This is a genomic window from Haemophilus sp. 27098_8_127 (genome assembly GCF_041433495.1).
In the GTDB taxonomy this organism is placed as follows: domain Bacteria; phylum Pseudomonadota; class Gammaproteobacteria; order Enterobacterales; family Pasteurellaceae; genus Haemophilus_D.
In genome coordinates this window covers 1-57,526 of sequence record NZ_JAPWBP010000003.1, presented here as the reverse complement: position 1 = coordinate 57,526, position 57,526 = coordinate 1, and the positions used below count along the sequence as shown (strand labels likewise).

The 57,526-nt window shown below is 39.2% G+C and carries 58 protein-coding genes, 5 tRNA genes, 1 pseudogene and 1 other annotated feature (1 of these 65 cut by a window edge); of the genes and pseudogenes, 24 read left to right on the top strand and 40 right to left on the bottom strand.

Annotated elements, in window-relative coordinates:
* The 16 genes from O3746_RS04550 to O3746_RS04475 form a co-directional block, all read right to left on the bottom strand.
* Window positions 1-218, bottom strand: the start of a protein-coding gene (locus O3746_RS04550) for an IscS subfamily cysteine desulfurase (protein ID WP_049366738.1). 997 nt of this gene lie to the left of the window's left edge; the window shows 218 of its 1,215 coding nt (coding positions 1-218); it begins with the start codon at window positions 216-218; the stop codon falls past the left edge of the window.
* Window positions 219-281: 63 nt separating this feature from the next.
* A complete protein-coding gene (gene iscR / locus O3746_RS04545; RefSeq protein WP_049364500.1) occupies window positions 282-737 on the bottom strand; it encodes a Fe-S cluster assembly transcriptional regulator IscR in 456 nt (151 codons plus the stop codon).
* 59 nt (window positions 738-796) lie between these two features.
* Complete coding sequence (gene trmJ, locus O3746_RS04540) at window positions 797-1,516, bottom strand: tRNA (cytosine(32)/uridine(32)-2'-O)-methyltransferase TrmJ (protein ID WP_371447894.1); 720 nt, start codon at window positions 1,514-1,516, stop codon at window positions 797-799.
* 122 nt (window positions 1,517-1,638) lie between these two features.
* A tRNA-Lys gene (locus O3746_RS04535) sits at window positions 1,639-1,714 on the bottom strand.
* 29 nt (window positions 1,715-1,743) lie between these two features.
* Window positions 1,744-1,819: transfer RNA gene (locus tag O3746_RS04530), tRNA-Lys, on the bottom strand.
* 25 nt (window positions 1,820-1,844) lie between these two features.
* Window positions 1,845-1,920, bottom strand: a tRNA-Lys gene (locus O3746_RS04525).
* 176 nt (window positions 1,921-2,096) lie between these two features.
* Complete coding sequence (gene pal, locus O3746_RS04520; protein WP_005696669.1) at window positions 2,097-2,564, bottom strand: peptidoglycan-associated lipoprotein Pal; 468 nt, start codon at window positions 2,562-2,564, stop codon at window positions 2,097-2,099.
* A gap of 24 nt (window positions 2,565-2,588) precedes the next feature.
* Window positions 2,589-3,872, bottom strand: coding sequence for a Tol-Pal system beta propeller repeat protein TolB (gene tolB / locus O3746_RS04515; RefSeq protein ID WP_049366381.1), 1,284 nt, complete (start codon window positions 3,870-3,872; stop codon window positions 2,589-2,591).
* 41 nt (window positions 3,873-3,913) lie between these two features.
* Window positions 3,914-5,143, bottom strand: coding sequence for a cell envelope integrity protein TolA (gene tolA, locus O3746_RS04510; protein ID WP_371447893.1), 1,230 nt, complete (start codon window positions 5,141-5,143; stop codon window positions 3,914-3,916).
* A gap of 18 nt (window positions 5,144-5,161) precedes the next feature.
* Window positions 5,162-5,581: a colicin uptake protein TolR gene (gene tolR / locus O3746_RS04505; RefSeq protein ID WP_032803822.1), complete on the bottom strand. Its 420-nt coding sequence runs from the start codon at window positions 5,579-5,581 to the stop codon at window positions 5,162-5,164.
* Window positions 5,582-5,656: 75 nt separating this feature from the next.
* Window positions 5,657-6,343, bottom strand: a complete 687-nt coding sequence (gene tolQ, locus O3746_RS04500; RefSeq protein ID WP_005696675.1) for a protein TolQ — start codon at window positions 6,341-6,343, stop codon at window positions 5,657-5,659.
* Window positions 6,344-6,363: 20 nt separating this feature from the next.
* Window positions 6,364-6,792, bottom strand: a complete 429-nt coding sequence (gene ybgC / locus O3746_RS04495) for a tol-pal system-associated acyl-CoA thioesterase (RefSeq protein WP_005697099.1) — start codon at window positions 6,790-6,792, stop codon at window positions 6,364-6,366.
* Window positions 6,793-6,863: 71 nt separating this feature from the next.
* Entirely contained in the window at window positions 6,864-7,151 is a 288-nt protein-coding gene (gene ybgE, locus O3746_RS04490; RefSeq protein ID WP_014064910.1) for a cyd operon protein YbgE, read from the bottom strand.
* Window positions 7,152-7,153: 2 nt separating this feature from the next.
* Window positions 7,154-7,252: a cytochrome bd oxidase small subunit, CydX/CbdX family gene (locus tag O3746_RS04485; protein WP_101494276.1), complete on the bottom strand. Its 99-nt coding sequence runs from the start codon at window positions 7,250-7,252 to the stop codon at window positions 7,154-7,156.
* Window positions 7,253-7,263: 11 nt separating this feature from the next.
* Entirely contained in the window at window positions 7,264-8,403 is a 1,140-nt protein-coding gene (cydB, locus tag O3746_RS04480; protein ID WP_371447892.1) for a cytochrome d ubiquinol oxidase subunit II, read from the bottom strand.
* Between the two features lie 14 nt (window positions 8,404-8,417).
* Window positions 8,418-9,983 carry a cytochrome ubiquinol oxidase subunit I gene (locus O3746_RS04475; RefSeq protein ID WP_049366384.1) on the bottom strand — a complete coding sequence of 522 codons (1,566 nt, stop codon included), beginning with the start codon at window positions 9,981-9,983 and terminating at the stop codon, window positions 8,418-8,420.
* A gap of 459 nt (window positions 9,984-10,442) precedes the next feature.
* Between O3746_RS04475 and O3746_RS04470 the strand changes: the two genes are divergently transcribed.
* Entirely contained in the window at window positions 10,443-10,754 is a 312-nt protein-coding gene (locus O3746_RS04470) for a DUF5339 domain-containing protein (protein WP_371447891.1), read from the top strand.
* A 55-nt stretch (window positions 10,755-10,809) separates the two neighbouring features.
* On the opposite strand, the gene ruvB is transcribed toward O3746_RS04470, so the two are convergent.
* From ruvB to aspS, 9 genes are all read right to left on the bottom strand, one after another.
* Window positions 10,810-11,817: a Holliday junction branch migration DNA helicase RuvB gene (gene ruvB, locus O3746_RS04465; RefSeq protein WP_371447890.1), complete on the bottom strand. Its 1,008-nt coding sequence runs from the start codon at window positions 11,815-11,817 to the stop codon at window positions 10,810-10,812.
* 13 nt (window positions 11,818-11,830) lie between these two features.
* Window positions 11,831-12,442 (bottom strand): Holliday junction branch migration protein RuvA, encoded by a 612-nt coding sequence (ruvA, locus tag O3746_RS04460; protein WP_049368011.1) that lies wholly within the window; start codon window positions 12,440-12,442, stop codon window positions 11,831-11,833.
* Window positions 12,443-12,501: 59 nt separating this feature from the next.
* Window positions 12,502-13,074 (bottom strand): crossover junction endodeoxyribonuclease RuvC, encoded by a 573-nt coding sequence (gene ruvC / locus O3746_RS04455; RefSeq protein ID WP_005697069.1) that lies wholly within the window; start codon window positions 13,072-13,074, stop codon window positions 12,502-12,504.
* Window positions 13,075-13,124: 50 nt separating this feature from the next.
* Window positions 13,125-13,559 (bottom strand): hypothetical protein, encoded by a 435-nt coding sequence (locus tag O3746_RS04450; protein ID WP_049369189.1) that lies wholly within the window; start codon window positions 13,557-13,559, stop codon window positions 13,125-13,127.
* 17 nt (window positions 13,560-13,576) lie between these two features.
* Window positions 13,577-14,317, bottom strand: coding sequence for a YebC/PmpR family DNA-binding transcriptional regulator (locus O3746_RS04445; RefSeq protein ID WP_049364490.1), 741 nt, complete (start codon window positions 14,315-14,317; stop codon window positions 13,577-13,579).
* A 49-nt stretch (window positions 14,318-14,366) separates the two neighbouring features.
* Window positions 14,367-14,825 carry a dihydroneopterin triphosphate diphosphatase gene (gene nudB, locus O3746_RS04440; RefSeq protein WP_371447889.1) on the bottom strand — a complete coding sequence of 153 codons (459 nt, stop codon included), beginning with the start codon at window positions 14,823-14,825 and terminating at the stop codon, window positions 14,367-14,369.
* Window positions 14,826-14,926: 101 nt separating this feature from the next.
* Window positions 14,927-16,195, bottom strand: a complete 1,269-nt coding sequence (locus O3746_RS04435; protein WP_371447888.1) for an NRAMP family divalent metal transporter — start codon at window positions 16,193-16,195, stop codon at window positions 14,927-14,929.
* Window positions 16,196-16,518: 323 nt separating this feature from the next.
* A complete protein-coding gene (locus O3746_RS04430) occupies window positions 16,519-16,899 on the bottom strand; it encodes a hypothetical protein (RefSeq protein ID WP_197541751.1) in 381 nt (126 codons plus the stop codon).
* A gap of 80 nt (window positions 16,900-16,979) precedes the next feature.
* A complete protein-coding gene (gene aspS, locus O3746_RS04425) occupies window positions 16,980-18,746 on the bottom strand; it encodes an aspartate--tRNA ligase (RefSeq protein ID WP_197541750.1) in 1,767 nt (588 codons plus the stop codon).
* 184 nt (window positions 18,747-18,930) lie between these two features.
* On the opposite strand from aspS, the gene cmoA reads away from it, so the two are divergent.
* Entirely contained in the window at window positions 18,931-19,656 is a 726-nt protein-coding gene (cmoA, locus tag O3746_RS04420) for a carboxy-S-adenosyl-L-methionine synthase CmoA (RefSeq protein ID WP_049356449.1), read from the top strand.
* A 67-nt stretch (window positions 19,657-19,723) separates the two neighbouring features.
* On the opposite strand, the gene O3746_RS04415 is transcribed toward cmoA, so the two are convergent.
* Together O3746_RS04415 and pgtP are read right to left on the bottom strand one after the other, a co-directional pair.
* On the bottom strand, window positions 19,724-22,390 hold the full coding sequence (locus O3746_RS04415) for a GDYXXLXY domain-containing protein (protein ID WP_302130703.1): 2,667 nt from the start codon (window positions 22,388-22,390) through the stop codon (window positions 19,724-19,726).
* Between the two features lie 126 nt (window positions 22,391-22,516).
* Window positions 22,517-23,847, bottom strand: a pseudogene (pgtP, locus tag O3746_RS04410) (phosphoglycerate transporter protein PgtP).
* Window positions 23,848-24,081: 234 nt separating this feature from the next.
* On the opposite strand from pgtP, the gene gloA reads away from it, so the two are divergent.
* From gloA to priC, 4 genes are all read left to right on the top strand, one after another.
* Entirely contained in the window at window positions 24,082-24,489 is a 408-nt protein-coding gene (gloA, locus tag O3746_RS04405; protein WP_049372940.1) for a lactoylglutathione lyase, read from the top strand.
* 10 nt (window positions 24,490-24,499) lie between these two features.
* On the top strand, window positions 24,500-25,189 hold the full coding sequence (rnt, locus tag O3746_RS04400; RefSeq protein WP_290990513.1) for a ribonuclease T: 690 nt from the start codon (window positions 24,500-24,502) through the stop codon (window positions 25,187-25,189).
* A 116-nt stretch (window positions 25,190-25,305) separates the two neighbouring features.
* Window positions 25,306-25,433 (top strand) — a sequence feature (His leader region).
* A gap of 103 nt (window positions 25,434-25,536) precedes the next feature.
* On the top strand, window positions 25,537-26,889 hold the full coding sequence (locus O3746_RS04395; RefSeq protein WP_070591512.1) for a Na+/H+ antiporter family protein: 1,353 nt from the start codon (window positions 25,537-25,539) through the stop codon (window positions 26,887-26,889).
* A 39-nt stretch (window positions 26,890-26,928) separates the two neighbouring features.
* Complete coding sequence (gene priC, locus O3746_RS04390) at window positions 26,929-27,510, top strand: primosomal replication protein PriC (RefSeq protein WP_049369170.1); 582 nt, start codon at window positions 26,929-26,931, stop codon at window positions 27,508-27,510.
* A 68-nt stretch (window positions 27,511-27,578) separates the two neighbouring features.
* Here priC and O3746_RS04385 read toward each other — a convergent pair.
* Together O3746_RS04385 and rne are read right to left on the bottom strand one after the other, a co-directional pair.
* Window positions 27,579-27,668, bottom strand: a tRNA-Ser gene (locus tag O3746_RS04385).
* Between the two features lie 155 nt (window positions 27,669-27,823).
* Window positions 27,824-30,634, bottom strand: coding sequence for a ribonuclease E (rne, locus tag O3746_RS04380; RefSeq protein ID WP_371447887.1), 2,811 nt, complete (start codon window positions 30,632-30,634; stop codon window positions 27,824-27,826).
* Between the two features lie 427 nt (window positions 30,635-31,061).
* Here rne and rluC point away from each other — a divergent pair, with 427 nt between their 5' ends.
* The 3 genes from rluC (at window position 31,062) to hflX (ending at window position 33,778) form a co-directional block, all read left to right on the top strand.
* A complete protein-coding gene (gene rluC, locus O3746_RS04375; protein ID WP_111393985.1) occupies window positions 31,062-32,042 on the top strand; it encodes a 23S rRNA pseudouridine(955/2504/2580) synthase RluC in 981 nt (326 codons plus the stop codon).
* 86 nt (window positions 32,043-32,128) lie between these two features.
* Window positions 32,129-32,413, top strand: a complete 285-nt coding sequence (gene hfq / locus O3746_RS04370; protein ID WP_049384310.1) for an RNA chaperone Hfq — start codon at window positions 32,129-32,131, stop codon at window positions 32,411-32,413.
* Window positions 32,414-32,422: 9 nt separating this feature from the next.
* Entirely contained in the window at window positions 32,423-33,778 is a 1,356-nt protein-coding gene (gene hflX / locus O3746_RS04365) for a ribosome rescue GTPase HflX (RefSeq protein WP_371447886.1), read from the top strand.
* Here hflX and O3746_RS04360 read toward each other — a convergent pair.
* The 6 genes from O3746_RS04360 to mepM all read right to left on the bottom strand — a co-directional run bounded on the left by O3746_RS04360 (window position 33,768) and on the right by mepM (window position 40,028).
* On the bottom strand, window positions 33,768-34,718 hold the full coding sequence (locus O3746_RS04360; protein WP_049374464.1) for a sigma 54-interacting transcriptional regulator: 951 nt from the start codon (window positions 34,716-34,718) through the stop codon (window positions 33,768-33,770). The two genes, hflX and O3746_RS04360, sit on opposite strands and share 11 nt — an antisense overlap.
* Before the next feature lie 120 nt (window positions 34,719-34,838).
* Complete coding sequence (locus O3746_RS04355; protein ID WP_371447885.1) at window positions 34,839-35,747, bottom strand: siderophore ABC transporter substrate-binding protein; 909 nt, start codon at window positions 35,745-35,747, stop codon at window positions 34,839-34,841.
* Between the two features lie 14 nt (window positions 35,748-35,761).
* Window positions 35,762-36,523, bottom strand: coding sequence for an ABC transporter ATP-binding protein (locus O3746_RS04350; protein ID WP_049384314.1), 762 nt, complete (start codon window positions 36,521-36,523; stop codon window positions 35,762-35,764).
* A complete protein-coding gene (locus tag O3746_RS04345) occupies window positions 36,514-37,473 on the bottom strand; it encodes an iron chelate uptake ABC transporter family permease subunit (protein WP_049384315.1) in 960 nt (319 codons plus the stop codon). The genes O3746_RS04350 and O3746_RS04345 overlap by 10 nt, the downstream gene beginning before the upstream one ends.
* Window positions 37,466-38,419 (bottom strand): ABC transporter permease, encoded by a 954-nt coding sequence (locus O3746_RS04340; RefSeq protein ID WP_005697091.1) that lies wholly within the window; start codon window positions 38,417-38,419, stop codon window positions 37,466-37,468. The genes O3746_RS04345 and O3746_RS04340 overlap by 8 nt, the downstream gene beginning before the upstream one ends.
* A 133-nt stretch (window positions 38,420-38,552) precedes the next feature.
* A complete protein-coding gene (gene mepM / locus O3746_RS04335) occupies window positions 38,553-40,028 on the bottom strand; it encodes a murein DD-endopeptidase MepM (RefSeq protein ID WP_070775688.1) in 1,476 nt (491 codons plus the stop codon).
* Between the two features lie 178 nt (window positions 40,029-40,206).
* On the opposite strand from mepM, the gene znuC reads away from it, so the two are divergent.
* The 5 genes from znuC to tilS all read left to right on the top strand — a co-directional run bounded on the left by znuC (window position 40,207) and on the right by tilS (window position 45,107).
* Window positions 40,207-41,001: a zinc ABC transporter ATP-binding protein ZnuC gene (gene znuC, locus O3746_RS04330; RefSeq protein WP_070775687.1), complete on the top strand. Its 795-nt coding sequence runs from the start codon at window positions 40,207-40,209 to the stop codon at window positions 40,999-41,001.
* A 9-nt stretch (window positions 41,002-41,010) separates the two neighbouring features.
* The gene (gene znuB / locus O3746_RS04325; protein WP_070775686.1) at window positions 41,011-41,796 is read left to right on the top strand and encodes a zinc ABC transporter permease subunit ZnuB; all 786 of its coding nucleotides are present in this window, start codon (window positions 41,011-41,013) and stop codon (window positions 41,794-41,796) included.
* Between the two features lie 87 nt (window positions 41,797-41,883).
* Entirely contained in the window at window positions 41,884-42,831 is a 948-nt protein-coding gene (gene accA, locus O3746_RS04320; RefSeq protein ID WP_049369151.1) for an acetyl-CoA carboxylase carboxyl transferase subunit alpha, read from the top strand.
* Window positions 42,832-42,948: 117 nt separating this feature from the next.
* Window positions 42,949-43,815 carry a pyridoxal kinase gene (gene pdxY, locus O3746_RS04315; protein ID WP_049369150.1) on the top strand — a complete coding sequence of 289 codons (867 nt, stop codon included), beginning with the start codon at window positions 42,949-42,951 and terminating at the stop codon, window positions 43,813-43,815.
* A complete protein-coding gene (tilS, locus tag O3746_RS04310) occupies window positions 43,815-45,107 on the top strand; it encodes a tRNA lysidine(34) synthetase TilS (RefSeq protein WP_371447884.1) in 1,293 nt (430 codons plus the stop codon). The genes pdxY and tilS overlap by 1 nt, the downstream gene beginning before the upstream one ends.
* 15 nt (window positions 45,108-45,122) lie before the next feature.
* Here tilS and mutH read toward each other — a convergent pair whose 3' ends face one another.
* The 3 genes from mutH to O3746_RS04295 all read right to left on the bottom strand — a co-directional run bounded on the left by mutH (window position 45,123) and on the right by O3746_RS04295 (window position 47,787).
* Entirely contained in the window at window positions 45,123-45,794 is a 672-nt protein-coding gene (gene mutH / locus O3746_RS04305; protein WP_371447883.1) for a DNA mismatch repair endonuclease MutH, read from the bottom strand.
* Window positions 45,791-46,330, bottom strand: a complete 540-nt coding sequence (locus O3746_RS04300; protein ID WP_371447882.1) for a methylated-DNA--[protein]-cysteine S-methyltransferase — start codon at window positions 46,328-46,330, stop codon at window positions 45,791-45,793. Before O3746_RS04300 ends, mutH begins: the two co-directional genes overlap by 4 nt.
* An 89-nt stretch (window positions 46,331-46,419) precedes the next feature.
* A complete protein-coding gene (locus tag O3746_RS04295) occupies window positions 46,420-47,787 on the bottom strand; it encodes a porin (RefSeq protein ID WP_371447881.1) in 1,368 nt (455 codons plus the stop codon).
* Between the two features lie 209 nt (window positions 47,788-47,996).
* Between O3746_RS04295 and O3746_RS04290 the strand changes: the two genes are divergently transcribed.
* From O3746_RS04290 to mtgA, 10 genes are all read left to right on the top strand, one after another.
* Entirely contained in the window at window positions 47,997-48,284 is a 288-nt protein-coding gene (locus tag O3746_RS04290; protein ID WP_005697117.1) for a YfcZ/YiiS family protein, read from the top strand.
* Between the two features lie 153 nt (window positions 48,285-48,437).
* Window positions 48,438-49,475, top strand: a complete 1,038-nt coding sequence (purM, locus tag O3746_RS04285; RefSeq protein WP_049370533.1) for a phosphoribosylformylglycinamidine cyclo-ligase — start codon at window positions 48,438-48,440, stop codon at window positions 49,473-49,475.
* Window positions 49,476-49,543: 68 nt separating this feature from the next.
* Window positions 49,544-50,182, top strand: coding sequence for a phosphoribosylglycinamide formyltransferase (gene purN, locus O3746_RS04280; protein WP_371447880.1), 639 nt, complete (start codon window positions 49,544-49,546; stop codon window positions 50,180-50,182).
* 111 nt (window positions 50,183-50,293) lie between these two features.
* A complete protein-coding gene (locus O3746_RS04275; protein WP_371447879.1) occupies window positions 50,294-51,049 on the top strand; it encodes a beta-methylgalactoside transporter in 756 nt (251 codons plus the stop codon).
* Between the two features lies 1 nt (window position 51,050).
* On the top strand, window positions 51,051-51,605 hold the full coding sequence (locus O3746_RS04270) for a septation protein A (protein WP_049384327.1): 555 nt from the start codon (window positions 51,051-51,053) through the stop codon (window positions 51,603-51,605).
* On the top strand, window positions 51,605-52,069 hold the full coding sequence (gene yciA / locus O3746_RS04265; protein WP_049384328.1) for an acyl-CoA thioester hydrolase YciA: 465 nt from the start codon (window positions 51,605-51,607) through the stop codon (window positions 52,067-52,069). The genes O3746_RS04270 and yciA overlap by 1 nt, the downstream gene beginning before the upstream one ends.
* Window positions 52,070-52,080: 11 nt before the next feature.
* On the top strand, window positions 52,081-52,377 hold the full coding sequence (locus O3746_RS04260) for a YciI family protein (protein WP_371448072.1): 297 nt from the start codon (window positions 52,081-52,083) through the stop codon (window positions 52,375-52,377).
* A 66-nt stretch (window positions 52,378-52,443) separates the two neighbouring features.
* Window positions 52,444-54,636 carry a transglycosylase SLT domain-containing protein gene (locus O3746_RS04255; RefSeq protein ID WP_371447878.1) on the top strand — a complete coding sequence of 731 codons (2,193 nt, stop codon included), beginning with the start codon at window positions 52,444-52,446 and terminating at the stop codon, window positions 54,634-54,636.
* Between the two features lie 32 nt (window positions 54,637-54,668).
* A complete protein-coding gene (trpR, locus tag O3746_RS04250; protein WP_371447877.1) occupies window positions 54,669-54,977 on the top strand; it encodes a trp operon repressor in 309 nt (102 codons plus the stop codon).
* A complete protein-coding gene (gene mtgA / locus O3746_RS04245) occupies window positions 54,955-55,701 on the top strand; it encodes a monofunctional biosynthetic peptidoglycan transglycosylase (RefSeq protein ID WP_371447876.1) in 747 nt (248 codons plus the stop codon). The genes trpR and mtgA overlap by 23 nt, the downstream gene beginning before the upstream one ends.
* A 55-nt stretch (window positions 55,702-55,756) precedes the next feature.
* Here mtgA and O3746_RS04240 read toward each other — a convergent pair.
* Window positions 55,757-55,832: transfer RNA gene (locus O3746_RS04240), tRNA-Ala, on the bottom strand.
* Between the two features lie 80 nt (window positions 55,833-55,912).
* Window positions 55,913-57,355 (bottom strand): glutamate--tRNA ligase, encoded by a 1,443-nt coding sequence (gltX, locus tag O3746_RS04235; protein WP_111314774.1) that lies wholly within the window; start codon window positions 57,353-57,355, stop codon window positions 55,913-55,915.
* Window positions 57,356-57,526 lie beyond the last annotated feature (171 nt).

Genomic DNA, 57,526 nt, shown 5'->3' with positions numbered 1-57,526 from the left:
GAAGTAAATACGATCTCACGTGAGTCTGCGCCAATCAAATCCGCAATTTGATTACGTGCAATATCAACGGCTTCTTCAGCTTGCCAGCCAAATTTATGTGAACGAGATGCTGGATTACCGAATACACCATCAATGGTTAAATATTCCATCATTTTTTTAGCCACACGTTCATCAACTGGACATGTTGCTGCATAATCTAAATAAATTGGTAATTTCATTTTCACTCCTAAATAACTACCAAAAATGCCATCATTTTGACCGCACTTTGATCTACTTTCCCATTATTGGTTGATTACAATTAAGTCATCAAAATCTTTGTGAGCTTTATGCTTTCCAGCTTTTTTCTCTACAAGCTCAGCTAATGTAATCTCATCTAAAAAATCAGAAATGCGATCACTTAAATCTTGCCATAATGTATGAGTTAAACACTCTACTCCGCCTTTGCAATTTCCTTTACCAAGGCATCTTGTGACATTAATGTTCTCATTTACGGCTGAAATCACCATACCGATAGAAATTTGATCAGTTGGTAACGCTAAACGATAGCCACCACCTGGGCCGCGAACGCTTTTTACTAATCCTCCTCGACGCAATTTGGCAAATAATTGCTCAAGATAAGAAAGTGAAATATTTTGACGTTCTGAGATATCCGCTAAACAAACTGGGTTTGTTCCTGCGTGTAATGCGATATCTAAAATTGCGGTAACCGCATATCGTCCTTTAGATGTTAGTTTCATAAAGCATCCCTATAAATCGCCATCTAGGTAGTTTACCTATCTGACTATGATAGTCAATTTTACTCTTTTTGCAGATTAAGGCGTTTTTCAATCGCACTTAACATTCCTCGCAAAATATTTAATTCATTTTTTTCTAGAGAAGAACGGTTATAAAGTCGTCTTAACTTTTGTATAACCCCTTGATTTTGAATAAAACCAAGAGACTGATACACCTGTTCCGTATGAGCAAAAAAATACTCCATTTCTTGTGCTGTTGGATAGATATCTTCTATCGTTGAAAGTGTACTTTCCGTTTTATTTTTTGTTAAAAATGCCATGCGCATTTCATAACTTACCAACTGTACTGCCATCGCTAAATTAAGCGAAGAATATTCAGGGTTAGCAGGGATATTTAAATGATAATGACATTTAAGTAATTCTTCATTTGTGAGCCCAACACGCTCACGACCAAACACGATCGCTACTTGCCCTTGATGTGTACTGGCTTTCTCTGCACACTCTCTTGGCTCAATAAGCGTACTCTGTAAATGACGTAATCTTGCACTCGTACCAATCACTAATGAGCAATCTTCTATTGCTTGTTCAAAAGTATCAACAATGTGGGCATTACGCACGACATCATCAGCACCTGCTGCTAATGCAATAGATTGCTCATCCACTGATTTTGGTGAGACCAAATAAAGATTGGATAATCCCATTGTTTTCATCGCACGCGCCGCTGAACCGATGTTCCCGCTATGTGATGTTTCAACCAAAACAATTCGAATATTTTGTAACATTTTATGCCCGACTTAAATTTGTGGATATTCTACCATAATAACCGCCAAATATAGTCAAGAATTTTGAAAATATTTTAATTTTTTGTAAATTTTTTAACAAATAGGAGGAATAAGATGTTGACTGGTGGGCTGTGAGAGGCTCGAACTCTCGACCGACGGATTAAGAGTCCGCTGCTCTACCAACTGAGCTAACAACCCAACCGGTTAAATAATGATCTTTAAATAGATGGTGGGTCGTGAAGGATTCGAACCTTCGACCAACGGATTAAAAGTCCGCTGCTCTACCGACTGAGCTAACGACCCATTTGGGAATTCTTCGAAATAAAAGTGGTGGGTCGTGAAGGATTCGAACCTTCGACCAACGGATTAAAAGTCCGCTGCTCTACCGACTGAGCTAACGACCCACATCATTTCGTAACAGGTGCGTATATTACCGATTTTATTTTCTGACGCAAGAAAAATCTGAAGAAATTGTGTTAATTGCGTGAATACTCGTCAATTTCTGACAATATCTTAGAACAAATAAAAAAGGAGAGTATTTCTACTCTCCCTTTTTCTAAGAATCAAAATTCTCTAAAAATTAGTATGCTAACACTGCACGACGGTTTTTAGAGTATGCTGCTTCATCGTGACCTAACACTGCAGGTTTTTCTTCACCGTAAGAAACAGTTGATACTTTACCAGCGTCAACACCTTTACCAGCTAAGAAACCTTTAACTGCATCAGCACGACGTTGACCTAAAGCGATGTTGTACTCTGGAGTACCACGTTCGTCAGTGTTACCTTCAACAACAACTTTAGAAGCTGGAGTTGCATTTAAGTATGCAGCGTGAGCATCTAAGATTTGAACGTATTCACCTTCGATGTTGAATTTGTCGAAACCGAAGTAAACGGTGTTGTAACGTTGTTGAAGATCTTCAACAGAGTAACCACCGAAAGTTTGACCGTTGTTAGCACCGTTGCCTGCTGCATCGTTATTTGATGAGCTACATGCTGCTAATGCAGCTACTGAACCAGCAACTAATAATGATTTAACAAATTTGTTCATTAGATTTCTCCTCAATGAGTTTTTTTATTTAGTCAAGTATGGAGACCAAGCTGGAAATTTCACTTGGCCATTACTTCCTGGAAGACTCGCTTTAAAGCGACCATCTGCAGAAACTAATTGTAACACCTTTCCTAGCCCTTGTGTAGAGCTGTAAATAATCATGATACCGTTAGGAGAAATACTTGGGCTTTCACCTAAGAAAGATGTACTTAATACTTCAGAACTACCGCTGGTGAGATCTTGTTTCACTACGTTGTTATTACCGTTGATCATCACGAGTGTTTTACCATCACTACTGATTTGCGCACTACCGCGACCACCAACTGGCGATGCACCACCACCGCTTGCGCTCATGCGATAAACTTGTGGTGAACCACCTCTATCTGAAGTAAAGAGAATTGAGCTACCATCTGGAGACCATGATGGCTCTGTATTATTACCCGCACCGCGAGTTAATTGAGTCGGTGTACCACCATTTGAGCTCATTACATAGATGTTTAATAAACCATCTTGTGAAGAAGCAAATGCGAGTTTAGAACCGTCCGGAGAGAATGCTGGCGCACCGTTATGTCCTGGGAAAGAAGCAACCACTTTACGAGAACCTGAACCTAAGTCTTGTACAACAAGTTGTGATTTTTTGTTCTCAAAAGATACATACGCTAAACGTTTACCATCTGGAGACCATGCTGGAGACATAATTGGTTGTGAGCTACGATTTACGATGAATTGATTGTAACCATCATAATCTGCTACACGAACTTCATAAGGTTGTGAACCACCATTTTTTTGCACTACATAAGCAATACGTGTTCTGAATGCACCACGAATACCGGTTAATTTTTCAAATACTTCATCACTCACAGTATGTGCACCGTAACGCAACCATTTATTAGTCACTGTATAGCTATTTTGTGCAAGCACTGCACCTGGTGTACCTGATGCTCCCACAGTATCAACTAACTGATAAGAAATATTATAACCGCTACCAGTTGATGTTACTTGACCTACCACAACAGCATCAATACCTAAAGCTGTCCAAGCTTCTGGTTTCACTTCTGCTGCAGTCGTTGGTTGTTGTGGCATTTGGCTTACTGGAATTGGGTTAAATTTACCACTATTACGTAAGTCATCCGCAACAATTTGACCAATATTTTCAGGTGCAGAACCTGCGAAAGGAACAACTGCGATAGGACGAGCGCCATCAACACCTTCATCAATCACAATTCGCACTTCATCTTCTGCCATTGCGGTGCTTGCAAATGCAAACATCACCACAAATAGCCCCATAACACGTTTGATCAATTTCATTTAATCACCTTATTTTAACGTTGTTACTTTCTTAAAACCGATTATCGAGCATTGATATCAAAATCGATAGTCGGCGCTTTATATTTCTCATAAATAGCATCAGATGGTGCAGCTGGAACTTTTTTCGTTCTCGCTACCGCACTTAATGCTGCTGTACAAATATCATCAGGTCCAGAAACGCGTTGGTAGCCTAGAATAGTACCATCTCGACCGAGTTGGATTTTAATGCTACAAACTTTACCGGCAAAGCTTGGATCTTTTAAGAAGCGGCGTTGAATTTCACGCTTAATTACACCTGCATATTGGTCACCGACTTTGCCACCGTCTCCAGCTCCAAGTCCAGCACCACTACCTTGTGTACCACCTTTATTCGCATTGCCACCTTTAGATGCGCTACCACCACCGATGTCACCACCATTCATGAAATCATCTAAAGCTGCTTGATCCGCTTTACGTTTTGCTGCATCTGCTTTTGCTTTCGCTTCTGCATCTGCCTTAGCTTTTGCTTCAGCCTTCGCTTTCGCCTCTGCATCTGCTTTCGCTTTTGCATCAGCCTCAGCTTTTGCTTTAGCCTTAGCATCTGCTTCTGCTTTGGCTTTAGCATCTGCTTCTGCCTTAGCCTTCGCTTTTGCTTCAGCATCGGCTTTCGCTTTTGCCTCAGCCTTGGCTTTAGCATCTGCTTCAGCTTTTTCTTTCGCTTTTTGAGCTTCGGCTTGTGCTTTAGCTTTTGCCTCTTCCTCAGCCTGTTTAGCGGCTGCCGCTAAACGTTTTGCCTCTGCATCAGCTTTTAATTTCGCTGCTTCAGCCGCTTGTTTTGCTTTCGCTTCTTCAGCTTGTTTCTGCTTTTCTAACGCCTCTTGACGAGCAAGTTCTTGTTGCTGTTTTTGCTTTTCAATTTCTTGCTGCTTTTGTTTTTCAAGTTCTTTTTGACGTTGAATTTCCTGCTGACGCTTAATCTCTTCTTGTTTCGCAATTTCTTGCTGATTTGGTTCAGGTTCAGGCTCTGGTTTTTTCTCTTCGACTACAGGTTCTGGTTTTTTCTGTTTATCAGTTTGACCTTTTTTCTGTTGTTGAATACGTCCCCATTCCTGCGCAGCGCTGCCAGTATCAACCATCACAGCTCCCATGGCATCACCTTCACCTTCTCCACCACCCATTATTTCAACGGTTTGATAAAGAGAGCTCCAAATCAACAAAGCAAACAATGCAAGGTGCATCGCAATAGAGATGACAAACTCATTTGCACGTTTTTTTCGTCGATTATTCTGCACGGTTTTACCTACTTATTCTTAAATCGGGTTGGTCATTAAACCCACAGACTTAATGCCGGCAAGATGTAGTAAATTCAGTGCTTTAATCACTTCTTCATAAGGTACATCTTTTGCTCCGCCCACTAAGAACATTGTGTTATTGTCTTTATCAAATTCTTGTTTTGATAATTGGGTTACCATTTCTTCGTTAAGGCCTTCTTGGCGTTGACCACCAATAGAAATAGAATACTGCCCTACACCCGCTACTTCTAAGATAACCGGTGTTTTATCTTCATTTGATACATTTTGACTTTGCACCGAATCAGGGAGTTCCACTTGAACGCTCTGACTGATAATCGGCGCGGTTGCCATAAAAATTAACACCAAAACTAAAAGAACATCGAGAAATGGCACGATGTTAATTTCAGATTTAATGTCTTTACGCTGACGACGAGCCATAATTTCCTCTAAAACTTCGCTAAAATCCACCGCACTTTTTTAATTTATCAAGTTCGGTCAATTTTTCATTTATTTTTAATGGGGCGCTTTACCAAAAGCTTGACGATGTAAAATTGTGGTGAATTCATCAATGAAGTTACCATAATTTTGTTCAATCGCATTAACACGTAAGCTTAAACGGTTATACGCCATTACAGCTGGAATCGCCGCAAACAAACCGATTGCTGTTGCGATCAAGGCTTCTGCGATACCTGGAGCAACCATTTGTAATGTTGCTTGTTTCGCACCACTTAATGCCATAAATGCGTGCATGATCCCCCAAACGGTACCAAATAAACCAATATATGGACTGACAGAAGCCACTGTTGCTAAGAAGGGTACACGACTTTCAAGCGCTTCTACTTCACGATTCATCGCAAGGTTCATCGCACGAGTGGTACCTTTAATGATTGCTTCTGGGGCATCTGCGTTCACTTGTTTTAAGCGAGAGAATTCTTTAAAACCAACAAAGAAAATTTGTTCGCTACCAGTTAATACTTCACGACGATTAGATAAACCATCATAAAGTTTATTTAAATCTTCACCAGACCAGAAACGATCTTCAAAAGTATTCGCTTCTTTTAACGCACTCGTCAAAATACGGCTACGTTGAATGATGATTGCCCAAGAAATAATTGAGAACGAAATCAAGATCACAATTACAAGTTGAACAACGATACTCGCTTTTAGAAAAAGATCTAAAAAGTTCAATTCTGCAGTCATTGCATACTCCGAAAAGTTATTTACTTTAAAAATGCCGCTTTTAATTCTTCAGGAATTGCGACAGGTTTCATTTTGCCTAGATCAACACAGGCTACCTTTACAGTAGCCTTCGATAACACCACTGCCTCACGAACTAACCGCTGTTCAAAGAGAATTGTTGCTCCTTTCGCTGCCGTTATTTCCGTTTCGACAATAAGATAATCATCCAATTTTGCCGGAATACAATAGTCAATAGACATGGTTTTGACCACAAAAGCTAACTGTTGTTCCTGCAATAATGATTGTTGGGAAAAATTAAGCGTTCTTAAATATTCAGTTCGCGCACGCTCAAAGAAATGTAAGTAACGTGCGTGATACACTACTCCGCCAGCATCCGTGTCCTCATAATAGACACGAACCGGAAAGGTAAAACATTGGTTATTCAAAATAATGCTCAAATTATCAGCCATAACAAGCCGGTTATTTTAAAACCTGTTTATTAGATGTGCAAGCTCCAAATAATAATATTTGTCTATCGTTCTTATAAAAACCAATGCTGAACAATGGCAATTATTGTGGTGAAATAACCAATAAATGGCAAGAAAACTAGCTGCCATATTGCTCGGCGAATGTCGAATCCGATACCGTGGATCCACAAATTAATCAATCCCCAAAAAATCGCAAGAATCCAAGCTGGATGTGCAGTACGAAGTGCGGTCGAAAATTGATTTAAATTTAAAAAGAAAGCCGCGGTTAAAAATAATGCTAAAATAAACGAAAGGGTTCGCAAGGAACCCTTATTGCTTAATTGATAGAGTGAATTAATCATCATTACTCGTCAAATTTACCTGACTTTTCTTTGCCAATGGTTAATTTAGCACTCACCATAACTGCAGCCAACACACCCACTACCCAAATTACATATAACATATTGTTTCTCCTTAGTATAATGAGTTTTTGTTGTCTTCAACAAAGCTTTCATCCAAGCGACCAAACATTTTGTAGTATGACCAAATGGTGTAAAGCAATGAGATGGTAACAAATACTAGTGCCAAGTAGAACATTAAGGTTAATGTTAATTCACTTGACGTTGCATCCCACATTAACAAGCTTTGTTCTGGATGAGTACTTGAAGGCATTACAAATGGGAACATTGATACTGCCGCAGTAATAATCACACCAGCCATGGTTAATACAGAGAAGAAGAACGCAAAACCACAACGATTTGCTTTAGATGCAATCACATTTAATAATGCACCAACCACAGCTAATACTGGGAATGCCCATAAAGCTGGATTTTCATTGAAGTTTTTGAACCATGCACCTGCCTCAACTGCCACTTGTTTACCTGAAGCTGGCGCTGATGCCGCAAAGTGATCAATCGTGCTAGTCGCCACATAACCGTCTTTGAAAGAAAGCCACACACCTGCAAGCACAAAAGTAATTAATGTCACTAATGCACCGATTTGTGTAATTGCTCTTGCGCGATCACGCAATGCAGCTGTGGTTTTCATTTGTAACCAGTTTGCACCGTGAGTCACTAACATTGCAAGGCTTAACACACCGCAAAGTAATGCGAATGGGTTTAATAATGCAAAGAAAGAACCTGTGTAAGTTGCTTGTGAAAGCTCGTTTAATTCGAATGGTACACCTTGTAATAAATTACCAAATGCTACACCGAATACTAATGCAGGTACAAAACCACCCGCAAATAAGCCCCAATCCCACACAGCACGCCATGTTGGATTATCAATTTTCGCACGATATTCAAAACCAATTGGACGGAAGAATAACGCAGCTAACACAAGGAATAAGGCAATATAGAAGCCTGAAAACGCCACAGAATAAACAATCGGCCATGCCGCAAAGATTGCACCACCAGCAGTTAATAACCAAACTTGGTTACCATCCCAGTGTGGAGCAATAGAGTTAATCATAATACGTCTTTCTACTTCTTTCTTACCTGCTACGGGTAAAAGTGCGGTCACGCCCATATCGAATCCATCTGTTACAGAGAAACCGATAAGCAATACGATAACTAGCACCCACCAAATAATACGTAGAATTTCATAATCAAGCATAATTCATCTCCTGCTTATTTAGATGATTGCTCAAAATAGTATTTGCCAGTTTTCAATGCACTTGGACCTAAACGTGCATATTTAAACATCAAATACATTTCCGCAATAATGAAGAAGAAGTAAAGCACACAAATTAAACCGATAGAGAACCATAAGTCACCTACACTTAAGTTAGAGGCAGACACACCTACCGGTAATACTTCATAAATCGCCCACGGTTGACGACCAAACTCAGCTAAGAACCAACCAAATTCAATCGCTAAGAATGGTAATGGAATTCCCCAAAGCAATGCTTTAAGTAATAAGCGAGAAGATGTCACTTTGTTACGTAAATTTTGAACAAATGCACCAAAGGTCAGTAAAATAATTAAACCACCTGCCGCTAACATACCACGGAACGCCCAGAAGTTAGGACCTACGTTTGGAATAGTATCACGTGCTGCTTGTTTAATTTGTTCATCCGTTGCATCTACAACTTTATCTGTGTAACGTTTTAATAATAAACCGAAACCTAAATCACCTTTGACTTCATCAAATTTTGCTTTAGTTTCTGGATTTACTTGGCCTGCTGATTTTTTCTCTGCTTTTAATTGTGTGAATAAATCATAAGCAACCATACCGTTACGAACACGACCTTCATTTTTTGCTTGAATTTCTTTCAAACCAACGATTTCAGTGTCTAAAGAACGCGTTGCAATTAAACCACCTAAATATGGGATTTCAATCGCAAAATCATTTTTCATTTCTGCAGTATTTGGAATCGCCACTGGGTGGAATGGGGCTGGTGCAGGATGAGTTTCAAACTCAGCTTCCATTGCAGCTAATTTCACAGGTTGTGCTTTACCGATGTCGTAACCTGATTCATCACCCATAATTAATACTGCTGATGCAGCGATAAAGCCAAAGGTTGCAGCAACAGAGAATGAACGTTTAGCAAAACCAATATCACGGCCTTTTAATAAATAGAATGCACTAATACCTAATACAAACATTGCACCGGTTGAATAACCTGCTGTTAATGTATGTAAGAATTTACTTTGAGCAACTGGGTTTAACCAAAGATCTAAGAAGCTGGTCATCTCCATACGAACGGTTTCAAAGTTAAATTCTGCCGCTACCGGATGTTGCATCCAACCATTTGCCACTAAAATCCACATTGCAGAAAGGTTTGAACCAAAGGCTACGCAGTAAGTTGCGAGTAAGTGTTTACCTTTAGTTAAACGATCCCAACCGAAGAAGAATAGACCCACGAAAGTGGATTCTAAGAAGAATGCAAGTAATGCTTCGATCGCTAATGGTGCACCGAAAATATCACCTACATAGTGAGAATAATAAGACCAGTTTGTCCCGAATTGGAACTCCATAATAATACCGGTCGTTACCCCTAGAGCAAAGTTAATACCAAATAACTTACCCCAGAATTTAGTCATATCTTTATATACTTCTTTGCCCGTTTTAACATAAATGGTTTCCATGATCACAAGAACGAAAGATAAACCTAATGTTAATGGTACAAAAATGAAGTGATATAACGCAGTTAACGCAAACTGCAAGCGTGAGAGATCAACAACGTCTAACATCTCAACTCCTTGTATAAATCTACAAGATTTTCACTTTATGATTACCAAGGATAATCCCAAATAATCACCCCAAACTACTCAACAAAAATCGTTAAGAAACATTGAATTATTTACGTAATAATTGCCTTTTCTATTTTCAAAACAGAATGCAGTAACCGATTACAATATAAACATTCAAAATTTTGCCCTATTCTACTACTATTTATGAGGATAAAAAATAGAAAAAACCGTTATATTGATCACATTTTTTGATATAAGTTACAAAATACCCTATTCAGCGTAACTATAGCGAAATTGATCTACATCAAATCTTGCATATTTATCTTGAATGAAAAAATTTATCTCTATCACAAGGAAACTTTATCGAAAAGAAATAGACAAAATAACCACTAGACAGGGCGACAAGATTTTGCTATTTTTTAGCCCAATAATATTTGGAAAGATTTGTAGGGATTTACAATGAAAAAAATTTATGTAATTTTGACCGCACTTTTCGGTTCGATGGCACTATCTGCCACTGCAGCACCTATTACAGAAAACAAAGCTGCTCTTCCACAACAATGTACACAGTTATTTAAAGAAACAGAAAATTTGATTGCTCAAGCAGAAAAACAGCCTGGCACTCACACTCAAGTAGGTAAAATCAAAAGTAAACTTAATCAAAGCAAACAGCAAATTCTCGAGATGGAATTAGCGACTCAACAAAAAAGCTGTGATGTGGGTTTAGCAAGATTAAATAGCATGAAGAGCTATACTGAAGGAACTAACTAAGCAGGTTTCAAAAAGAAAGGACATATTGATATCAATATGTCCTTTTTTCTATCTCTTATTCTGACGGCTTCTGAAGTCCGAAGTGTCGATAAGTTAACGAGGTCGCAATTCGGCCTCGAGGCGTACGCTGTAAAAATCCTTGTTGAATCAAGTAAGGTTCTAAAACATCCTCGATAGTGTCTCGTTCTTCACCTATTGCTGCAGCCAAGTTATCTAACCCAACTGGTCCACCATCAAAACGTTCAATCACTGCGGTAAGCAATTTTCTATCTAAGTAATCAAAGCCCGCATCATCTACATCTAACATTGAAAGCGCTTGCTTCGCAATGTCTGCCGATATAATGCCATCATTACGCACATCAGCAAAATCTCGAACGCGACGCAACAAACGATTTGCAATGCGAGGCGTGCCACGTGAACGACGAGCGACTTCAAAAGCGGCTTTATCTTCTAATTCCAGGTTTAAGCAAGAGGCACTTCTTGTCACAATAGAAGTTAAATCTTCAACGGAATAAAATTCTAAACGCTGAACAATACCAAAACGATCACGCAATGGTGAAGTTAAAGAACCCGCTCGAGTTGTTGCACCAATTAATGTGAAAGGTGGTAAATCTAATTTAATTGAGCGTGCAGCAGGGCCTTCACCGATCATAATATCCAGCTGATAATCTTCCATTGCTGGATAAAGCACTTCTTCAATCGCTGGGGAAAGACGGTGAATTTCATCAATAAATAACACATCATGGGGTTCAAGATTGGTCAGCATTGCCGCTAAATCTCCAGCTTTTTCAAGCACAGGACCTGATGTGGTGCGAATATTCACACCCATTTCATTCGCCACAATATTAGCTAGCGTCGTTTTTCCTAAGCCTGGAGGGCCGAAGATCAAAAGATGATCTAAGGCATCTTGACGTAATTTCGCCGCCTTAATGAAAATATCCATCTGCTCTTGCACTTGTGGCTGTCCCACATAGTCCGCTAAAAGCTTTGGACGAATCGCACGATCGATGACATCTTCATCTATCTTTGCCTGACTGCTAATAATTCTATCTGCTTCGATCATATCTGTTTAATCTTTATAATGCGGCTTTTAAGGCTTCGCGAATTAATTGCTCACTGCTCAAGTCAGCTTTAGCTACTTTTTTCACCATTTTTTCAGCATCGGTTGGTTTATAGCCTAACGCAATCAGCGCAGCAACTGCTTCATCAGCTGAGCTCTCCGCTTGACGCAATTCTGAAGTCGAAGGAATATGCTTGCTCTCCACAAAGAAATCACTTTGGCGAACATCTTTAAACTTCCCTTTTAACTCTACCAATAAACGTTCAGCCGTTTTCTTGCCCACACCAGGAATTTTAACTAATTTTGACAGTTCTTCTCGCTCAATAGCATAAGCAAACTGCTCTACTGACATAGCTGATAAAATCGCGAGTGCCAATTTAGGACCAACACCATTAGTTTTAATTAATTCACGGAATAAAGTGCGGTCAGTTTTTTGGGCGAATCCAAAAAGAAGATGAGCATCTTCACGCACAACAAGATGGGTAAATAAAGTGGTTTCTTGCCCGATTTCTGGTAAGTCATAAAAACTGGTCATTGGTAACAATAATTCGTAACCGACGCCTTGTACATCAAGCAAAATTTCAGGTGGTTGTTTTTCTAATAAGATGCCTTTTAAACGACCGATCATAAGATTTCCATGTAAAAAATTTTTTGCATAGAATAAAATAAAACTGGATATTAATCCAGTTAAATTTTTAATCTAAATCGACCTCGGCTGTACCTTGTTTTTAAAAGTGCGGTCATTTTTTCGTGTGTTTCTGTGGTTTTGACCGAGCCTGCAATATGCAAGGAATGTTGAATGGTATGAGCATGAGTGATCGCAATGGCTAAAGCATCTGCTGCATCAGCTTGTGGTTTATCTGAAAGCTTCAAAATTCGTGTCACCATGTCTTGAACTTGAACTTTATCTGCAGAACCAATCCCAACGACAGTCTGTTTCACCAAACGAGCGGCATATTCAAATACCGGTAAATCATGGTTCACGGCTGCCACAATCGCTGTACCACGCGCTTGCCCCAGTTTTAAAGCTGAATCTGCATTTTTAGCCATAAACACTTGTTCAATAGCAAACATATCGGGCTGAAATTGCGTGATGATTTCTGTCACGCCAGCATAAATTCGTTTTAAGCGTGTAGGTAAATCCTCTACCTGCGTGCGGATTGCTCCACTACCGAGATATTCTAAATGCCGACCATTTTGTCTAATCACACCATAGCCTGTTACACGAGAACCTGGGTCAATGCCTAAAATAATACTCATAAATTCTCAAAAATAAACGGCCGGTCAATGCCGGCCGTTTTTAGCGTTAATTATTGGTTTGCTTTTGCAGTTGCTTTTGCATCTACATCACAGTTTTTCACAACAATTTTGTCTGCTTTTTTGCCTTTAATTAAAAGATTTACTGGCACAACAGAATCAAATTTATCTAAAGTTAAACCACTGTCTACGTTCCAAACATATTTGCCAGAAGTAAATGAAGTGAAGTCTTTTTGGGCTGCATCACGAGCAAAATCTTTCGCGATAACTTTGTTACCCACCATCACCATTGCTGCTGTTGGCTCTTGGTTTTCGAATTGATAAACTGCAGTTACAGTTTTCTTGTTACAAGTATAAACTACTGTTTTATCCGTTACAGTAGGGGTTGCCATTTGTTCCGCCTTGTTTTCCATTTTTGGTGCATCGCTTGCACATGCTGATAAAACAACAAGAGCGGCCATTGCTGGTAATACTTTAGCAAATTTCATTATAAATCTCCTTAAAATTACAGCTGAGCTGCAACTTCATCACTAATTTCACCGTTATGATATACGTTTTGTACATCGTCACAGTCTTCTAACATGTCAATTAAACGCAACAATTTAGGCGCAGTTTCAAGATCAAGATCAACTGTTGTTGATGGAATCATTGTCACTTCTGCGTTATCAATTTTAAATCCTGCTGCTTCGATTGCATCGCGCACAGAACCTAAATCTTCCCACGCAGTATAGATTTCAAACGAACCATCATCTTGTGGTTGAACATCATCCGCACCGGCTTCAATTGCCGCTTCCATTAACGCATCTTCTTCACCTTCGCTAATTAAAATCAAGCCTTTTTTGCTGAATAAGTAGCCCACAGAACCCTCAGTCCCTAAGTTACCACCACATTTAGTGAAACTTGGGCGAACCTGTGAGATGGTTCGGTTTGCGTTGTCACTTAGACACTCAACCATCACAGCAGTTCCACCCGGACCATAACCTTCGTAAATTCTTGTTTCCATATTGGTGTCATCACCACCACCCACACCGCGTTCAATCGCACGGTTAATGGTGTCGCGAGTCATGTTGCTCGATAAGGCTTTATCTACTGCCGCACGTAAACGCGGGTTCGCACTTACATCACCGCCACCAATTTTTGCAGCAGTGACTAATTCACGAATTAATTTTGTAAAAATTTTACCGCGTTGCGCATCTTGTGCTGCTTTACGGTGTTTAATATTTGCCCACTTACTATGGCCTGCCATGTTGTTTTCCTTCTTATCTTAAAAACGTTTTTAAATTAAATCCTCTTTTCTATAGAGGAAAGCCGTTCATCAAATATTTTTTGATGGCCTCGGCATTATTCGGCGATTTCGTCATTTGGATCGCATGTTCTGGTGAAACCCATTGATACGCCAAATGCTCACTTAATATCGGTTTAAATTCCTGCTTAACTGCCAATAAAAACCAATGTTCATGACAGTGAGTCACATTCGGTGCGTATTTATAGCGGAAATGCGGGAAAATTTCAAATTCTATACTCTCTTTACAATCAAAAAGTGCGGTCGAATTTTCTTCTATTTTTAATCCAACTTCTTCCCAAACTTCTCGAATTGCTGTTTCTCTTGGTGTTTCATTGGTTTCCAATGTCCCCGTAACGGATTGCCAAAAGGTGGGATCATCTTGGCGCTGAAGCATAAGAACACGATGCGTGCTTTCCGCATAAATTACCACGAGAACCGATTGATTATTTTTATATTTCAAGCTCGTCATCTACATAATTGAGAATGGGCAGCATCATACCTTTTCTACTAAAAACTTTCAAAAAAATTACCGCACTTTAAAACTAAAGTGCGGTAATTATCTTAATTATTTTAGTTTAACCAGCCTGCTTGTTGGGCGATAAACAAGCCTGCAAAGGCTGTTAAGTAGAATAAACCGATAAGGGATAACCATAATAAGCCGCCTTTTACACTGTGTTTCGCGTGCTTAGTCAAAGATAAATTCAACCAAGCAAAGATTGGTGCAGAAACAAATGAAGCAATCATCGCGAATTTCAGCATTGGGCCTACTGCATTATTAAAGTAGAAAATAATCGCTAAACCAGATAACGCCGCAAAAATCATACCGATATTAAGAATTCTCACAGAGCTTTCTTGTTTACCGAATAAGATACGCAAAGATTCAACATTGGTACGAGAGTAACCATCAATTACTGTAATTGTTGTACCAAACATACACATGAACGCAATTACTGCAATTAATAAGCGAGACCATTCACCGATAGTACTTGCATACATATTGATAAGTTGTGCGATATATTTTCCGCCAACCATCTCGACGGTTTCAGGAGAACCATATTGTACCAATGCGCCAAGCGCTAAGAATACGACAGCTAAAATTGCTGTGCCAATATAACCCACATTGAAGTCAAATAAACCATCTTCATAAGATACTTTCGTTAGACGACGTTTTGCCACCACCCACATAGAGTTAACAGCAGAAATTTCAATTGGTGCAGGCATCCAGCCCATTAAGGCCACTAAAAAGGCTAATTTACTTAATTCCCATGGAGAAGGCGCTATAAAATCAGGTGCGGCTACGCCATTGATACCATTACGCATAAAAGCAATCACGACAGCGCTCACGGTTGTTACCGTTAAAGCAATCATGATGATTTTCGATAAACTATCTAATAAACGGTATTTACCCAACAATAAAATGCCGGTTGTCACAAGAATCACTAATGAGCTTAATACTGGCATTGGAAGTGGAATTGGTGTAATAAACGTTAAAATTGCGGCTGTTAATAAACCCACTGCAGCAGTATTAATTACTGTGGCAAAAACGTTTAAAGCAAGGAATAACCAAAGATAGAACTTCCCTTTTTGACGGTAACCTTCTAACAAGGTATTACCTGTATCTAGGGTATATTGAACACCGAAACGGAAGAAAGGATATTTAAATAAGTTAGCAAGAATAACAATACTCACTAATTCCCAACCATAGATCGCACCGGCTTGAGTGGATGCAATAATATGCGAACCACCAACAGCTGCTGATGCCATCACGATGCCAGGGCCTAAGGCAGAGAATTTACTCGCCCACGTTGATTTTTCTACTGGAGTTGAAACTTCACTCATAAAATGTTCTCTTATAAATTAATCATAAATCGAAAAAGGTCTTATTTATAATAGAATTTTATCCTTGAGTAAAGTAAATAAAGTTCCATTTAAAGAATAATAAAAGAGTAAAAATCTAATTATTTTGAAATTTCAGGATATAACTTCAAAACAAATAAAACTACATCATATTCATACCAAAAAAGTGATGTATTTAAGTGAATAAAATTTTTTCAATAAAAAGAAAGTGCGGTCAAAATCAGTTGAATTTTTGACCGCACTTATATCGCATTAGCTCATACTAGATACTAAAAACTAGAATAGTCATGAGAAATAAGCCCCCTCTACTCTGACACTTTTGAAGTTTGAGTAAAATATTTATTTACACTTGGTCGATAGAGAATTAATCCAAACACAATTAAGCGAACGACTGAGCCAATAAATAAAGTTGAGTCAAGACCGTAGCTAATCCAGCTCCACACAATATATAAAAGAGCTGATATTATAAATAAGATCCGACCACTATTTTGCCCTTCAAGTAATTTAATACCTGTAAGAAAAATTAATACACCCAGAACAAAATTTATTAGGTATTGTCTCAAAATCTGATCGAAACTTAAACTAAATGTTTCTTCAAATAATGAAAAAAGTAGGGAAAAGCAACCACTAGCTCCCCCCAGTATGTATAACCAAGCAATCACACTTACAGATATTGGGCGTTCCATTTTATACCTTGCAATAACACCTATAACTTAATAAACCAAAAAATCGACCGTAAAACTACGGTCGATTTTAAAAACAGAAACTACTCAGCTTTAGTCACTGCGATACTCAGCTCAGCTAATGCCTGCGGATTCGCAAAACTTGGTGCCTCTGTCATTAAACAAGCTGCTGCTGTTGTTTTCGGGAATGCAATCACATCACGGATATTTTCGGTGCCCGTTAAAAGCATGGTTAAACGGTCTAAACCAAATGCTAAACCTGCATGTGGCGGTGTACCAAATTTTAATGCATCTAATAAGAAACCAAATTTTTCACGTTGTTCTTGTTCATTGATACCAAGAATGCGGAAGACGGTTTGTTGCATTTTCGGATCGAAAATACGCACGGAACCACCACCTACTTCATAGCCGTTGATCACCATATCGTAAGCATTTGCTACTGCATCGGTTGGATTCGCTTCTAATTGTTCTGGCGTAAAATCTTTTGGTGAAGTGAATGGGTGGTGCATTGCTGCAAGATTACCCTCTTCATCACGTTCAAACATTGGGAAATCAATCACCCAAAGTGGTTGCCATTCGTCTAAACGAGTTAAACCAAGGTCACGACCTAATTTCAAACGTAACGCACCCATTGCATCAGTGGTGGTTTGCCATTTGTCTGCACCGAAGAATAAGATATCGCCAGTTTGAGCTTTCACACGTTCAGCTAACGCTTTCCATACATCTTCATTTAAGAATTTCGCAATCGGGCTTTGTACACCTTCAAGGCCAGCATTGATATCATTCACTTTCGCCCAAGCCAAACCTTTCGCACCGTAGATGCCTACAAATTGTGTGTATTCATCAATTTGTTTACGGGTAATTTCTGTACCATTTGGTACACGAATCACTGCAACACGGCCGTTTGGATTGTTTGCAGGCTCATTAAATACTTTAAATTCAACATCTTTAACGATATCTGCCACATCAACTAATTCAAGCGGGTTACGCAAATCTGGTTTATCTGAACCAAAACGAGTCATTGCTTCTTGCCAGGTCATTTGTGGGAATTTACCTAAATCCACACCAATGATGTTTTGCCATAAACCGTGCACCATGCGCTCCATGATCTCACGCACTTCTGGTGCAGTTAAGAAAGAGGTTTCCACATCAATTTGGGTAAATTCAGGCTGACGGTCTGCACGTAAGTCTTCATCACGGAAACATTTCACGATTTGATAATAACGATCAAAACCAGACATCATGAGAAGCTGTTTGAAAAGCTGTGGTGATTGCGGCAATGCATAGAATTTGCCTTTATGCACACGACTTGGCACTAAATAGTCACGCGCACCTTCTGGCGTTGCTTTGGTAAGCATTGGGGTTTCAATATCAAGGAAACCATTGTCATCCATAAAACGACGCACAAAGCTGGTGATTTTTGCACGGGTTTTCAAACGTTGTGCCATTTCTGGACGACGTAAATCTAAATAACGATATTTTAAACGTTGTTCTTCGGTGTTATTTTGGTTGAAGTCTAATGGTAAAACGTCAGAAGCGTTGTAGATGCGTAATTCTTTCGCTAATACTTCTACTTCGCCTGTCGCCATATTTTTATTAACTTGATTATCAGGACGCGCGATTACTTCACCTTTAATTTGAATACAAAATTCATTACGTAAGCTCGAAGCTGCAGTTAACGCTTCTTGATATTTCGGGTCAAAACAAACTTGTACGACACCATCGCGATCACGCATATCAATAAAAATTAAACCACCTAAATCGCGACGACGGTGAACCCAACCGCTTAATGTTACTTCTTGTCCAATATGGTTGCGGTTTAATGCACCGCAATAATGTGTACGCATCATTTCTATATTCCTTTCATTTTTCTAAAAATGGATAATTAACGCGTTGATTATACGGAAAAAGACATGCCTTTTAAATTGAAAAGCGAAATTTATTTGATCCTTTAAAAACTTTCACTAAAATGACCGCAGTTTTTTGCATTTTATCTAAATAAATGCCCTCTCAATACAACAACAGAATTCAATCATGATGAAAGATACAATTTTTGCAGCCCCGATCGAAAAACTGGGCGATTTTACTTTTGATGAAAGCGTGGCGGAAGTTTTCCCCGATATGATTCAACGCTCGATTCCGGGCTACTCCAACATTATCACGGCGATTGGTATGTTGGCTGAACGTTTTGTGACGGCTGATAGCCAAGTCTATGATTTAGGCTGTTCACGCGGTGCGGCAGCTCTTTCTATGCGACGTAATATTAAACAACCGAATGTGAAAATTATCGGTGTCGATAATTCTTTGCCAATGGTGGAACGCTGCCGTCAGCACGTTGCGGCTTATCATAGTGATGTACCCGTAGAAATTCTTTGCGATGATATTCGTCAAATTGAAATTAAGAACGCCTCAATGGTTGTACTCAACTTCACATTGCAATTTTTACCACCAGAAGATCGTGTAGCCTTGCTCACCAAAATCTACCAAGGTTTAAACCCAAACGGTGTGTTGGTGCTCTCTGAAAAATTCCGTTTTGAAGATGGAAAAGTGAATGAGTTGCTTATTGATCTCCACCACCAATTCAAACGTGCTAACGGTTACAGTGAGCTTGAAGTGAGCCAAAAACGCACCGCACTTGAAAATGTCATGCGTACTGACTCGATTAACATCCACAAAGAGCGATTAAAAAACATCGGATTTTCACACGTCGAATTATGGTTCCAGTGTTTTAACTTTGGCTCAATGATTGCAGTGAAATAATCATAACCTAATCAATAATATAAAAAATAAGGGCGTATCAAATACGCCCTTATTTGTCACCAATGCTTTATAGCCCTTTTAAATCCTTATCTAATAAACGAGCTAGCAACAAAATACCGTCTTTAAAGCGATATTCTGCATATTCTGCTTGTGCATAATATTCACCTTTTCCTTCTGCAAAGAAATAATCTTGGCTTGGTAATTTAGGAAGCCAACTACCATTATAACGAATTGGCAAATAAACATTTGGTGTGCAATGTTTAAAATCTGTTGGTATTTCTGATTGCGCCTCACAAAATGTCGCAACATGATTTTTATCAAGATGAACAAGGATATAAGCTTTGTTTCCCGAAGGACTTGATTCATCTATACCTGTGGTTTCAGTGGTTTCATTAGATTCAAGAGTATCAATAGATTCATTGCTTTCAAGGGATTCATTTGATTCAGGTAAAACCTGACTTTGCTGAAACTCAGATAAAATAGCGTAATTCAATATCATATAATCGCCTTGCATCAATGAACGAGGATCCACAGGGGCGATTTTTAAAACAATAGGCTTACCGGTAGCCAGCACATCTTCAAATTGCTGCACTTTATAGTTCACCGCCCCCAATAATGCAATCACAAAGACGCCAACAAGCCAAATCGGTGCTTTAAAAACAGAATGGTTTTCGACCGCACTTTGTGAAGGCGCTTTATAACGTGCATGCAAGAATAAAGTAACAATCGCAAAAATAACGGCAAAGCTTACTAGCAATACCCCTTTATAGAGTAATGGGATGCTCAATTGGTAATAGAACCCACCTAAATAAACAACAAAGGCAAATACCAAAAGACCGAAGAACGCACGGCTGTCCGTCCAATAAACAAGCAATAATAACGCTGTTAAATATAAAATGACGGGTATCCCAACAAAGCCTAATGCAAACAAGGTTAATACTAATAAAATTAACACTGCTTCTGTGTGTTTGGATTCACTATGCTTATTCATTAGTACATAGACAATTAATGGTAATGCACAGATAAGCAGATATAAGATATGGCTAACATCAAACTGGAAGTGTGACCAAAATTGTCCACTTAAAACTTGCAACACATTATCAAGACTCATCGCGTCTGCTGGCATGACATCACTTGAAACATCTGTATCAATAAGGCCATAATCTACCCAAGGAATCGTCATATACGACGGCACAGAGATCCATAGAGAGAATAATACTGTTCCCCAGGCAATAGGCTTTAAATGAATTCGCTCTGATTGATGAGGTCTCATGACCCAATAAAAGAGTACAATCGAACTCAAGAGCTGGATTTTATTAAACCATCTGTTATTAAACCATGTGTTAAACCATGCGTTATTCAAGCTGTAATTATGGAAATATAGATTATAGGAAATTTGCCAAAAAACGAGAAGCTGGGTAACCAGTAGAATCCTCACTAAAGAATTCGGCATCAATTTGTAGCTAACAATAATAATGACGGTAAAAATCAGTGTGGAAATAAAGATACCGAGATTTGAATCTTTGCTAAATTCATTTCCTAATAAAAGAAAAAAATCATCAAATTTAACAAGCAAATAGAATCCTAAAAAACTGTTTGCGATTAGAAAAAATAAACCTGCTAAAATTGTAGTGTATTCATTTTTATCTTTATTTAAAGTAATCAACCAAGCTATACCAAATAAAAGAATACCAACGATGAATGCACTAGACTCATCTAAACCTAAAAATAAAAATAACCAAACACCTATAGTCACGAAAGCTATCAATAAAGCTATCATCCATAGTATTGAAATCGCCCAATGGAATTTCTTATTATTTGGATATTCTTGTTTATAGAGTTTCACTAACCACTTGATTGCCATGACAGTGAAAACAAAGCCAATCAATCCTAAAACCACCCCCTCTTCTACACCGCGAATAAAAAGAGATGCCAAAAAGCAATAAGCGCCAAGCAAGGCTATGACTGAAATAATTAAATTAATAAAATCAAAGCGATATTTGTGATATACATAAAGTGCGATTAAGGCAGGAATAGCAATTAGCATAGCACTTAGCAAAGAACTGAGTGATGAACTACCAAACTCACCCCAAGCATAAGCATAAAAGTACATATCATGAATTTGTACTGCTAAACCAAATAGGTTAACAAAAGTCAGCACTAAAAATACTTTAGGTAAAATACGCCAATGTTGATCATGAAAAGTTTTACTGAATAATTCAGATACCACGAGGAATCCAGTATTAATCAGAACGGCATAACACATTGAGTTATAGGCGTTTTGTTCATTAAATAAATAAAACGCAACATTGGCAGTGGCGGCAAATAATAATGCAGAGGCCACATTCGGAAATAATAATAAAAATGGAAGTTGGCAAAGTGTCCAAACAGCAAATAACTGCCATACATCAGCCCCCGTTTGATAGGTTTGGCCGACTAAGGCAAATAAAGCGCCAATCAAGACAGAAACAACAAAAAAGAGGCTATATGTCTTCCACTTTAATTTTTCTTTGGCTTGTCGACGACTCTCTCGAATAAAGCAATAAATACCTAATACTACTGTCACCACAAGCAATGTTTGTAAGCCATAAATTTTGGCTAAATCAGAAAAATAATCTAAATTAGCTGCAATTAACGTGACTACTCCACTCGTTAAAAATCCGACGGTTAATAATAAAAACAGTAAATTTAAATAACGTTGCCAAGAAAGATTAAAAAGGCCTGTTATATTCATTCATTTTTTCCTTTTTATAAAAAGATCAGTATTATCTTAGCATAATAGTAAGGTAAATAAATAACAAAAAAATGTGGCTAAATGATACAATTTAGCCACATTTTAATTTAGGTAAAATAATATTTATTACGCTGCATTCGGCTTATGGAGTAAGGTAAAAGCAATGAAACCAAATCCTAAGAAGCAAGAAACGATCAAGGCATAAAAACCACCATCCCAGCCAAATAAGTCGACCAATTTACCTATTACATAGCCTGCACTTGCAGAACCTAATAAGTAACCGAATAGCCCGGTTAGACCTGTCGCTGTACCTGTTGCAACACGTGGCACAAGGTCTGCTGCTTGAAGCCCGATCATCATTACTGGACCATAAATTAAGAAACCGATAGCAACAAGACAAATATTATCTACGAGTGGATTTCCTTCTGGATTTTTCCAATAAACAATAATCGCGATTAATACACCGGTTAGGAATAATAACATCGGCGGTGCACGGTGGCCTTTGAACACTTTATCACTTAAATAACCGCTAGCAAGCATACCAAAGATACCTGCATATTCGTAAAGGAAATACGCCCAACTTTGTTTATCTACAGAGAAATGTTTCACTTCTTTTAGATACGTTGGTGCCCAGTCAATAATGCCGTAACGAATGAAATACACAAATACGTTCGCAAGTGCAATCGCCCATAAAAACTTATTATTAATGATGTATTTCATAAAAATATCTTTAGAAGAAAGCGTGTGAGCTGATTCAACTTTCTCTACGATTTTTTCACCTTTCCATTCATCTACCGGCGGTAATCCTTGAGACTCAGGTGTATCGCGCATTAAATAGAACATAATGAATGCTAATACAATGGCGATTAAGGCGGGTAAATAGAATAAAGATTGCCATACGCCGAAAATCGATAAACCGAGGAGCGCTAATGGGCCGATTAAACCACCACCTAAGTTATGTGATACGTTCCACCAGCTCCACCACACACCACGTTCAGAAACTGAGAACCAGTTGGTCATTGTTTTTGCACCTGGCGGGTATCCCATTCCTTGGAACCAGCCATTTAATGCAGCTAACACAATCATCAATGGAATAGAGGATATAGTACGCCTGGCACTAAACCGAAAATTAAGCTCACTAATGCTGAACCTAATAAACCAATGGTAATAAAATATTTAGGATTACTTCGGTCAGAAATATTCCCCATAATGAACTTACTAAAACCGTAAGCCAGTGATAACGCTACCCCAACTGTACCTAAATCAGCTTTAGTAAAGCCATATTCATCAATAAGATAAGGAATGGCTAAAGAAAAGTTTTTGCGGATAAGATAATAAGCCGCATACCCGATAAATACTCCAGCAAACACCTGCCAACGTAATTTTTTATACTCGGCATCTGTTCTAGAACTTTCAATTCTTGGTGCTGGAGGAGATGCTTTTAAGAATGAAAACATCTTTGTTCTCCTATAATAATTTATAACTTGTCATATCGTTGCAATAGCTAGACCATTACAACAAAAAACAGATTACCAAAACCGAATACAAAACAGAGCTCCGATCACTTCAAATGATTAGTTCATTTACATCATTCAACAGCACCAATTTCTGGAACAAATTACGTTCTAAGTCTATTTAAAAATTTCTATGCTATAATCCCCCAACACCCAAATAGAAAAGAGGAAAACAAAATGCAAATTTTACATACAATGCTTCGAGTAGGTGATTTAGACCGTTCTATTAAATTTTATCAAGATGTTTTAGGTATGCGTTTATTGCGTACGAGTGAAAACCCAGAATATAAATACACGCTTGCTTTTTTAGGTTACGAAGATGGCGAAAGCGCTGCAGAAATTGAATTAACATACAACTGGGGCGTGACTGAATATGATCTTGGTAATGCTTACGGTCATATTGCGATTGGTGTAGATGACATTTACGCAACTTGTGAAGCAGTGCGTGCTCATGGTGGTAAAGTGACTCGCGAAGCGGGCCCTGTTAAAGGTGGCACAACTGTGATTGCATTCGTTGAAGATCCGGATGGTTATAAGATCGAGTTTATTGAAAACAAAAGTGCAAAATCAGCTTTAGGGAATTAAGGAATACATTGTGTCAGATACACCTGAAATTCCTTATCACCACCAATTAAAAAATCGGTTCCGTGGCTATTTCCCTGTCATTATTGATGTGGAAACAGCTGGATTTGATGCGAAAAAAGATGCACTTTTAGAGCTTGCGGCAATTACCTTAAAAATGGATGAAAATGGCAATTTACACCCTGATCAAAAATGCCATTTCCATATTGAACCATTTGAAGGTGCGAATATTAATCCCGAATCACTCAAATTTAACGGGATTGATATTCACAATCCATTGCGTGGTGCCGTATCTGAATTAGATGCCATCACAGGGTTGTTCCAAATGGTGCGTCGTGGACAAAAAGATGCTGAATGTCAGCGTTCTATCATCGTGGCGCACAATGCTGCTTTTGACCAAAGCTTCGTGATGGCGGCGGCTGAACGTACGGGCGTAAAACGCAATCCATTCCACCCTTTTGGGATGTTTGATACCGCAACGCTTGCCGGTTTTATGTTTGGCCAAACCGTACTCGTCAAAGCGTGCCAAGCAGCAAAAATTCCTTTTGATGGTAAACAAGCACACTCGGCACTATATGATACCGAACGTACGGCAGAATTATTTTGCTATATGGTGAATCATTTAAAAGAGCTTGGTGGTTTCCCGCATATTGCTCAAACCGATGAAACGGAAAAAACTACTGAAAATCATACCGCACTTTAATTTTCAAATTTTTTAGAAAAAAGGCTTGCAATCCTTTTCGCTTTACCGTATTTTAAAAAGTAATTCAATTTAGTTATCTAAATAAGAGAGTTTCAAATGAACTTTATCCTTCGTCACCATCATCGCCATTCAACTGAATAATCTTTCAGGCTGTTGGCGTGCTTGGAAGATTTCTTCCGAGCTGACAAGATAAAGATCAAAAAAATCTTACCCCTCGGAAGGCAACTTTCGAGGGGTTTTGTTTTATTATCAATTTACAGGAGTTTATTACTATGCGACATTTAACCTTAAATCAATTTTCTTTTATGCGACCTTTTTATTTTAATTAATCAATAAGGAACAACAATATGCTATCTAATCCCGTTGTTATTTCAATTGTCGTGCTACTGGCGTTAAGCCTACTGCGCGTGAACGTGGTTATCGCACTTGTGATTTCGGCCCTTACAGCTGGTTTATGCGGAGACTTAGGTTTAAGCAAAACCATTGAAGCCTTTACAGGTGGTTTAGGTGGTGGTGCTGAAGTTGCCATGAACTATGCGATGCTCGGTGCATTTGCCATTGCGATTTCAAAATCTGGCATCACTGATTTGCTTGCTTATAAAATTATTACTCGAATGAACAAAACACCAACCGGCAAAAATTTAGCTTGGTTTAAATATATGCTACTTGGTATTTTGCTTTTATTCTCAATTTCATCCCAAAACTTGCTCCCAGTACACATTGCGTTTATTCCGATTGTGGTACCGCCTTTACTTTCTATTTTTAACCGTTTAAAAATCGATCGTCGTGCAGTGGCTTGTATTATTACCTTTGGTTTAACCGCAACCTATATGATCTTGCCGGTTGGCTTCGGGAAAATCTTTATCGAAAGCGTTTTAGTAAAAAATATCAATCTGGCTGGTGCTCCACTCGGTTTACAAACCAGTGTTGGTGAAGTTTCTTTTGCTATGCTTATCCCTGTTATTGGTATGATTCTTGGTTTACTCACTGCCGTATTTGTTACCTATCGCAAACCGCGCGAGTATGTTGTGACAACGGCAGAACCCACTACAGCTGAAATTGAACAACACATTGCGAATATTAAACCTATTCAAATTACCGCAAGTGCGGTCGCCATTGTCGCCACTTTTGCCACCCAGCTTTTCACAAGCTCTACAATTATTGGTGGTTTAGTCGGTTTAATCATTTTCGGGGCATTCGGTATCTTCAAACTCAAAGAAAGTAACGACATTTTCCAACAAGGTTTACGCTTAATGGCAATGATTGGCTTCGTTATGATTGCTGCCTCTGGTTTCGCGAATGTGATTAATACCACAAGTGGCGTGAAAGAATTAGTTGATGCACTTTCAACCGGTGCGATTCAAAGTAAAGGCGTTGCCGCATTCTTAATGTTACTCGTTGGGTTATTGATTACCATGGGTATTGGTTCTTCTTTCTCAACTGTACCAATTATTACCTCAATTTATGTACCACTCTGTCTCTCTTTTGGTTTCTCACCACTTGCGACAGTAGCTATCGTAGGTGTAGCAGCAGCATTAGGGGATGCGGGTTCACCGGCTTCTGACTCAACACTTGGGCCGACATCCGGTTTAAATATAGATGGTAAACACGACCACATTTGGGATTCTGTTGTGCCAACCTTTATTCACTACAATATCCCACTATTAGCGTTCGGTTGGATTGCAGCCATGACCCTTTAATCGTTATAATCCCTGCATACATTATGCGGGGATTTTTTTATGTCTATTCAATCATTACTCAATGCGCTCGAGCAAAAAGTACAGCAACTGACTCAAGCCTATCAAACTGACTCTGATAAAAAAATCAACGCGAAATTTAACCGCACTTTATTTACCGAAGATTTTGAAACCGTCGGTTTTTATCTCAAAGAAATCCAACAAAGCTTAACTAAGCTATGTAAAATTACTCATCAAAATGAAGAACAAATTGTATTTATGGCAGAACATCTTTTAGGGCAATGTACCGCCTTGACCGAAGCCATGAATCGCAAGCATAAAAAGCCCATTCAGCCGAAAATAGCAGAGCCACAAGTTGCAAGTAGTAAATCACAACATAGCATTCATCGTCTCCCTCCTAGAGAGCGTCTAGAAAAGTATTATGAAGCCTTGCAGCAACTCACGGAAAAATACGAAGAAGCTAAAGCACAAGCGGATACGGCACAAACAGATATTCAACGAGATATGCATAAGCAAACTGCGGCAATTTATTTAACGCGCCGTCAAAAATGTTTAGAGGCGATTGAGACCTTAGAAGAATACCTTGCCTTTAAAGAAGCCCAAGAAAGTGCGGTCAAAAAATAAGATATTTTTTAATAGACTGAAAAGCAAAAATCCCTAAATCTTTCGACTTAGGGATTTTTTGAATTTGATGGCGGAGGAAGTGAGATTCGAACTCACGGAGGGCGTAAACCCTCGCCGGTTTTCAAGACCGGTGCCTTCAACCACTCGACCATTCCTCCGTGATTTAAGCGAGGTGAATAATACGTTTTTTCCCCCATCCCGTCAAGCAAGAAAATAAAAAAATTATCTGACTGACTACTTTTAAATCACTATGTTTTAAAAATACACAAAATAAAAAACGGAACCTACTGGCTCCGTCTTTATGATTAAGATATTACTCTGATTTCGCTTGTGTCGCTTCAGAATAAATATGACTAATTGCACTATGATGGCCTGCGGCGCCTTTACCGTTAAAGTAATAGCGAGACTCCGTCCATTCTACAATTGGGAATGGTTTAGACTCTTCATCTGGTGCTTTAGCTAATGTCATCGCTGCTTTAGTGTGTTGTACCGCTGAAATGGTACCTGCACGACCAGTGAACACATAAGAGCGAACAAACTCTGTTTTCTCTTGTGGTTCAACTTCTGTCGTTGCAACTTTAGCAACAGGTTCTGATTTATGATGCAAGCGTTCTAATGATTCTTGCACTTTCTGTTGAACAGCTTCATTTGCCGGTTGAGTAATGAAATCTAACGCTGGTTGTGCTTCAACTGATTTCTCTTCCACGACAATACCTGTTGCTGGCGTAATCACACCTTTTTTCGTTTTTTCTTGCTCAAGCAATTCATCCACCGATAAGAAATTATTTTCTTTCGGTGCATTCACAGCAGAATAATCGATGCATACTTTACCGCTTGCTAATTCAGGCGAAGCAACTGCCGCAAATAATGGCATTGGTGACTTCACTTCATTACGACGACGGCGTTGATTATTCGATGTACGTAAATGACGTGGAGTACGACGCTGACGTTCTTGACGTGGTTTATCTTCAGCATTATCAGCAACATTGTTTTCAACTACTTCATTTTGAACAGTCTCAACAACGGGTACTTCAACCGCTTCAATAACATTCTCGTTTACATCAGTTGCATTGTCATCAATACGAACACGTTTACGTAAATCACGACGTTGACGACGCTCTGCTACCGGTTTCTCTGCTTTTTCTTCTTGACGATTATCATCAGAAACATTAGCAAAATTAACCGCACTTTCAGATGTCACTTCTTCATTCGCGTTACGACGATTGCGACGATTATTCACACGCTCGCGAGTTGGACGTGCATTTTCTTCGTCTGTATTTTTCGCATTGTCACTATTTTCGTTGCGAGAACGACGATTATTACGACGCTCTTGATTACGGCGATTATTACGATTTCCGTTGCGATTATTACGATTGGTTTGGTTTTTCTCTTCTTCTTTTGGCTCAGAAGCAAATAAACCTTTAATTGCAGCAACAATTTTCGCAAACAAGGATGGTCCTTCTGGTTTACGCTCAACTGGTGCTGGTGCTGCCGTTGGGATCGATAGCGATACTGCAGCACTTTCCATCACTTGTTCAGAGGTCACAGCTGCCGTTTCGATATTGCGAGAAACTAGAGACTCTTCTGGTACGAATGCATCGTCTTGTGCTTCATGGAATTTTGCTAAGTTGTAGCTTAATTCGTTCAGCTCTTCACCTTCACGTACGCGGAACACGCTGAAGTGCGGGGTTTCCATCGCTTCATTTGGCACCACGATAATCTCTACATCATGGCGTTTTTCGATGCTGCTTACTGCTTTACGTTTTTCGTTAAGTAAGTAAGACGCAATTTGTACCGGCACGATAGTGTGTACTTGTTTGGTATTTTCTTTTAACGCTTCTTCTTCGATTAAACGTAAGATTGAAAGTGATAAGCTTTCGTTATCACGTACTTTACCCGTACCTTGACAGCGTGGGCAAACATGGTGAGAAGACTCACCTAATGATGGGCTTAAACGCTGACGTGACATTTCCAACAAGCCGAAGCGAGAAATACGGCTGATTTGAATACGCGCACGGTCTTGACGCACGGCATCACGGATACGGTTTTCTACCTCACGTTGGTGACGAACTGGTGTCATATCGATAAAATCGATAACCACTAACCCACCTAAGTCACGTAAACGTAATTGACGAGCAATCTCATCTGCCGCTTCAAGGTTCGTATTTAATGCCGTTTCTTCAATATCACCACCACGAGTTGAACGCGCTGAGTTGATATCGATAGCTGTTAACGCTTCTGTCACATCGATCACAATCGAACCACCAGAAGGTAAACGTACTTCACGTTGGAAGGCGGATTCGATTTGAGATTCAATTTGATAGTGGCTAAATAGCGGCACTTCGCCTTGATACAGTTTCACACGATTGATGAAATCAGGACGGACAAGTTTGATGTGTGCTTTCGCTTTTTCAAATACTTTCGGGCTATCAATTAAGATCTCACCGATATCACGACGCAAGTAATCACGGATCGCACGAACGATCACATCACTTTCTTGATGAATTAAAAATGGTGCTGGACGGCTTTGTGAAGCTTGTTTAATTGCTTCCCAATGATGTAAAAGTACTTTTAAGTCCCATTGTAATTCTTCTGGTGATTTACCCACACCCGCTGTACGTACGATAAGACCAACGCCTTCCGGTACATCTAAAGAACTCAATGCTTCTTTTAATTCGATACGTTCATCGCCTTCAATACGGCGAGAAATACCACCTGCACGCGGATTGTTTGGCATAATCACCAAATAACTACCGGCAAGGGAAACAAAAGTGGTTAAGGCCGCGCCTTTATTGCCGCGTTCTTCCTTGTTCACCTGAACGATCACTTCTTGACCTTCGGTCAAAATATCACGGATATTTGGACGACCTTGGAACACATAATCAGCAGGGAAATACTCGCGGGCAATTTCTTTTAAAGGAAGGAAGCCATGGCGCTCCGCACCATAATCCACAAAGGCTGCTTCTAAACTCGGCTCTACGCGAGTGATTTTCCCTTTGTAAATATTGGCTTTTTTCTGTTCATGACCCGGACTTTCAATATCCAAGTCGAATAAACGCTGGCCATCGACCAACGCAACGCGCAACTCTTCTTTTTGAGTCGCATTGATTAACATTCTTTTCATTGTCAATTTCTCGTTTTGAATTATCTAAAATACCTTGAAAATTAACCGCACTTTACAGATTTACTGACCTTAGCCATCGACCTCGTGTTTCTCGCGAACAGTCAATCTCACGACTGTGTGTTGCTGGGTGCATTGATAGCATACTCAATTGTTATCTAAGACAATTTTCGTAAAACAATGCGATGTGTTAATTACGCATTGCAAGGAAGCGTCAACTTTCAAGAAAAACATGTTGATTATCAATGTCTTATGCCATTTGCCGCATTGAGTTTTGACCAACATACAAAATCGCTTTCTAAATGCCAAATTTTAGGCGCAGAAAGACGTTCTATTATCCACATTCGGGGCTAAATTAGCAAGGCATTCTTGCTATTATCACCAGGGATATTGTGATATGATTCAGCCCAATTTTTAAAGGACAGATTCAATGACTGAAAAACAAGAAAAAATCATCAATCAATCCGTCAAAATGCTCACGATTTCTGAGGATGAAGCAGGACAACGCATTGATAATTATTTATTGGCAAAATTAAAAGGTGTGCCCAAAAGTTTGATTTATCGCATTCTGCGTAAAGGCGAAGTACGTGTGAACAAAGGGCGAATCAAACCTGAATATAAATTGCAAAATGGTGATGTGGTGCGTGTGCCACCTGTTCGTGTTTCTGAAAAAAATACTGCCCCAATTTCTAAAAACTTGAATAAAGTCGCTTCCCTTGAAAGCCATATTATTTTTGAAGATGACTGTTTATTAGTATTGAACAAACCTTCCGGCATAGCGGTTCATGGCGGGAGTGGCTTGAATTTTGGTGTGATTGAAGCCTTACGTGCATTACGTCCTGAAGCCCGTTTTTTAGAATTGGTTCATCGTTTAGACAGAGATACATCGGGTATTTTATTAGTCGCCAAAAAACGTTCTGCCTTACGCAACTTACACGAACAACTTCGTGTTAAAACCGTGCAAAAAGATTATCTCGCACTCGTACGCGGCCAATGGCAATCTCATGTAAAAGTCGTGCAAGCCCCTTTATTAAAAAATGAATTGGCCAGTGGTGAACGCATCGTTAAAGTCAGTGAACAAGGTAAACCTTCGGAAACTAGATTTAGCATTGAAGAACGCTATCAAAATGCAACCTTAGTAAAAGCTTCACCCGTAACAGGTCGAACCCATCAGATCCGAGTTCATACTCAATATGCAGGTCACCCGATTGCATTAGATGATAAATACGGTGATAAAGAATTCGATAAATATATGCAAGATCTCGGACTTAATCGCTTGTTTTTACATGCGTTTTCTATTCGCTTTGAGCACCCTAAAACGGGTGAAACATTACGCCTCAATGCGCAACTAGATGAAAAAATGAAAGCAATTCTGAAAAAACTGCGTGAAAGCAAAGAGATAAACCCATAGACAAGAAAAATGTTTATTGCTATATTTGATGACGGAGACAACTCGTTTCTATCATTAATTAACATATAACAACAAAGGATAGCAAAATGGCAAAAGGACAATCATTACAAGATCCTTATTTGAATGCGTTACGCCGTGAACGTATTCCTGTTTCGATTTATCTCGTTAATGGGATTAAATTACAGGGTCAAATCGAATCATTCGACCAATTCGTGATTTTATTAAAAAACACGGTTAATCAAATGGTGTACAAACACGCAATTTCGACTGTGGTTCCAGCTCGTTCTGTTTCTCACCACAATAATAATGGCGCTCATCATGCAGCACAAACTTCTGATGCTGTGGCGGAAGTAGAGATACAAGCAGAATAATTCTGTTCAATGAACAATTTCATCAATTTAAGTGCGGTTGAAAATTCACCTGAAATTTCAACCGCACTTTCGTCATCTAAAACAGGCGACACTAGCCAATCGGCAAAAGATAAAGCTGTCGTCGTGCATGTTTTCTTTTCTCAAAATAAAAACATTGAAGATCTGCAAGAATTCCAACTTTTAGCGGAATCTGCCAATGTTGAGATTTTACAAATCATCACCACGAGCCGAGCGACGCCACAAGCGAAATATTTTATCGGTGAAGGAAAAGCACAAGAAATTGCGGATGCAGTAAAAGCCTTAGATGCCGATGTTGTTTTGGTGAATCATCAATTAACCCCTGCACAAACCCGTAATTTAGAAAGCATCTGCCAATGCCGCGTTGTGGATCGCACTGGGGTAATTTTAGATATCTTTGCCCAAAGAGCTCGCTCACACGAAGGGAAATTGCAAGTTGAATTAGCTCAGCTTAAGCATTTATCCTCTCGATTAGTTCGTCGAAAAACAGGCTTAGATCAGCAAAAAGGTGCGGTTGGATTACGTGGTCCAGGGGAAACGCAATTAGAAACGGATCGCCGTTTAATCAAGGTACGTATTGCGCAGTTGCAAAATCGTTTGGTAAAAGTCGAAAAACAACGCAACCAAAATCGCCAAACCCGACAAAAAGCGGATATCCCTACCATTTCTTTGGTTGGTTATACCAATGCGGGAAAATCGACACTATTCAATTTCATCACACAAGCCAATGTCTATGCGGCGGATCAGCTTTTCGCCACCCTTGATCCCACATTAAGACGTTTACAAATTCAAGATGTTGGTACGGCAATTCTCGCGGATACCGTTGGTTTTGTTCGCCAACTCCCCCATGATTTAGTGTCCGCTTTTAAATCTACCTTGCAAGAAACGGTAGAAGCCAGTTTGTTATTACATATCATTGATGCAGCTGACGCTCGAAAGATCGAAAATATTGAAGCCGTAAATTTAGTGTTGGAAGAAATTAAGGCTGATAAAGTACCTGCATTGTTGGTGTATAACAAAATTGATTTATTGGAAAATGTGGCGCCTCATATTGAATATGATGACGAGAATAAGCCCGTTGCCGTTTACCTTTCAGCACATTCAGGTGAAGGATTAGATCTACTGCTTGAAGCCATTAAAGTGCGGTTGAAAAATGAGATACTTTCTTTCACCCTCACGCTGCTCCCACAAGAGGGAAAAATTCGCCACGCGCTCTATCAGTTAGATAGCATTCGTCACGAACAAATTTCAGATGAGGGGGAATTTATCCTCAATATACAAATTGATAAAGTCGAATGGCTCAAACTTTGTAAACAATTTCCTAAACTGTCAGAAATTATTTACTAATACCGTATTGTTTTAATTTATTGGCGATCGCCGTGTGTGATACGCCTAATCGTTGTGCCAATTTTCGCGTACTTGGATACTGGGCATAAAACGCGCGCAATACACTCGCCTCATATTGTCCCATGATCTCATCAAGCGTTTGCTCACCAAAATCATCCACAGAAATGACCGAACTTTGTATAGGTTTTAAATTTAAACTTTCAATATCAAGCTGATTATTCTTCGCTAAGGAACAGGCACGATACAAGACATTGTATAGTTCTCGCACATTACCTTGCCAAGGCTGACTTTTTAAATAATTTAAAAAATTAGCATCATATTGCGGCATTGAAATCTTAAGCTGTGTGCTGATTTCTTGTAAAAAACCTTCGGTTAAAGGCTGAATGTCCTCCACTCGCTCACGCAATGGCGGCACATTTAGTGCTAAAACATTTAAACGATGGAATAAATCACTGCGTAATTTCCCTTGTTCTAACAGTTTTTCCATCGGTTCTTGTGAAGTACAAATCACACGAACATTTGCATGATGTTCTTTTTCTTCACCTACTCGACGGAAAGAACCATCGGTTAAAAAACGTAATAATTTTGCCTGTAAACTTAATGAAAGCTCAGCAATACCGTCCAGCAATACCGTGCCTTCGTTAGCATATTCAAAAAAACCGATGGTTTCACTGTCACCCACTTTACGCCCAAACATTTCGCTTTCCGCATCTTCATCCGGCAACCCTGCACAATTTACCGCAATGAATTTTTTCTCACGGCGCAAGCTCGCAAAATGACAAGCTTTGGCTAATAAGTCTTTACCCGTGCCCGTTTCACCTTGAATTAAAAGCGGCACATCAAACATCGCAAAACGTTGTGCATTTTCGACCGCACTTTTCATGGAAAAGCTTTGAGTGACAAAGCAAGAGAAAGGATCTTGTGGATTAAATGTCAGCATAAAATAAGCTCAATTTTATTGAATGATGCCGATATGATAGGGAGTTTATTGATATGTGTAAAGATTAATTTACATATAAAAAGGGCAATCCTTGACTGCCCTTTTAGATGATTTTTTGTATTATTTTTTCACTGCACGATCAAGTTCTTGTGCGATGATTTCCATGCTTTCTAAACCACCAAATGCAAGATACCAATTGGCAGCATCAAGATACACAATGTGTCCATCTTTATACGCTTTGGTTTGTTTGATGATATCGTTATCCAATACTTTTTGTGCATTGTTGGCTTTTTCTGTAATCGCCGCGGTACGATCCACGACAAGTAAAAAGTCTGGATTTTTTTCTAAGATATATTCAAAACCAACACTTTGGCCGTGCGTAGACGATTTGATGCTGTCATCAATCGGTTTAAAACCAAATTTTTGATACACCATACCATAACGAGAACCATCACCAAAGGCACTGATTTTACTTTCATTGACAAGTACCAATAAGGCGGTTTTGTCTTTCGCATCTTTGGCGACTTGGTCAATCTTACTTTCTAATGCTGAAAGTTTTTCTTTCGCAACATTTTCTTTACCAAAGATCTGACCAAGTGCGGTCACATTTTGTTGAAAACTCGGGTAGTAATTGTTGTAGTCATTTTCAACATTAAATACTGGCGCAATTTCTTTAAATTTGTCGATCATTTTTTCTTGACGTTTAGACGCAATGATCAAATCCGGATTGAGCTCATTAATTTGCTCTAATGATTGCTCTTTCAAATCACCAACATTCTTATATTTTTTGTCTGCAAATTCTGCAAGATAAGCAGGGATTTTGCTACTTTGAGGAAAACCTACGACTTTATCTTGTACACCTAATGCACGAAGCGTATCAGCAGCACCAAAATCGAGAACCACCACACGTTGCGGATTTTGTGGCACTACTTGTTTTCCAACGGAATTTTCCACCGTAATATCCGCAGCTTGTACAACACCAGAAAGTGCGACGAGTGAAAGTGCTAAAGTTGATAATGTTTTTTTCATAAAGATTTCCTTATTTATCTAAAATAAACGGCAATTTTATGGTCGTCGATATCCTGAATCGGAATCGCCATGTCATAAATATCTTGTAATACGGTTGATTGCATAATGTGGTTAACTTCACCTTGTTGGACTAATTTTCCATTTTTCATGGCAACAATGTAGTCGGAATAACAGGAGGCGAAATTAATATCATGAATCACAATCACCACGGTTTTGTTGAGTTCTGTCGCTAATTTACGCAAAACTTGCATGATCTGCACAGAATGCTTCATATCCAGATTATTTAATGGTTCATCCAACAAAATATAATCGGTATCTTGTGCAAGTGTCATCGCAATATAAGCACGTTGTCGCTGCCCACCACTTAAGTTATCGATGTATTGATGACGAATATCATCTAAATTCATATAGGCAATGGCATTATCAATAAAAGTGCGGTCAGTTTGGGTTAAGTTTCCTTTGCTATAAGGGAAACGCCCAAAAGCGACTAAATCTTCAATAGTTAAACGCAGATTAATGTTGTTCGTTTGCTTTAAGATCGCAAGCTGTTTAGCAATATCGCAACTTTTTTTGCGATTGAGCAATTCACCGTTGAGATATACATCTCCACTATCAGCACTTAACAAACGGCTAATAATAGACAATACCGTACTCTTCCCCGCGCCATTCGGCCCGATAAAAGACGTAATTTTCCCCGTAGGAATGGTAAGGGACACATTATCCACCACCTTTTTGCTTCCGTAACTTTTAGTAATATTGCGAATTTCTATTGCCATTTTTTGTTTGCTCTTAATAACAAATAAATAAAGTACACACCGCCGACAAAATTAACGATGATGCTTAATGTCGTGCGGAACGTAAAAATATGGGTCACTAATAATTGCCCTAAAACCAAGGTTATAATGGAAATTAACATCGCGGCAGGGATGAGTACCTTGTGACGATAATCACGAACAAATTCAAAGGTCACATTCATCACCAATAGCCCGAGGAACGTAAGTGGGCCGACAAGTGCGGTCGACACTGACGTTAAAATTGCCACGAGAATTAATAAGACTTTTAAGGTCTTTTGATAATCGATACCTAAGTTAATGGCATTTTCTCGCCCTAACGCCAACACATCAAAGCAATGCCAATATTTCAAACTGAAAACAATCGTCGACACTAAAATGGCTAATGCGACCCACAAGATTTGTGTATTGATTCGGTTGAAACTTGCAAAGCCAATATCTTGAGCGATCTGGAATTCATTTGGGTCAATCAACACTTCCATAAACGTCGTTAAGCTACCAAAGAAGGTGCCGAAAATAATCCCGACAAGCAACAAGAAGAAAATATTTTGGTTTTCTTTCTTAAACAGGAAATGATAAAGCACTAATGAAAACGCCATCATTAATCCCGTACACAAGACAAACAATGCAATCGAATTCATGGAAAGCAATGTGCTCGAACCGAAAAGGAAAATAATCGTTGTTTGAATCAGCAAATACAGTGAATCTAAACCTAAAATACTCGGTGTGAGAATTCGGTTATTCACGACCGTTTGGAAAATCATCGTAGCGAGTGCAATTGCCGCGCCTGTAATCACAATCGCAATTAAGGATAAGGCACGATTTTCCAAGGCATATTGCCAACGGTTCGGTAAGTTGTAGCCTAAATAAAGTGCAAGAGAAACAATGGCTAACAACGACAATACAATCAGTTGAGAAGAAGATTTCTTAGCCATTTCTATACCGCTTTAATAATAAAAATAAGAAGATACCACTGCCAAATACGCCAACCACGGCATTAATGGAAATCTCATAAGGATAAATCACACTTCGACCTAAAATATCACAGAATAAGACAAAGACGGCACCTAGCAAAGCGGTATGAGATAACACTTTCTTCAAGTTATCCCCTAAATAAAGTGTAACGATATTCGGAATAATTAACCCTAAGAAAGGGATCACCCCAACAGACACGATAATAATCGAAGACACCACCGCCACAATGAGCAGACCGAGATAAAGTACCTGGTTGTAATTTAGACCTAGATTAACCGCAAAATCTTTCCCCATCCCGACAATAGAAAAACGATGGGCAAATAAATAAGCCACGATGAGTGTAGGAATACTGAAATACAACAATTCATAACGACCAGACATCACAAGCGAGAAATCCCCTTGTAGCCATCCAGATAAGTTTTGTAATAAATCTTCTTTGTAAGCAATAAAGGCGGTAATCGAACTGATGATATTACCGAACATAATCCCCACTAAAGGCACAAAAATCGTGTCCTTGAATTTCAAACGGGACAGAATCGTCATAAATAACAATGTGCCAAGGAAAGACACAATCACCGCAATGGTCGTTTTTAACAACATTGAAGCCGTTGGGAAAAACAGCATCGCCATTAAAATCCCTAATCTTGCACTATCCATGGTGCCCGCAGTGGTGGGAGAAACAAATCGGTTTCGACTGAGTTGCTGCATCACTAAGCCACAAATACTTAAGGATGCACCCGCAATCAAGATACTGATTAAACGAGGCACTCGACTAATGAAAAATATCTGCCATTGATTACCTTCAAAATTCAGTAACCCTTGCAAATTAACGGTACTTACCCCGAGAAAAAGTGAAACAAAGGAAAGCACGATCAAAAGAAAAATCAGATAACGTCGCTTAATCATAAAAATGAGAATAATTCTAAAATGCAAAAAGAATAGCATATTGAAGGAAAAGAGAAAAGATGAAGTGCGGTCAGTTTTCGGCTAATTTTTAGTCGTATAAAAAATGCGGTCAAATTTGACCGCACTTTATTCGCTATAATTTTAATGTTCTTTCAACTTCTTTCGCTCGGACTAAGAATTGCTTACGTTCTGCCGTTGCCATTCCGCTGCTGGTACCCGGCAATTTCACCGTAAGCGGGTTCACCGCACGTTCATTAATATGAAACTCGTAGTGCAAGTGTGGACCGGTTGAAATCCCTGTATTACCAGTTAATGCAATGCGCTCCCCTTTCTTCACAGTTTGACCTGCACCTACTAAAGCTCGACTTAAATGCATATACACCGTTTGATATTCACGACCATGGCGTATCACCACATAACGTCCTGCACCACCTGCTTGATAAGCCACTTTTTCTACCACACCTTCTGCAGGCGCAATAACTGGCGTACCCGGTGAAACAGCAAAGTCCACCCCTTTATGCGGACGAACACGTCCTGTTACTGGGTGTCGACGATTTGGATTAAATGGTGACGAAATACGCGCTTGACGTTGCAATGGATAACGTGCAAAGCCTTTACCAAGGGTTTCCCCTTGCTTATCGTAGTAACGACCATTAGCGGCTTGAATGCCATAATAGCTCTTACCGTCTGTCATAATGTGAATCGCTTCAACGTTACCTTGACCGGTTAATTTATCACCTAAATATTCACGTGATACTAAAATCGCAAATTTGGTGCCTTTACTGAGTTTTTGAAGGCTTACCTGCCACTGTAACGCAGAGCTTAACTGGCTGATTTGACGACCATCCAGACCTAAATCACGCAAACTTGATGCAAAAGATCCGTTAATCGTACCTTTTAGCACCTCTTTCTTCCAGATACTTTTCTTCTCTAGAATTTGGCGTTTAAACTTACCGTCTTCCGTGCGTTCATAAATGCGTTCTTCTTTTTCAGACACCAGCCAGTTTAAATATTCCAGTTGATCTTCTTTATCTAAAATCCAATAGAACTGCTGACCTGCACGCAAGGTTTTTAATTCAGGATATTCGGCGATTAAATTCTTCGCCGTATCATCTTCTAAACCTGAAAGCTCTAACACGTCTTTTAAGGAATCACCACGCACCACGGTATGACTAAATTGATCGGTAATACGCAATGCCTGATCAGCTACATCTAAAATACCGCTGAGCGCATCTTGCGCATCTTTTGGTAAATCAGTTAGCTCATCAAACTGCGGTTTAATTTCATCCACTTCATCATCTTTGGCTTGAAGATCATCATCGTAAGAAGTTGCATCTTCCGTATTCGCATGTTGTTTCGCTTCAGGGTGTTCACCTGCTTGAGGTTGAGACTTATCAGATTCTGTTTTTTCAGGTGTAAGGGATTGATATTGAACGTTATCCACCATCTCTGGCTCAAGATTACTTTGCAGAGAAGGATCATAGTCAGCGGTATCTTTAAAGGCGAGGAAAATTCCCGTTAAAATAAGCAAAAGTGCGGCAAAAAAAATCGCTGCTTTTAGGCGGGATTTTCTTTTCCGTCGATCTCTAGCTAATTTAACGTGTTGCAAAATAGATACCTTTAAAATGAATAAAAAGCTTTTCGCTCTTCAGACTACAAACTCTGGGAAAAATTCATTTTACCCTAAAAATGTCAAATCTTATGCCTAAATATTAGGCATAGTCGGAATTTCTTGAGAAAAATAAGGAAATGAGCTATTTTATTGAGCTATTTTTAAAGGGGGAATTATGCAAATTCGCGCCATTCAACCAGCCCAACCCACACCATTAATTACACTGAAAAATATCAATGTGGTCTTTGAACAAAAGACAGCATTACGGGATATTAATTTCAGCATTTATCCTAATTCAATTATCACCATTGTAGGCCCAAATGGTGGGGGGAAATCGACCCTCTTGAAAACCTTATTAAAATTACAACCGCCGACATCCGGTGAGGTGATTTATAGCACCAATGTCAGAATTGGCTATGTCCCACAAAAAATTCACCTCGATCACAGCTTACCAATGACGGTTGAGCGTTTTCTGGCACTCAAAAAAGGGGTTAAAACGCAAGAAATATCAACCGCACTTGAGCAACTCTCTATCACTCATTTGAGAAAAAATAATATGCAAAAACTCTCAGGTGGGGAAATGCAACGCGTGTTATTAGCTCGTGCGATTTTGAACAAACCCAATTTACTGGTGCTAGATGAACCAACTCAAGGGGTCGATATTAATGGTCAAGCTGAACTTTATCAGCTGATTCACCGTACTCAACAAGCCTTAAATTGCGCGGTGTTAATGGTTTCCCATGATTTGCATATCGTGATGGCGGACAGTAAAGAAGTGTTGTGCATCAATCAACATATTCGCTGTGCCGGCACACCCGAAAGTTTATCGAATGATCCAACATTTATACGCCTTTGGGGCAACCAAATCTCACAAAATGTGGGCTTTTATACGCACCATCATAATCATCATCATAATATGCACGGTGATGTTTGTAGTTGCAGTGCCAATCCATCTGAATGCCAACAATAAGGAAAAATCATGTTTGAGATTTTATTTCCCGCCTTGCTTACGGGCTTACTGCTTTCCTTAATTACCGCACCACTGGGTGCTTTTGTGGTGTGGCGTAAAATGGCTTATTTTGGTGATACCCTTTCCCACTCGGCCTTGCTTGGTGTGGCGTTAGGGATTTTCCTACAAATTAATCCTTATGTTGCCATTGTAATTTTGACGATTATTCTTGCCGTATTAATGGTTTGGCTCGAAAGTAACACGCAATTTTCAGTGGATACCCTTTTAGGCATTATCGCACACAGTTGTCTTTCCCTTGGTGTGGTTACGGTTGGCTTACTTAAAAATGTCCGAGTCGATTTAATGAGTTATCTTTTTGGGGATTTACTCGCCATTAATTTTAACGATTTACCTTATATTGGTGCTGGCGTAATCATTGTATTAGGCACACTGCTTTACTTCTGGCAAGCCTTACTCTCCACCACCGTTTCGCCTGAACTTGCCCAAGTAGAAGGCATTAACATTAAAAAAATGCGATTTATCTTAATGATTTTGACCGCACTGACAATTGCATTAAGTATGAAGTTTGTCGGAGCCCTGATTATTACATCGCTCTTAATTATTCCTGCCGCAACAGCTAGACGTTTTGCTAAAACGCCTGAACAAATGGTATTTATTGCGATTTTAATCAGTATGCTTTCCGTCATTGGCGGGTTATTCCTTTCTGCCTTTTATGATACAGCGGCAGGTCCTTCTGTCGTGATTTGTTCCGCATTTTTGTTTTTGTTATCATTACTAAAAAAGGAATATTTATAATCCGCTCCAACCAGTGAAAACCATTTGCACCGCACCTTAAATCTTGATAAAGTGCGGGCAACTTTTGACGATATTTTAGGATAAGAAATGAGCCAAGAATATTTAGATTTTGAATTACCTATTGCTGAACTTGAAGCCAAAATTGAAGCGCTACGTTCAGCATCTGATGACAAAATTGATTTACACGATGAAATTAAACGCTTACAAAAGAAAAGCGATGAATTAACAAAAAAAACCTTTGCAAATCTTGATGCATGGCAGGTTTCTCGTATGGCACGTCACCCAAATCGTCCATACACGCTTGATTATATCGAACATATTTTTACTGATTTCCAAGAACTTGCAGGCGATCGTGCCTTTGCAGATGATAAAGCAATCGTAGGTGGTCTTGCTCGTTTAGATGGTCGCGCGGTAATGATTATCGGTCACCAAAAAGGTCGTACAGTAAAAGATAAAGTAACACGTAACTTTGGTATGCCAGCACCTGAGGGCTATCGTAAAGCATTACGTTTAATGCAAATGGCCGAACGTTTCAACTTGCCTATTATTACCTTTATCGACACCCCAGGGGCTTACCCAGGTATCGGTGCGGAAGAGCGCGGTCAATCTGAAGCCATTGCTCGTAACTTACGTGAAATGTCTACCTTAAAAGTACCTGTTATCTGTACGGTAATCGGTGAAGGCGGTTCCGGTGGTGCATTAGCCATTGGTGTCGGTGACAAAGTGAATATGTTGCAATATTCAACTTATTCCGTTATTTCACCAGAAGGTTGTGCGTCTATCTTATGGAAAAGTGCAGAAAAAGCCTCTACCGCAGCAGAAGTCATGGGCTTAACTGCAACTCGTTTAAAAGAGTTAGGTTTAATTGATAATATCGTTCCAGAGCCATTAGGTGGTGCACATCGTAATTATCATGAAATGGCACGCAATTTAAAACAATGTCTTGTTGAAGAACTAAACGAATTAGATACCTTCGACAAAGATGGCTTATTAGAAAGACGTTATGAACGTTTAATGTCTTACGGTTATTGTTAATAACGTATAAAAAGAGCGGTTAATTTACCCGCTCTTTTTTTGTGTTTTGAGAAATAATGCATGGATGTCAGAAAATGCATCAATGCTAAAATAAAAATAACGTAAAAGGAGTTCAAAATGAAAAATGTATTAGCAATTCAATCTCACGTGGTTTATGGATTTGCCGGTAATAAATCTGCCACTTTCCCAATGCAGCTATTAGGCGTGGATGTATGGGCACTCAATACCGTTCAATTCTCTAACCACACTCAATATGGCAAATGGACAGGCATGGTGATTCCACAAGAACAAATTGGTGAAATTGCCAACGGTTTAGATGCCATTGGAAAACTGCAAGAATGTGATGCATTGCTTTCTGGCTATTTAGGTTCAGCTGAACAAGTTGATCAAATTATCTATGCTTTAGAGAAAATCAAAGCTCGTAACCCAAATGCACTTTACTTGTGCGATCCAGTGATGCCAAATGCCGAAAAAGTCTGCGTAGTAGCTGATGGTGTACGTGAACGCTTAATTGAAAAAGCCATTCCACGTGCGGACATCATGACACCAAACCTTTCAGAGCTTCGTACACTTTCTGACTTCCCTATCAATACGTTTGACGATGTGCTCAAAGCCGCTAATGCGTTAGTTGCCAAAGGTGTAAAAAAAGTGTTAGTTAAACACTTAGGAAAAGCAGGTAAATTAAATGATCCTGATACCTTTGAAATCATTATGGCGACACCTGAAGGCGTATGGCATTTAAGTCGTCCGCTTTATAAATTTAACTTTGAACCTGTTGGTGTGGGTGATTTAATTGCGGGTACTTTCTTGGCACATTACTTAAACTGTGGCAACGATGTTGAAGCTTTTGAAAAAATGAATAATGCTGTTGCTGGCGTAATGAAAACTACGTTTGATTTGAAATCTTACGAACTCCAACCGATTGCTGCACGTTTTGAGATCTTAAATCCAAGCACAAACTACAAAGCTGTTAAAGTTGCCTAATGGATCTTCTTTCATTATTCCAAGCGCAAATCCCTACCACCGCCAATAAGCTTCTCATCGCTTTTAGCGGTGGTTTGGATTCAACTGCACTGCTTTCTTTAGTTAAAAAACTCAGCGAAAAACGACCGCACTTAAGTCTGCGAGCTATTCATATCCATCACGGATTAAGCCCGAATGCGGATACTTGGACGACTCATTGCCAACAACTCTGTGAGCAATTTGCCATTCCACTTATTATTGAAAAAGTCAAAGTGGAAATGCACAATGGCATTGAAGCGGGCGCAAGAGAAGCTCGTTATCGGGCGATTTTAAAACATATTCAGCCAGATGAATATCTGGTCACTGCACATCATTTAAATGATCAAACTGAGACTTTTTTCCTGGCGCTAAAACGCGGAGCTGGATTACAAGGTTTAGGTGCTATGCAAAAAGAAAGCCAATTATTCGGAATGCCTATTCTACGCCCACTCCTTTCTTTTAGCCGCTATGAATTAGAAGATTACGTTCAGCGAGAAACTCTGTCTTGGGTCGAAGACGAAAGCAATCAAGACAATCATTACGATCGCAATTTCTTACGTAACCAAATTTTGCCTGAAATACGCCAACGCTGGAGACATTTTGATCATGCAGTTCAGCATGCCGCACAACATTGTTTTGAGCAACAACAACTGATTAATGAATTATTACAGACCTGCTTTGAGCAGCACATTCTTGAGGATCAAAAACAGTTTTCACTCGTAAATTTTCTAGAATATTCATTGCAAAAACAAACCACACTTTTACGCATGTGGTTGGCTAAAAATCAGATTGCTATGCCTACGCAGGTTCAATTAATGCATATTATTGATGATGTTATTCAGGCTAAAGCGGATGCATCCCCACAATTTCAACTTGGGGAGCATATTATTCGCCGTTATCAGCAATATCTCTATTTAACGGGGAAATTTGCTGATTTGTCGAAAACTTGTCTTGATATGCCGTTAAATCAACAGATTGCCTTGCCTGATAATCTTGGAACAATTTATGCTACCCACAATGCGAAAGGCATTTTAGTGCATTGGAATAACAAACAGGTTCAACTTGCTGATACACAAGAGCCGATTCAAATACGATTTGCTTATACTGGCAAAGTAAAACGACAGCATAATCGCCCTGCCGAAACCATGAAAAAAATTTGGCAAGAGCTCGGCGTTCCGCCTTGGCAACGAAATCGTATTCCGCTCATTTTTTATGGTGAGACTTTACAAAGTGCGGTGGGTTTTTTCCGTGTTTTTCAGAACTTAGAGAAATAAAAAATAGGTGATGATTCACCCATTTTTATAATTAAGAAAAGCGTTTAAAATGCCTGCTGTAAACTCTTTCCGTAAATAAAAACCCAGTGGCAAGGTATCAATCACTTCCCCATTTTTACCAATGCCTTTTGTAATGGCTTTACTGTTTGCGCCTTTTGGACGTAGTTGCATAACTTCACCAATACGTGCCGTAATCTGATCTAACTTTCCGAGCACAATATAATCCATCAACTCTTCCCAATCTTGGCGTAATTGATGTTCTTGTTCAGTCGAAGGTTGCCATAAGATAGGTTGGCCAATATGTCGCTCACGCAACGGAATATCACGACTACCTTCAATAGGAATCCACAAGACTTTCGATAATTTATGACGAACGTGTGAATTTTCCCAATTTACCCCAGCGTTTTGAACCAAGGGCGCAATGCTCACAAACGTGGTTTCCAACGGAAAACCTTCTGCATTAATAGGTAACGTTTTTAATTCAATACCTAAATGAGAAAAGTCCTGCTCTGCTTTACTGCCGGCAGTTGCCCCTAATGCGGTTTCAAGCAACATTCCAACCCAACCTTTATCGCGTTTTAAATCAGGCGGAACAGGAATATTTAACTCATCTGCAAGTTCGCCAAAGGTTAACCCCGAAATAGATTGCGCTTTTTCTAATAAGGCTTGTTCGGTTTGTGGGATCATGCGTGGTATTTCTTCAATAATTTCGGTTTAACGTATTCTACGCCTTTGTCGATGTAAGGAATATTTTCTAACTTCAATAAAAAGCGTTTTGCTGGCAATCCACCACCAAAACCGGTGATTTCACATTTTTTCCCTAATACACGATGACATGGAATGATGATACTAATGGGATTACTCCCAACTGCACCACCAACTGCTCGCACCGCCTTAGGGTTATTAATGCTTTCGGCTAATCCACCATAACTGGCTGTTTTACCATAAGGAATTTGACGCAATGCTTTCCAAATCGCTTGTTGAAATGCGGTACCTTTAGGCGATAAAGGAATATCGGAGAAACTTTCTGGCTCGCCATTAAAATAACGCATTAAAGCGCACCGCACTTTTTCAAAAAGCGGTAAATCTTCTCGTAAAATCCAATTTGGATTTGGCGTGGTTTGTTCTAATTCACAATCTAAATTTGTGAGGTTTTCACCATCAGAAAGCATTAATAACCGACCAATTGGTGAGTCTATATAAGCATAATAAAGTGCGGTCATTTTTCTCTCGTTTTTATGGATTGATATAAGAAAAAAGCACACCGAACATACATTCGGTGTGCTGCGTATTATGCTAAATTTTTAACAAATTAGAAACTGTAGTTTAAGTTTAAACCGTAAAGGTTAGCACTTGCTTTAGAGGTATAATTCGCTGTTACTGTCGCTAAGCCACCAATTGATTGGCTTTCGGTAAAGTGAATTTTTTTACCACGCAAGTGTGTAAAGCCCGCATCAATAGAAAGATTAGGAGTAAATTTATAAGTTGCCCCTACGCTATACCACATACGATTAGTATCTGGAATAGATGCACTTGCATGTTCTGTTGGTGCTGCCGCTTCATCATAAGCAATACCGGCGCGAAGTGTTAATTTATCATTTACATTATAGGTTGCACCTAATGCATAACGAGAATTGCTACGGTATTTTTCATCTTTATGGAATGCGAGTTCTCCGTCATTAAAGGTTGCGTGTAACTCTTTGAAACGGCTCCAATGTGTAAATTTGTAGCTATAGTGCAATGCCAAATTATCTGTAACTTGGTGGAAACCTGATAATTCTAAATAATCTGGTAGGTGTAATGTTAATCCACCTGCAGCAGGGCCTTGACCACGAATAGTACGACTCGCACTCACAGCATTATCATCTTCAAAGTCAATATCGACTTTTGAATGATAGGCTAAACCAACTCGGTTTCGCTCATTAAACTCATAGGCTAAACCTGCGTTCCAACCGAATCCCCAAGCAGAACCTTGTAAATGTGTTAATGTAGTATCTTTATTCACACCTTGTAAACGAGCTAAAGATGCGGCAGCACTTGCTGGGATTTGCCCTGCTTTCACGAGCGAAGGAACTAATGGTGCAACATTTTTTACTGCATCACTTAAAATACCAGCACGACGTTCAATTTCTGCTTTGGCATAAACTGCATTTAACCCCACACCAGCAGTTAAACCTTGAGAAACACGATATGAACCGCTTAAATTTAAGTTAATCGCGCTTAAATCGGTTTTACCGCCGAATACACCTGCATTGTAATCTGATTCATATTCACTTTTTAATCCAAAATTCACATTCATACCACCACCAATGGCAAATTTGTCATTAATTGGCGCCACAAAATACATATTCGGAATCAATGAACCTGGAACAACACTGTTATGAGCTGCAGAACCTACAGCAACGGTACGACCTAGTGCATTAACTGTAACTGGACCACTCATGTGAATTTTAGAATCCACATAAACGCCACCCACAGAGAATTGATTAGTTTTGAATAAACTCATTAATGCAGGGTTAGTTGCAACTACTGCAGCATTATCAGCAATTGCTGCTTCACCGGCATAAGCACGACCAAGACCTGATGTAGAAACTTCTGCTAATTGGAATGCGGCTGCATTTGCACCGCTTGCTGCTAACAATGTGGTCATTGCTAATAGCGTTTTATTAAATTTTGTCATTTGGAACCTTTTGTTATTAATAATAATGAAAAAATTCGCGAGATTCTAAAACTCCAATAAATGGAGTGCAAATTATTTTAGATTAATTTAAAAGTGTTCCGACCAGTGATAAATAAATGATATTTAAATTAAAAAAATGCGGCTACTTTGGCAGAGTGTTTTAAAAATGCTAGAATAGAACCAATCTTAATTTTAAATAAGGAAATCCTATGACAGTAACATGCAAAGCAGAAGAATCTCTCACTTGTAGTTGTGTTGATGTGGGTACGATTATTGACGGTTCAGATTGCTCTGTTGATATTCATCAAACCTATGCGAATAAAGCTGAAGCTGAAGCGGCACTTAATCGTTTCATTGAAAAAGCACGCAAAACAGAAAGCGATCCTTGCGACATTAAAAGTGAAATCACAGAAACTGAAAATGGCGCCAATTTAACGGCGCGTTTTACATTTAGCTGCCAAGCTGAAGCGATGATTTTCGAATTAGCAAATCGCTAAAAATATTTTAGAAATTGACCGCACTTTATCATGCAAAATAAAGTGCGGTTATTTTTTTGCTTAAATCCTAATTAAATCACTATCGCAAACGTTTGCTTAATCTGATACAATCACGCCGTTTTATCATTTAACCTAAAAATATAGGATAGCATTGTGAGCAAACCATCATTAAGTTATAAAGATGCAGGCGTGGATATTAATGCCGGTAATGAATTAGTTGAACGTATTAAACCACACGTGAAACGAACTACTCGTCCTGAAGTCATCGGGGGATTAGGTGGGTTTGGCGCATTATGTGCTATTCCGGGCAAATATAAAGAACCGATCCTCGTTTCAGGTACAGACGGTGTAGGAACAAAACTACGTTTAGCCATTGACTTAAAAAAACACGATACCATTGGTATTGATTTGGTTGCAATGTGTGTTAACGATTTAGTGGTTCAAGGCGCCGAACCATTATTCTTCTTAGACTACTATGCGACAGGAAAACTTGATGTGGATGTTGCCTCTGATGTGGTAAAAGGCATTGCAGAAGGCTGTGTACAATCGGGTTGTGCATTAGTGGGTGGCGAAACCGCTGAAATGCCGGGTATGTACCACGCTGGCGATTATGACCTAGCAGGCTTCTGTGTGGGTGTCGTCGAAAAATCAGAAATCATTGATGGTAGCCAAGTTAAAGTAGGAGATGCTTTAATTGCACTAGGTTCAAGTGGCCCGCATTCAAATGGTTATTCTTTAATTCGTAAAGTCATTGATGTTGCTGGCGTCAACCCAGCCACTGAGCAATTAGATGGTCGTCCATTAAGTGAACAAGTGCTTGCACCGACAAAAATCTATGTAAAATCTGTTCTCGCCTTAATCAAACAAACGGAAGTCCATGCTATCGCACACTTAACGGGTGGCGGTTTCTGGGAAAATATCCCTCGTGTATTACCGAAAAATACCAAAGCTGTTATTGATGAAAGCAGTTGGGAATGGCAACCCGTATTCAAATGGTTACAAGAAAAAGGCAACATTGAAACCTATGAAATGTACCGTACATTTAACTGTGGCGTTGGTATGGTGATTGCATTACCACAATCGCAAGTGGAAACTGCTTTAGCGATTTTAAAACAATCCGGTGAAAATGTCTGGTTAATCGGTCATATTGAAAATGCGACAGATAACGAACCACAAGTCATTATTAAATAATTTCTCTTTTCCATTTCAGGGCGAAAATTTCAGAATGAAAGGTTCGCCCTTCTTTTATGTAGAATAATATGAAAAAAATTGCCGTCCTGATTTCAGGGCAAGGATCAAATCTTCAAGCGATAATTGAGGCTTGTCAAACTGGGTTTATTCCAGGAAAGGTCGTGACTGTCATCAGTAATAAAATTGATTCATTTGGCTTAGAACGCGCTGAAAGTGCGGGCATTCCTAGCCGAGTTTTTTTGCGCCAAGATTTTAGTTCCAATCTCGCTATGGATAAGGCTATAGGGGATTATTTGGACGCTCTCAATATTGATCTCATTGTGTTAGCCGGTTACATGAAAATCTTAACCAAACCATTCACACAACGTTTTGCTGGGAAAATTTTAAATATTCATCCTTCCCTTCTGCCAAAATATCCTGGGTTACATACTTATCAAAGAGCACTTGAGAATGGCGACAGCGAACACGGTACAACCGTGCATTTTGTCAATGAAGAGATCGATGGTGGTGCCATTGTGTTACAAGCTAAAGTGCCTATTTTCCCTGGTGATACCGTCGAGGAAATTGAACTTCGTACGCGTGAACAAGAATATAATATTTATCCTTTAGTGATTAAATGGTTTATTGAAGAGCGATTAAAACTGATTGAAAATCAAGCTTATTTAGATGGTAAGTTGCTACCGCCTAATGGCTATGCTTATGAATAAAACGATATTCTCTCTTGAAAATGGTAAATGAAATCACCATTAAACAACCTGATTTTATGAAAAAAACAATAAACCCTGTATAATCGGGGTTTTATTATTGTGGGATATAGTATGCAAATTAACTTTACTCAGATTTTTCAAGATAGCCTCAACTTTATGCGTAATCAGCGAAAAACCGTGCTACTTTTCGTTGGTATTTTCGTCATCTCACAATTGATTAATGCATTAGTCAGTGTCCCAATGCCGAGTTTGGGTGATAATCCTAATCCATCACAACAGGATATTATTGATGCATTGAGCAAAGTGGAGCCAACTGCACTGATTGGATCTTTTTTATTCCAACAATTATTGATGTCTTTTATTGCGACCTTCGGTATTGCAACCATTCATCATATTAGTCTGCAAAATGAAAATCCGATTAATCAAGGTCTCATGCTTACATTGCGTCGTTTTTTAGGTGTGGTCGTTTTAGATATTTTTATGAGCTTGCCACTTCTCTTTGGTATAGCGGATGTCATGAGCTCATTTTTAAGCAAAAATGCCCTCTCCCCTCTAGCCTTTATTTCAATGGTATTTAGTTTATTTTTCTTTGTTCGCCTATGCTTATCGCCTGTGCATTACATTGCAGCAAATCAATCTATCGGGCAAAGTGCTTTACAGGTGTGGCGTGCAGGTATTAAACGTAATGGCGTATTAATTATTTATGCCTTGCTCACTTATTTACTTCTTCCTTTAGTGGTGAATACCATTGGTGCAATCTTGGGTTCATCATTTTTAAGTGCTATCATTGGTATCTTGGCTGCATTATTTCAAATGTTTATTTTGGTATTTACTTACCGTTTTTACAGCTTATTTATGAAGGCATAATATGAAGCAACTTCTTGAATTTATTCCTCTTGTTCTCTTTTTCATCACCTACAAAATGTTTGGGGTGCGTGAAGCAGCTATTGTCTTAGTGATCGCGACCATCATTCAGATGGTTGTACTAAAACTGAAATATGGCGTGATTGAGAAACAACAAAAAATCATGGCGATTGCTGTCGTCTTTTTTGGTTTGCTCACTGCCTATTTCAATGAAATCAAATACCTACAATGGAAAGTCACGATTATTAATGCCTTATTTGCCATTGTTTTATTGGTTGCACAATTCCAATTCAATACACCACTGGTAAAAAAGTTATTAGGCAAAGAAATTCAATTACCGGATAATGTGTGGAACAAATTGAATTTAGGCTGGGCAGGATTTTTCATTCTGTGTATGCTTGTAAATATTTATATCAGCCAAAATATGTCTGAAGATGCTTGGGTTGATTTTAAATCTTTTGGTTTACTTGGTATGACCTTTGTTGCAACAATCGTCAGCGGTGCTTATATTTACCGTTACTTACCTAAAGATGATCAAAAAAATGATGGAGAAAAATAATGGTTTCAACTCTTACTGATAAAGAAGGTCGTCAATCTAAAGGCGTATTATTATTACGTACCTTAGCAATGCCTTCGGATACCAACGCGAACGGTGATATTTTCGGTGGCTGGATTATGTCCCAAATGGATATGGGTGGAGCAATTCTTGCCAAAGAAATCGCTCATGGCCGTGTGGTCACTGTTGCCGTAGAAAGTATGAATTTCATCAAACCTATCGCTGTCGGTGACGTGGTATGTTGTTATGGTCAATGCCTCAGCGTGGGACGTTCTTCTATTAAAATCAAGGTAGAAGTATGGGTGAAAAAAGTTGCCAGTGAACCAATTGGGGAACGTTACTGCGTGACAGATGCCGTATTTACCTTTGTCGCGGTTGGGAAAGACGGTAAATCCCGCGCTATTCCACGTGAAGGTAATCTTGAACTAGAACGTGCATTAGCCTCTATCGAAGAATTAAATTGTTAAAAGGATAAATGATGTATTACGTGATTTTTGCCCAAGATCTTCCTGGCAGTTTAGAAAAACGTCTTTCAGTACGTGAGCAGCATCTTGCTCGTTTAAAACAATTACAAGCAGAAGGTCGTTTATTAACAGCCGGTCCCAATCCTGCCATTGACGATGAAAATCCTGGCGAAGCTGGCTTTACCGGCTCGACAGTGATTGCTCAATTCGAAAGCCTGTCTGCAGCAAAAGACTGGGCGTCACAAGATCCTTACGTAGAAGCTGGCGTTTACGGTGATGTGATTGTGAAGCCTTACAAAAAAGTTTTCTAAATAAAACGAACTCTACACTCAAAGACGGATCTAAATATCCGTCTTTCTCTTTATATGGAATCTCCTATGCGAGCACTTAAACACACGACAATTTCATTATTAATTTTAACCGCACTTTCAGGCTCAGCTTTCGCTAATCAGCATGCCCATAAAAGCAAAAATGAAACTACGCCACAAATTAACCTTGCAGAAGAACAAGCCAAATGGACACAACAACAGCACGCTCATGAATTAAAGTTGATTGAACAACGCGCGACTTTTCTGCAATTAGAGTCGCTCCTAAAAAGTGCGGTCAAAAATAATCATGTTTCTAATAATGCTAAATTATTTCTTGGGCTTATTGATTCTTTAAAAGGTTATCCATTGCAAACTGATGCTATAGCGGCTTATTTAGACGCACGTGTAAAAACCGTTAATCGCGATACGCCTCGTGAAGAAGTGAATGCATTGAGAACAGACATTGAACAATTTATTCAGCAACATTCCTCCCATTTTCTACGTGGAAAATTAGAACAAAGTATTTTTTCGTTGTTAATCAATGCTGAAGATACTCAAGCGCTCGCCAAACTCATGCCAAATAATTTGGAAAGACAAATTGCCGTGCTTACAGCTAAATATCAAATAGAAGCAGCCAATACCAGTCAGATGACAGAAAATCAATCAAACGACAAGAATAAATCGGCTATTTTGTCTGAATATGAACAGCTTTGGCTCAACAATGCTGAACTTCCTAATGATGCGCAACTCTGGGCGGCTTGGTATTCACAAGGTGGACGCTCTGAAGAGAAAATCTATCAAAAAGCGGAAATGCTTTTTAGTAAAAATGACGCGAAAGGTCTCGAAATACTCGCTAAAGAATTAGAAAAAGTTGATGGTGCGAAAGAAAATGCTCAGGTAAATATCGATTTGGCTCTTTATTTGGATCTCTTAAAAAATCCAGCAAATCTGAAAACACTCGCTGAGAGCCTCCCATTAATGGATGGTAATACGAATAAAATTATCCATAAATTTGCTGTAGTGCTAGGTTTTGCTCGTTATCTACGAACCATTCCGGAAAATATGAATGAGCCAACGTTTACCCTTTACGAACAATGGGCGAAAAATTGGCAATTAAATGAAACGGAATTACGTGATTGGAAAATTGCCTTTATTAGTCGTTTCTTTGATAACGAAAGCCCTAATTTTGTGCAATGGCGCGATCAAGAACTTCTCAAACTTAATGCAGATAATCTCATTGAGCGTCGTTTACGTACGGCTATTTGGCAAAAAACGGATTTATTAGCTTGGTTAAATGCACTTTCAGATGAAGCAAAACAAAAACAAGAATGGCGTTATTGGATGGCTAAAACAACCGCTCAAGCATCCGATAAAGATGCAAAACAACACTTAGAAGCTTTATCGAAAGAACGTGGGTTTTATCCAATGTTGGCTGCGGTCAAATTAGGCTATTCTTACAAACTAGAAATGCCTAAAATGCCTCAAGAGTCCAATATCCAAGAGAAATATGCAACTGAATTAGCTGAGATTGCAGAACTGCGTCAATTAGATCGATTAGGTGCAGCCAAACAACGCTGGCGTTCCCTATTGGAAAAATTACCACAAGAGAAACAACTTGCGTTAAGCCAATATGCGAATGAACAAAATTGGTTTGAATTGGGCGTAGATGGCTCGATTATTGCAAAAGCTTGGGATTATATCGACTTACGCTTACCAAATGCTTACAGTCAATATTTTGATATTGCCCTCAGTAATGTGAACCTCAGCGCAACGGAACCTCAAGCTATTGTGGATAATCGTGTAACCAAAACCTTCGCCATGGCAATTGCGCGCCAAGAAAGCGCTTGGAATCCAATGGCACAATCTTCTGCAAATGCTCGAGGATTAATGCAGTTATTACCGAGTACGGCACAAAAAACGGCAGAAAATCAGCAACTTCCTTATAACGGTGAGGTAGATTTATTCAAACCGCTTAATAATATTTTACTCGGTACAGCTCACTTAAATGAGCTGAATGCTAAATATCCAAATAATCGCATTTTGATCGCCTCTGCCTATAATGCCGGAGCAAGCCGTGTAGAAAAATGGCTTTCGAGAGCCAATGGCAAATTGGCTATGGATGAATTTATTGCGTCCATTCCATTCTTTGAAACTCGGGGTTATGTTCAAAACGTATTAACTTACGATTTTTACTATCAAAACCTACAAAACAAAGAAAAATTACAAACCTTTAGCAAAGAGGAATACGATCGGCTATACTAGTCGCACTAGTTTAATAGTATAGGATTGTTGATATGTATATTAGTCGCAATTTAGAACAATGGAATGCTTTCCTCGCGACCTTGCAAACCGCGTTTGAGCAAGGCAAAGCACAAGATTTCTTAACGCTCCTACTCACACCTGATGAGCGCGATGCGGTGGGTTTACGTTTACAAATCGTGGCTCAGTTATTGGATAAGAATCTCTCCCAACGAGAGATTCAACAGAATCTCAATACCAGTGCGGCAACCATTACGCGTGGTTCTAATATGCTCAAAACAATGGATCCGGATTTTATAAACTGGGTGAAAAGCCAACTCGATGAGCAAACTGCAAAAAACTAAGCGAATTCTGACCGCACTTTTACATCTTTTTCGCCCATCTTGGTGGAAAAAAAATTGGCAACGGGTTGCGTGGCGTTTTTCTCTCGCAATCCTAGCGTTTTTCATTTGCTTCCGCTTTATCCCTGTTCCCTTCTCTGCCTATATGGCACAGCAAAAAATCGGACACTTATTACAGTTGGATTTCAGCTATTCAATCAAATATGATTGGGTGAGTCTTGATGAAATCTCACCGAATATGCAACTTGCAGTAATTGCCGCTGAAGATCAAAAATTCCCCCACCATTGGGGCTTTGATTTTGAGGCGATTCAAAAGGCCTTTAAATTCAATGAAAAATCTCGCCGAACCCGAGGCGCTTCAACGATTTCTCAACAAACAGCAAAAAACCTCGTTCTCTGGCATGGACAAAGTTGGCTTCGCAAAGGATTAGAAGTTCCCACAACGGCATTAATGGAAATCTTTTGGTCCAAAGAACGCATTTTAGAAGTGTATTTGAACATCGCAGAATTTGGTAATGGCATCTTTGGTGTAGAAGCGGCTAGTCGCTATTACTTCAAAAAATCAGCGAAGAATTTAACTCAATCAGAAGCGGCATTACTCGCAGCGGTTTTACCAAACCCTATCATCTATAAAGTGAATAAGCCTAGTGCGTTAGTTCGTAAAAAACAAAGTTGGATTATGCGACAAATGAATGGATTAGGCTTGAATTATCTAAAAGAAATGTAGATTCGTTATAAAGAAAAAACCTTGAAACTCACTTTAAGTTTCAAGGTTTTAAATTTGGTGGAGATAATCGGGATCGAACCGACGACCTCTTGAATGCCATTCAAGCGCTCTCCCAACTGAGCTATATCCCCAAATAACGCAAGCTATGATAAATTTCGGCTGATAAACTGTCAATATTGAAATAATCAAATCCTGCTTATCAGCCTAAATATTAAGCGTTTTGAGATTTAATAAAATCAATGGCACGTTGGATGCGCGCTAACACACGTTCACGGCCGATACCCACTAATGTCACATCCATAGAAGGTGATTGGCCTGAGCCTGTTACTGCTACGCGTAATGGCATCCCGACCTTACCCATACCCACTTCTAATTCAGCCGCGGTTTGTTCAATCGCTTCATGCGTAGAATGTAAATCCCAGCTAGAAAGTGCGGTCAATTTTTCTTTTACTTTTTCAAGTGGTTCAATCGCTGCTGCTTTAAAGTGTTTCTTCACTGCCGCTTCATCAAAACTTTCAAACTCTTCGAAGAAATAACGGCTTGCTGATGCCATTTCTTTTAAGGTTTTACAACGTTCTGCAAGCATCGTCACGATTTCAGTTAATGCAGGGCCATTTGATGTATCAATACCTTGATCTTTATAGTGCCATGCAAGGTGTTTGGCCACATATTCAGGTGGTAATTCACGAATGTAATGATGATTTAACCACAATAATTTTTCTGTGTTAAATGCACTTGCAGATTTACTCACGTGATCTAATTCGAAGAATTTAATCATTTCTTCACGTGTAAAGATCTCTTGGTCACCATGACCCCAACCTAAACGAACAAGATAGTTGATTAAGGCTTCTGGTAAATAACCGTCATCACGATATTGCATCACACTTACCGCACCATGACGTTTTGAAAGTTTTTGGCCATCATCACCGTTAATCATTGAAACGTGCGCATATACTGGAATTGGTGCGCCTAACGCTTTTAAGATATTAATTTGACGTGGGGTGTTATTAATGTGGTCTTCACCACGTACAACGTGAGTAATACCCATATCCCAGTCATCTACCACCACACAGAAGTTGTAGGTTGGTGAACCGTCGGTACGACGAATAATTAAATCATCTAATTCGCTGTTGCTGATTTCAATACGACCACGCACCGCATCATCAAACACGACTGAACCTTCTGTTGGGTTTTTAAAACGTACTACGTGTGGCTCATCGGCTGCATGATTGTGATCATGTAAACAATGACGGTCATAACGTGGTTTTTCTTTGTTTTGCTCTTGTGTATGGCGTAATTCTTCTAAGCGTTCTTTAGAGCAATAACAACGATAAGCTAAGCCTTGCTCAATCATTTCATCAATCACTTGATTGTAACGATCAAAGCGTTTGGTTTGATAATAAGGACCATGTTCCCAAGCAAGGTTTAACCACTCCATTCCTTCAATGATTGCCGCTGTTGCTTCCGGTGTAGAACGCTCTAAATCAGTATCTTCAATACGTAATACAAACTCACCATTGTTATGTTTTGCAAATAACCAAGAATAAAGGGCTGTACGTGCGCCGCCTACGTGCAAATAACCTGTCGGGCTTGGGGCAAAACGCGTACGTACTTTGACATTCGGATCTAATTCAAAAGGAGGATCAATTTTCATTTTCTTAATAACCTATTCATTTACAAAAATTACCTTTATTTTACTACGACTTGCGTGACTTCTAAATAAAAAATCTGATTTTATGCCTATTTTTGCAACAACTAGACGCTTTTTCATAAAAATATATTGACTGAAATCTCATTATACTTATAATGCCAATCCACAACATTA

What these genes read in the sequence shown, in the direction of transcription:
- priC (WP_049369170.1), top strand. Translation starts at nt 26,929, where the DNA reads ATGTCTATTCAATCATTACTCAATGCGCTCGAGCAAAAAGTACAGCAA.
- gloA (WP_049372940.1), top strand. Translation starts at nt 24,082, where the DNA reads ATGCAAATTTTACATACAATGCTTCGAGTAGGTGATTTAGACCGTTCT.
- znuB (WP_070775686.1), top strand. Translation starts at nt 41,011, where the DNA reads ATGTTTGAGATTTTATTTCCCGCCTTGCTTACGGGCTTACTGCTTTCC.
- rluC (WP_111393985.1), top strand. Translation starts at nt 31,062, where the DNA reads ATGACTGAAAAACAAGAAAAAATCATCAATCAATCCGTCAAAATGCTC.
- rne (WP_371447887.1), bottom strand. Translation starts at nt 30,634, where the DNA reads ATGAAAAGAATGTTAATCAATGCGACTCAAAAAGAAGAGTTGCGCGTT.
- O3746_RS04395 (WP_070591512.1), top strand. Translation starts at nt 25,537, where the DNA reads ATGCTATCTAATCCCGTTGTTATTTCAATTGTCGTGCTACTGGCGTTA.
- iscR (WP_049364500.1), bottom strand. Translation starts at nt 737, where the DNA reads ATGAAACTAACATCTAAAGGACGATATGCGGTTACCGCAATTTTAGAT.
- O3746_RS04345 (WP_049384315.1), bottom strand. Translation starts at nt 37,473, where the DNA reads ATGGCTAAGAAATCTTCTTCTCAACTGATTGTATTGTCGTTGTTAGCC.
- O3746_RS04355 (WP_371447885.1), bottom strand. Translation starts at nt 35,747, where the DNA reads ATGAAAAAAACATTATCAACTTTAGCACTTTCACTCGTCGCACTTTCT.
- mtgA (WP_371447876.1), top strand. Translation starts at nt 54,955, where the DNA reads ATGAGCAAACTGCAAAAAACTAAGCGAATTCTGACCGCACTTTTACAT.
- O3746_RS04485 (WP_101494276.1), bottom strand. Translation starts at nt 7,252, where the DNA reads ATGTTATATGTAATTTGGGTAGTGGGTGTGTTGGCTGCAGTTATGGTG.
- znuC (WP_070775687.1), top strand. Translation starts at nt 40,207, where the DNA reads ATGCAAATTCGCGCCATTCAACCAGCCCAACCCACACCATTAATTACA.
- O3746_RS04450 (WP_049369189.1), bottom strand. Translation starts at nt 13,559, where the DNA reads ATGAAATTTGCTAAAGTATTACCAGCAATGGCCGCTCTTGTTGTTTTA.
- O3746_RS04475 (WP_049366384.1), bottom strand. Translation starts at nt 9,983, where the DNA reads ATGTTAGACGTTGTTGATCTCTCACGCTTGCAGTTTGCGTTAACTGCG.
- O3746_RS04295 (WP_371447881.1), bottom strand. Translation starts at nt 47,787, where the DNA reads ATGACAAAATTTAATAAAACGCTATTAGCAATGACCACATTGTTAGCA.
- O3746_RS04445 (WP_049364490.1), bottom strand. Translation starts at nt 14,317, where the DNA reads ATGGCAGGCCATAGTAAGTGGGCAAATATTAAACACCGTAAAGCAGCA.
- ruvA (WP_049368011.1), bottom strand. Translation starts at nt 12,442, where the DNA reads ATGATCGGTCGTTTAAAAGGCATCTTATTAGAAAAACAACCACCTGAA.
- tolR (WP_032803822.1), bottom strand. Translation starts at nt 5,581, where the DNA reads ATGGCTCGTCGTCAGCGTAAAGACATTAAATCTGAAATTAACATCGTG.
- O3746_RS04430 (WP_197541751.1), bottom strand. Translation starts at nt 16,899, where the DNA reads ATGGAACGCCCAATATCTGTAAGTGTGATTGCTTGGTTATACATACTG.
- yciA (WP_049384328.1), top strand. Translation starts at nt 51,605, where the DNA reads ATGGTTTCAACTCTTACTGATAAAGAAGGTCGTCAATCTAAAGGCGTA.
- tilS (WP_371447884.1), top strand. Translation starts at nt 43,815, where the DNA reads ATGGATCTTCTTTCATTATTCCAAGCGCAAATCCCTACCACCGCCAAT.
- tolQ (WP_005696675.1), bottom strand. Translation starts at nt 6,343, where the DNA reads ATGACTGCAGAATTGAACTTTTTAGATCTTTTTCTAAAAGCGAGTATC.
- purN (WP_371447880.1), top strand. Translation starts at nt 49,544, where the DNA reads ATGAAAAAAATTGCCGTCCTGATTTCAGGGCAAGGATCAAATCTTCAA.
- ruvC (WP_005697069.1), bottom strand. Translation starts at nt 13,074, where the DNA reads ATGAGTATTATTTTAGGCATTGACCCAGGTTCTCGTGTAACAGGCTAT.
- O3746_RS04350 (WP_049384314.1), bottom strand. Translation starts at nt 36,523, where the DNA reads ATGGCAATAGAAATTCGCAATATTACTAAAAGTTACGGAAGCAAAAAG.
- mutH (WP_371447883.1), bottom strand. Translation starts at nt 45,794, where the DNA reads ATGATCCCACAAACCGAACAAGCCTTATTAGAAAAAGCGCAATCTATT.
- O3746_RS04340 (WP_005697091.1), bottom strand. Translation starts at nt 38,419, where the DNA reads ATGATTAAGCGACGTTATCTGATTTTTCTTTTGATCGTGCTTTCCTTT.
- O3746_RS04275 (WP_371447879.1), top strand. Translation starts at nt 50,294, where the DNA reads ATGCAAATTAACTTTACTCAGATTTTTCAAGATAGCCTCAACTTTATG.
- O3746_RS04415 (WP_302130703.1), bottom strand. Translation starts at nt 22,390, where the DNA reads ATGAATATAACAGGCCTTTTTAATCTTTCTTGGCAACGTTATTTAAAT.
- aspS (WP_197541750.1), bottom strand. Translation starts at nt 18,746, where the DNA reads ATGATGCGTACACATTATTGCGGTGCATTAAACCGCAACCATATTGGA.
- O3746_RS04300 (WP_371447882.1), bottom strand. Translation starts at nt 46,330, where the DNA reads ATGACCGCACTTTATTATGCTTATATAGACTCACCAATTGGTCGGTTA.
- hflX (WP_371447886.1), top strand. Translation starts at nt 32,423, where the DNA reads ATGAACAATTTCATCAATTTAAGTGCGGTTGAAAATTCACCTGAAATT.
- hfq (WP_049384310.1), top strand. Translation starts at nt 32,129, where the DNA reads ATGGCAAAAGGACAATCATTACAAGATCCTTATTTGAATGCGTTACGC.
- O3746_RS04435 (WP_371447888.1), bottom strand. Translation starts at nt 16,195, where the DNA reads ATGAGTGAAGTTTCAACTCCAGTAGAAAAATCAACGTGGGCGAGTAAA.
- pal (WP_005696669.1), bottom strand. Translation starts at nt 2,564, where the DNA reads ATGAACAAATTTGTTAAATCATTATTAGTTGCTGGTTCAGTAGCTGCA.
- O3746_RS04290 (WP_005697117.1), top strand. Translation starts at nt 47,997, where the DNA reads ATGACAGTAACATGCAAAGCAGAAGAATCTCTCACTTGTAGTTGTGTT.
- O3746_RS04255 (WP_371447878.1), top strand. Translation starts at nt 52,444, where the DNA reads ATGCGAGCACTTAAACACACGACAATTTCATTATTAATTTTAACCGCA.
- O3746_RS04260 (WP_371448072.1), top strand. Translation starts at nt 52,081, where the DNA reads ATGTATTACGTGATTTTTGCCCAAGATCTTCCTGGCAGTTTAGAAAAA.
- O3746_RS04360 (WP_049374464.1), bottom strand. Translation starts at nt 34,718, where the DNA reads ATGCTGACATTTAATCCACAAGATCCTTTCTCTTGCTTTGTCACTCAA.
- tolB (WP_049366381.1), bottom strand. Translation starts at nt 3,872, where the DNA reads ATGAAATTGATCAAACGTGTTATGGGGCTATTTGTGGTGATGTTTGCA.
- gltX (WP_111314774.1), bottom strand. Translation starts at nt 57,355, where the DNA reads ATGAAAATTGATCCTCCTTTTGAATTAGATCCGAATGTCAAAGTACGT.
- trmJ (WP_371447894.1), bottom strand. Translation starts at nt 1,516, where the DNA reads ATGTTACAAAATATTCGAATTGTTTTGGTTGAAACATCACATAGCGGG.
- ybgC (WP_005697099.1), bottom strand. Translation starts at nt 6,792, where the DNA reads ATGGCTGATAATTTGAGCATTATTTTGAATAACCAATGTTTTACCTTT.
- trpR (WP_371447877.1), top strand. Translation starts at nt 54,669, where the DNA reads ATGTATATTAGTCGCAATTTAGAACAATGGAATGCTTTCCTCGCGACC.
- ruvB (WP_371447890.1), bottom strand. Translation starts at nt 11,817, where the DNA reads ATGATCGAAGCAGATAGAATTATTAGCAGTCAGGCAAAGATAGATGAA.
- accA (WP_049369151.1), top strand. Translation starts at nt 41,884, where the DNA reads ATGAGCCAAGAATATTTAGATTTTGAATTACCTATTGCTGAACTTGAA.
- nudB (WP_371447889.1), bottom strand. Translation starts at nt 14,825, where the DNA reads ATGACGAGCTTGAAATATAAAAATAATCAATCGGTTCTCGTGGTAATT.
- cydB (WP_371447892.1), bottom strand. Translation starts at nt 8,403, where the DNA reads ATGCTTGATTATGAAATTCTACGTATTATTTGGTGGGTGCTAGTTATC.
- O3746_RS04470 (WP_371447891.1), top strand. Translation starts at nt 10,443, where the DNA reads ATGAAAAAAATTTATGTAATTTTGACCGCACTTTTCGGTTCGATGGCA.
- O3746_RS04270 (WP_049384327.1), top strand. Translation starts at nt 51,051, where the DNA reads ATGAAGCAACTTCTTGAATTTATTCCTCTTGTTCTCTTTTTCATCACC.
- ybgE (WP_014064910.1), bottom strand. Translation starts at nt 7,151, where the DNA reads ATGATTAATTCACTCTATCAATTAAGCAATAAGGGTTCCTTGCGAACC.
- cmoA (WP_049356449.1), top strand. Translation starts at nt 18,931, where the DNA reads ATGATGAAAGATACAATTTTTGCAGCCCCGATCGAAAAACTGGGCGAT.
- pdxY (WP_049369150.1), top strand. Translation starts at nt 42,949, where the DNA reads ATGAAAAATGTATTAGCAATTCAATCTCACGTGGTTTATGGATTTGCC.